Annotated in this window: 52 protein-coding genes; 22 read left to right on the top strand and 30 right to left on the bottom strand. The window is 65.2% G+C overall.

The genetic code is table 11. The annotated features are described in order from the left end of the window. Nucleotides 1–1,109 (top strand): hypothetical protein (locus P0R31_RS36640; protein ID WP_275519786.1); only part of this gene is annotated, 1,109 nt, incomplete at its 5' end. 122 nt (nt 1,110–1,231) lie between these two features. Here the strand turns inward: P0R31_RS36640 and P0R31_RS36635 are convergent. The 3 genes from P0R31_RS36635 to P0R31_RS36625 all read right to left on the bottom strand — a co-directional run bounded on the left by P0R31_RS36635 (nt 1,232) and on the right by P0R31_RS36625 (nt 2,255). Next, complete coding sequence (locus P0R31_RS36635; protein WP_035998968.1) at nt 1,232–1,504, bottom strand: hypothetical protein; 273 nt, start codon at nt 1,502–1,504, stop codon at nt 1,232–1,234. A 252-nt stretch (nt 1,505–1,756) separates the two neighbouring features. Then, the gene (locus P0R31_RS36630; RefSeq protein ID WP_275519784.1) at nt 1,757–1,975 is read right to left on the bottom strand and encodes a hypothetical protein; all 219 of its coding nucleotides are present in this window, start codon (nt 1,973–1,975) and stop codon (nt 1,757–1,759) included. A gap of 37 nt (nt 1,976–2,012) precedes the next feature. Further along, nucleotides 2,013–2,255, bottom strand: coding sequence for a hypothetical protein (locus P0R31_RS36625; RefSeq protein WP_275519782.1), 243 nt, complete (start codon nt 2,253–2,255; stop codon nt 2,013–2,015). A gap of 143 nt (nt 2,256–2,398) precedes the next feature. On the opposite strand from P0R31_RS36625, the gene P0R31_RS36620 reads away from it, so the two are divergent. Then, complete coding sequence (locus P0R31_RS36620) at nt 2,399–2,824, top strand: DUF5413 family protein (RefSeq protein ID WP_275519781.1); 426 nt, start codon at nt 2,399–2,401, stop codon at nt 2,822–2,824. Nucleotides 2,825–2,882: 58 nt separating this feature from the next. Continuing rightward, nucleotides 2,883–3,425: a DUF4112 domain-containing protein gene (locus tag P0R31_RS36615; protein ID WP_157288095.1), complete on the top strand. Its 543-nt coding sequence runs from the start codon at nt 2,883–2,885 to the stop codon at nt 3,423–3,425. Between the two features lie 131 nt (nt 3,426–3,556). Here the strand turns inward: P0R31_RS36615 and P0R31_RS36610 are convergent, their stop codons facing one another. The 4 genes from P0R31_RS36610 to msrA all read right to left on the bottom strand — a co-directional run bounded on the left by P0R31_RS36610 (nt 3,557) and on the right by msrA (nt 5,488). Then, entirely contained in the window at nt 3,557–3,850 is a 294-nt protein-coding gene (locus tag P0R31_RS36610; RefSeq protein ID WP_024337713.1) for a hypothetical protein, read from the bottom strand. 212 nt (nt 3,851–4,062) lie between these two features. Then, the gene (locus P0R31_RS36605; RefSeq protein WP_271541263.1) at nt 4,063–4,227 is read right to left on the bottom strand and encodes a DUF3309 family protein; all 165 of its coding nucleotides are present in this window, start codon (nt 4,225–4,227) and stop codon (nt 4,063–4,065) included. 106 nt (nt 4,228–4,333) lie between these two features. After that, entirely contained in the window at nt 4,334–4,753 is a 420-nt protein-coding gene (msrB, locus tag P0R31_RS36600; RefSeq protein WP_275519779.1) for a peptide-methionine (R)-S-oxide reductase MsrB, read from the bottom strand. A 30-nt stretch (nt 4,754–4,783) separates the two neighbouring features. Further along, on the bottom strand, nt 4,784–5,488 hold the full coding sequence (msrA, locus tag P0R31_RS36595; RefSeq protein WP_275519777.1) for a peptide-methionine (S)-S-oxide reductase MsrA: 705 nt from the start codon (nt 5,486–5,488) through the stop codon (nt 4,784–4,786). Nucleotides 5,489–5,735: 247 nt separating this feature from the next. On the opposite strand from msrA, the gene P0R31_RS36590 reads away from it, so the two are divergent. Beyond that, nucleotides 5,736–7,424 carry a caspase family protein gene (locus tag P0R31_RS36590; RefSeq protein ID WP_275519775.1) on the top strand — a complete coding sequence of 563 codons (1,689 nt, stop codon included), beginning with the start codon at nt 5,736–5,738 and terminating at the stop codon, nt 7,422–7,424. 108 nt (nt 7,425–7,532) lie between these two features. On the opposite strand, the gene P0R31_RS36585 is transcribed toward P0R31_RS36590, so the two are convergent. The 6 genes from P0R31_RS36585 to napE all read right to left on the bottom strand — a co-directional run bounded on the left by P0R31_RS36585 (nt 7,533) and on the right by napE (nt 13,070). Next, the gene (locus P0R31_RS36585; protein ID WP_035998929.1) at nt 7,533–8,648 is read right to left on the bottom strand and encodes an ATP-dependent DNA helicase; all 1,116 of its coding nucleotides are present in this window, start codon (nt 8,646–8,648) and stop codon (nt 7,533–7,535) included. Nucleotides 8,649–8,896: 248 nt separating this feature from the next. Beyond that, nucleotides 8,897–9,550, bottom strand: coding sequence for a NapC/NirT family cytochrome c (locus P0R31_RS36580; protein ID WP_275519772.1), 654 nt, complete (start codon nt 9,548–9,550; stop codon nt 8,897–8,899). Further along, complete coding sequence (locus tag P0R31_RS36575) at nt 9,547–10,017, bottom strand: nitrate reductase cytochrome c-type subunit (protein WP_275519770.1); 471 nt, start codon at nt 10,015–10,017, stop codon at nt 9,547–9,549. The genes P0R31_RS36580 and P0R31_RS36575 overlap by 4 nt, the downstream gene beginning before the upstream one ends. Then, a complete protein-coding gene (gene napA / locus P0R31_RS36570) occupies nt 10,014–12,527 on the bottom strand; it encodes a nitrate reductase catalytic subunit NapA (RefSeq protein ID WP_275519768.1) in 2,514 nt (837 codons plus the stop codon). The genes P0R31_RS36575 and napA overlap by 4 nt, the downstream gene beginning before the upstream one ends. Before the next feature lie 16 nt (nt 12,528–12,543). Continuing rightward, nucleotides 12,544–12,858, bottom strand: a complete 315-nt coding sequence (locus P0R31_RS36565; protein ID WP_275519766.1) for a chaperone NapD — start codon at nt 12,856–12,858, stop codon at nt 12,544–12,546. A 26-nt stretch (nt 12,859–12,884) separates the two neighbouring features. Then, nucleotides 12,885–13,070 (bottom strand): periplasmic nitrate reductase, NapE protein, encoded by a 186-nt coding sequence (gene napE / locus P0R31_RS36560; RefSeq protein WP_018318384.1) that lies wholly within the window; start codon nt 13,068–13,070, stop codon nt 12,885–12,887. Between the two features lie 266 nt (nt 13,071–13,336). Between napE and P0R31_RS36555 the strand changes: the two genes are divergently transcribed. The 5 genes from P0R31_RS36555 (at nt 13,337) to P0R31_RS36535 (ending at nt 17,590) form a co-directional block, all read left to right on the top strand. After that, on the top strand, nt 13,337–14,542 hold the full coding sequence (locus P0R31_RS36555) for an LLM class flavin-dependent oxidoreductase (RefSeq protein ID WP_275519764.1): 1,206 nt from the start codon (nt 13,337–13,339) through the stop codon (nt 14,540–14,542). Nucleotides 14,543–14,797: 255 nt separating this feature from the next. After that, nucleotides 14,798–15,757, top strand: a complete 960-nt coding sequence (locus tag P0R31_RS36550; RefSeq protein WP_275519762.1) for a DUF3618 domain-containing protein — start codon at nt 14,798–14,800, stop codon at nt 15,755–15,757. 11 nt (nt 15,758–15,768) lie between these two features. Continuing rightward, complete coding sequence (locus P0R31_RS36545; protein WP_275519760.1) at nt 15,769–16,446, top strand: hypothetical protein; 678 nt, start codon at nt 15,769–15,771, stop codon at nt 16,444–16,446. Beyond that, nucleotides 16,443–16,859: a phage holin family protein gene (locus P0R31_RS36540; protein ID WP_275519758.1), complete on the top strand. Its 417-nt coding sequence runs from the start codon at nt 16,443–16,445 to the stop codon at nt 16,857–16,859. Before P0R31_RS36545 ends, P0R31_RS36540 begins: the two co-directional genes overlap by 4 nt. Next, nucleotides 16,856–17,590 carry a hypothetical protein gene (locus P0R31_RS36535; RefSeq protein WP_275519756.1) on the top strand — a complete coding sequence of 245 codons (735 nt, stop codon included), beginning with the start codon at nt 16,856–16,858 and terminating at the stop codon, nt 17,588–17,590. Before P0R31_RS36540 ends, P0R31_RS36535 begins: the two co-directional genes overlap by 4 nt. Nucleotides 17,591–17,674: 84 nt before the next feature. Here P0R31_RS36535 and P0R31_RS36530 read toward each other — a convergent pair whose 3' ends face one another. The 3 genes from P0R31_RS36530 to P0R31_RS36520 form a co-directional block, all read right to left on the bottom strand. Then, on the bottom strand, nt 17,675–18,154 hold the full coding sequence (locus P0R31_RS36530) for a DUF2269 family protein (protein ID WP_275519754.1): 480 nt from the start codon (nt 18,152–18,154) through the stop codon (nt 17,675–17,677). Continuing rightward, entirely contained in the window at nt 18,154–19,428 is a 1,275-nt protein-coding gene (locus tag P0R31_RS36525; protein ID WP_275519752.1) for an SDR family oxidoreductase, read from the bottom strand. The genes P0R31_RS36530 and P0R31_RS36525 overlap by 1 nt, the downstream gene beginning before the upstream one ends. A gap of 147 nt (nt 19,429–19,575) precedes the next feature. Next, nucleotides 19,576–20,481, bottom strand: a complete 906-nt coding sequence (locus tag P0R31_RS36520) for a LysR family transcriptional regulator (protein WP_275519750.1) — start codon at nt 20,479–20,481, stop codon at nt 19,576–19,578. A 562-nt stretch (nt 20,482–21,043) separates the two neighbouring features. On the opposite strand from P0R31_RS36520, the gene P0R31_RS36515 reads away from it, so the two are divergent. Beyond that, nucleotides 21,044–21,820, top strand: a complete 777-nt coding sequence (locus tag P0R31_RS36515) for a helix-turn-helix transcriptional regulator (RefSeq protein WP_275519748.1) — start codon at nt 21,044–21,046, stop codon at nt 21,818–21,820. Nucleotides 21,821–22,148: 328 nt separating this feature from the next. Here the strand turns inward: P0R31_RS36515 and P0R31_RS36510 are convergent, their stop codons facing one another. Both P0R31_RS36510 and P0R31_RS36505 read right to left on the bottom strand, forming a co-directional pair. Further along, a complete protein-coding gene (locus tag P0R31_RS36510; RefSeq protein WP_275519746.1) occupies nt 22,149–23,051 on the bottom strand; it encodes a tetratricopeptide repeat protein in 903 nt (300 codons plus the stop codon). Between the two features lie 33 nt (nt 23,052–23,084). Then, nucleotides 23,085–23,408, bottom strand: coding sequence for a hypothetical protein (locus P0R31_RS36505; RefSeq protein WP_275519744.1), 324 nt, complete (start codon nt 23,406–23,408; stop codon nt 23,085–23,087). A gap of 257 nt (nt 23,409–23,665) precedes the next feature. On the opposite strand from P0R31_RS36505, the gene P0R31_RS36500 reads away from it, so the two are divergent. Next, complete coding sequence (locus P0R31_RS36500) at nt 23,666–24,082, top strand: hypothetical protein (protein ID WP_275519742.1); 417 nt, start codon at nt 23,666–23,668, stop codon at nt 24,080–24,082. A 67-nt stretch (nt 24,083–24,149) separates the two neighbouring features. Here the strand turns inward: P0R31_RS36500 and P0R31_RS36495 are convergent, their stop codons facing one another. The 3 genes from P0R31_RS36495 to P0R31_RS36485 all read right to left on the bottom strand — a co-directional run bounded on the left by P0R31_RS36495 (nt 24,150) and on the right by P0R31_RS36485 (nt 26,451). After that, nucleotides 24,150–24,353 (bottom strand): hypothetical protein, encoded by a 204-nt coding sequence (locus tag P0R31_RS36495; protein ID WP_050995847.1) that lies wholly within the window; start codon nt 24,351–24,353, stop codon nt 24,150–24,152. A 131-nt stretch (nt 24,354–24,484) separates the two neighbouring features. After that, nucleotides 24,485–25,597 carry a helix-turn-helix transcriptional regulator gene (locus tag P0R31_RS36490; RefSeq protein WP_275519740.1) on the bottom strand — a complete coding sequence of 371 codons (1,113 nt, stop codon included), beginning with the start codon at nt 25,595–25,597 and terminating at the stop codon, nt 24,485–24,487. Nucleotides 25,598–25,875: 278 nt separating this feature from the next. Beyond that, the gene (locus P0R31_RS36485) at nt 25,876–26,451 is read right to left on the bottom strand and encodes a hypothetical protein (RefSeq protein ID WP_275519738.1); all 576 of its coding nucleotides are present in this window, start codon (nt 26,449–26,451) and stop codon (nt 25,876–25,878) included. Here P0R31_RS36485 and P0R31_RS36480 point away from each other — a divergent pair. The 9 genes from P0R31_RS36480 to P0R31_RS36440 all read left to right on the top strand — a co-directional run bounded on the left by P0R31_RS36480 (nt 26,432) and on the right by P0R31_RS36440 (nt 32,741). Next, nucleotides 26,432–27,598, top strand: coding sequence for a cytochrome P450 (locus P0R31_RS36480; RefSeq protein WP_275519736.1), 1,167 nt, complete (start codon nt 26,432–26,434; stop codon nt 27,596–27,598). The two genes, P0R31_RS36485 and P0R31_RS36480, sit on opposite strands and share 20 nt — an antisense overlap. Before the next feature lie 123 nt (nt 27,599–27,721). Continuing rightward, nucleotides 27,722–27,934: a hypothetical protein gene (locus P0R31_RS36475; RefSeq protein ID WP_275519734.1), complete on the top strand. Its 213-nt coding sequence runs from the start codon at nt 27,722–27,724 to the stop codon at nt 27,932–27,934. Between the two features lie 33 nt (nt 27,935–27,967). Beyond that, nucleotides 27,968–28,918 carry a sulfonate ABC transporter substrate-binding protein gene (locus P0R31_RS36470; protein ID WP_275519732.1) on the top strand — a complete coding sequence of 317 codons (951 nt, stop codon included), beginning with the start codon at nt 27,968–27,970 and terminating at the stop codon, nt 28,916–28,918. A gap of 2 nt (nt 28,919–28,920) precedes the next feature. Continuing rightward, nucleotides 28,921–29,043 carry a hypothetical protein gene (locus P0R31_RS36465; RefSeq protein ID WP_275519730.1) on the top strand — a complete coding sequence of 41 codons (123 nt, stop codon included), beginning with the start codon at nt 28,921–28,923 and terminating at the stop codon, nt 29,041–29,043. A 9-nt stretch (nt 29,044–29,052) separates the two neighbouring features. Next, complete coding sequence (ssuD, locus tag P0R31_RS36460; RefSeq protein WP_275519728.1) at nt 29,053–30,216, top strand: FMNH2-dependent alkanesulfonate monooxygenase; 1,164 nt, start codon at nt 29,053–29,055, stop codon at nt 30,214–30,216. Continuing rightward, complete coding sequence (ssuC, locus tag P0R31_RS36455) at nt 30,213–31,019, top strand: aliphatic sulfonate ABC transporter permease SsuC (protein ID WP_275519726.1); 807 nt, start codon at nt 30,213–30,215, stop codon at nt 31,017–31,019. The genes ssuD and ssuC overlap by 4 nt, the downstream gene beginning before the upstream one ends. Before the next feature lie 20 nt (nt 31,020–31,039). Beyond that, complete coding sequence (locus tag P0R31_RS36450; protein ID WP_275519724.1) at nt 31,040–31,876, top strand: ATP-binding cassette domain-containing protein; 837 nt, start codon at nt 31,040–31,042, stop codon at nt 31,874–31,876. Between the two features lie 33 nt (nt 31,877–31,909). Beyond that, nucleotides 31,910–32,491, top strand: a complete 582-nt coding sequence (locus tag P0R31_RS36445) for a flavin reductase family protein (protein ID WP_275519722.1) — start codon at nt 31,910–31,912, stop codon at nt 32,489–32,491. Between the two features lie 94 nt (nt 32,492–32,585). Beyond that, complete coding sequence (locus P0R31_RS36440; RefSeq protein WP_275519720.1) at nt 32,586–32,741, top strand: hypothetical protein; 156 nt, start codon at nt 32,586–32,588, stop codon at nt 32,739–32,741. Nucleotides 32,742–32,843: 102 nt separating this feature from the next. Here the strand turns inward: P0R31_RS36440 and P0R31_RS36435 are convergent, their stop codons facing one another. The 9 genes from P0R31_RS36435 to P0R31_RS36395 all read right to left on the bottom strand — a co-directional run bounded on the left by P0R31_RS36435 (nt 32,844) and on the right by P0R31_RS36395 (nt 42,640). After that, nucleotides 32,844–33,992, bottom strand: coding sequence for a M20 family metallopeptidase (locus P0R31_RS36435; RefSeq protein ID WP_275519718.1), 1,149 nt, complete (start codon nt 33,990–33,992; stop codon nt 32,844–32,846). A gap of 333 nt (nt 33,993–34,325) precedes the next feature. Then, nucleotides 34,326–35,711, bottom strand: coding sequence for a sigma-54 interaction domain-containing protein (locus P0R31_RS36430; RefSeq protein WP_275519716.1), 1,386 nt, complete (start codon nt 35,709–35,711; stop codon nt 34,326–34,328). Nucleotides 35,712–35,762: 51 nt separating this feature from the next. Continuing rightward, nucleotides 35,763–36,113, bottom strand: a complete 351-nt coding sequence (fliN, locus tag P0R31_RS36425; RefSeq protein ID WP_035704875.1) for a flagellar motor switch protein FliN — start codon at nt 36,111–36,113, stop codon at nt 35,763–35,765. Nucleotides 36,114–36,116: 3 nt separating this feature from the next. Next, nucleotides 36,117–36,740, bottom strand: coding sequence for a FliH/SctL family protein (locus P0R31_RS36420; protein WP_275519714.1), 624 nt, complete (start codon nt 36,738–36,740; stop codon nt 36,117–36,119). After that, nucleotides 36,740–37,837 carry a flagellar motor switch protein FliG gene (fliG, locus tag P0R31_RS36415; RefSeq protein WP_275519712.1) on the bottom strand — a complete coding sequence of 366 codons (1,098 nt, stop codon included), beginning with the start codon at nt 37,835–37,837 and terminating at the stop codon, nt 36,740–36,742. Before fliG ends, P0R31_RS36420 begins: the two co-directional genes overlap by 1 nt. A gap of 32 nt (nt 37,838–37,869) precedes the next feature. Beyond that, nucleotides 37,870–39,480 carry a flagellar basal-body MS-ring/collar protein FliF gene (gene fliF, locus P0R31_RS36410; RefSeq protein ID WP_275519710.1) on the bottom strand — a complete coding sequence of 537 codons (1,611 nt, stop codon included), beginning with the start codon at nt 39,478–39,480 and terminating at the stop codon, nt 37,870–37,872. A gap of 178 nt (nt 39,481–39,658) precedes the next feature. After that, nucleotides 39,659–39,934: a DUF1153 domain-containing protein gene (locus tag P0R31_RS36405; RefSeq protein ID WP_002714638.1), complete on the bottom strand. Its 276-nt coding sequence runs from the start codon at nt 39,932–39,934 to the stop codon at nt 39,659–39,661. 383 nt (nt 39,935–40,317) lie between these two features. Beyond that, nucleotides 40,318–41,025, bottom strand: coding sequence for a flagellar hook assembly protein FlgD (locus tag P0R31_RS36400; protein WP_275519708.1), 708 nt, complete (start codon nt 41,023–41,025; stop codon nt 40,318–40,320). A gap of 13 nt (nt 41,026–41,038) precedes the next feature. Next, a complete protein-coding gene (locus tag P0R31_RS36395) occupies nt 41,039–42,640 on the bottom strand; it encodes a flagellar hook-length control protein FliK (RefSeq protein WP_275519706.1) in 1,602 nt (533 codons plus the stop codon). A 350-nt stretch (nt 42,641–42,990) separates the two neighbouring features. Between P0R31_RS36395 and mnmA the strand changes: the two genes are divergently transcribed. Both mnmA and P0R31_RS36385 read left to right on the top strand, forming a co-directional pair. Then, a complete protein-coding gene (mnmA, locus tag P0R31_RS36390; RefSeq protein WP_275519704.1) occupies nt 42,991–44,172 on the top strand; it encodes a tRNA 2-thiouridine(34) synthase MnmA in 1,182 nt (393 codons plus the stop codon). A gap of 237 nt (nt 44,173–44,409) precedes the next feature. Further along, entirely contained in the window at nt 44,410–45,048 is a 639-nt protein-coding gene (locus P0R31_RS36385; RefSeq protein ID WP_275519702.1) for a class I SAM-dependent methyltransferase, read from the top strand. The last annotated feature ends 152 nt before the right edge of the window (nt 45,049–45,200 follow it).

The following is a 45,200-nucleotide window of genomic DNA, read 5'->3' as shown; positions in this document are numbered from 1 at the left end:
GCCGCGATCGCCAGGGTGGGCGGCGTCCGCCCGACGTCGGCCCCCCGCCGCCGCTGCCGTCCTCACCCGGCGTGCGCGGCTTCCGCGACATCACGGCCGACGCCAACGATCTCGGCGGTGCCGCCGCGCAGGCCAGCCGCGCCGCGCGCCGCACCTACGCCAACGTGCCCTCGCCCTCGCCGGAATTCGACCGACTGGAGCCGAGCCTGGAAAACCGCGCCGGTGAGACCGAAGCGCCCTATTCCTACGACGAGTCGATCGAGGAGGCCGAGCGCTACGCGCCGCAGCCGCCGTCGCCGCGTCCGCGCATCGCCCCCGATCGCGACGTCAAGAAGCGCGCCCGCACCGGCTCCGCCTTTCCGTTCAAGAGCGCGATTGCCGTCGGCATCGTGCTCATCCTGGTCGGCGCCGGCATCCTCTGGGGCAAGCAACTGGTCCAGATCGTCAACGGCTTTCTCAAGCCGTCCGCGACGCAAGTTGCGGATACGCCGACCCCGGCGCAGCCGCAGAGCAAGCCCAAGATTCCCGATCGCGTCGGTCAGCCCTCGGCGGACCAGCCGGTCGCGCCGGTGGCGCAGAAGGTCGTGCTCTACGACGAGGATCCGTCCGATCCGAAGGGCAAGCAATATGTCGGTTCGGTGGTGTGGCGGCTCGAGCCGATCAAGGCCTCGGGCAACCAGAAGGCCGACGTCGCCGTGCGCGCCGACATCGAGATTCCCGACCGCAAGTTCAAGATGACGATGTCGTTCCGCCGCAACACCGATTCCTCGTTGCCGGCGAGCCACACGGCGGAGCTGACCTTCATCCTGCCGCAGGATTTCCCCGGCGGCAGCGTCTCCAACGTGCCGGGCATCTTGATGAAGTCGAACGAGCAGGCCCGCGGCACGCCGCTCGCCGGCCTCGCGGTCAAGGTCACCGACGGCTTCTTCCTGGTCGGCCTCTCCAATGTCGACGCCGACCGCGCCCGCAACGTCCAGCTCCTGAAGGAGCGCTCCTGGTTCGACGTGCCGCTGGTCTACGCCAACCAGCGCCGCGCCATCATCGCCATCGAGAAGGGCGCCCCCGGCGAGCGCGCCTTCAACGACGCCTTCGCGCAGTGGGGCGATTAGGCTCTTCTGTCATTCCGGGGCGCGCGTAGCGCGAGCCCGGAATCCATCGGGCACCAGGTGACGCTGAAAGATGGATTCCGGGCTCGGTGCTGCGCACCGCCCCGGAATGACTGAATGGACGATTACTGCGCCGCGGCTTCCCGCTTGCGCGATGCCGCGGCGGCGGCGTGCTGGCGGTCCATCACGGCGCGGCAGCCGGGGCTGACCTGCGCCTTGTTCCGCACCATGCAGGCGGTGATCCGCGGGATGTCGGGAATCTCGCTGGAGCACAGCCGCATGGCGTCACCCGAGCACATCTGCTGGGCTTCTTGCGTGAAGGCGAGACTGGGTGAGGTCTGGAGAGCGAAGGTGGTGGCGACTGCGAAGAGCGAAGCGATGGTCTGAAGGCGTGTCATGTGGAATGGATCCCCGAGTTCCCTTAAGGCTTGAGCCGCTTGGTTTTGGGGCGCCGCACGCGGCTTGATCTGCCGCATGTCGCAGCCTTCACGTCGGGAGCTTCGATCCCGCGTGTGGTCGCTCGACTTCTTGATGCTCGAATCGAAAGTGCTGCGCCGCCCGAGCGAAGTATGCGCCATTGTCACGCGCCCGCAATGGCCGGCACAAAGGAATTCGCAATTGTTGCACGCCAGTCACGTCGCGCGATCAGATCAGCCGATCGGAGACGCTTGTTCCGCATCGCTCGCGCCGAGAGCGGCGGCGTGCTCCTCGACAGCGGTGACGCCCTTGGGCGTCAGCTCGAACAGATCGCCGTCCTTCATCACGTAGCCGTCGGCGATCAATTGCCCCATCTTGCCCTGCCGGTCGTCGGCAAACGCAACGGACTGGCTGATATCCCGGAGGATGGAGAGTTGTTCGTCGCGTAGCATGGCTTCAATCTCCATTCGCCGGGATGGGTGCCGGTCCTCACATGCCGTGGCTCTGAAACACCTTGCTGCAGGACTTCGACAGCTTGGACCGGTTGGCTTGCAGGCAGCCCTGCACCGCGCCGTCATTGCCGAGATCCTTGCGGCAGAAGCGCTGCGCATCGCGCGAGCAGGCCTGCTGCTCCTGCGGCGTGCCCATATGGCCTTGGGCGAGCGCGGGTGCCGTCGACAGGCCGCTCAGGGCCGCCAGCGCGATTGTCGCCAGAAGAAATTTGCGGGCCATCGGCGGCTCCAGTCTGTCAGGGGTTGAACTCAGGTCCAGCATGAACTCATCGCCTTGCCACTTGTTCCCCTTAAGGAGCCCGGCGCCCGCTGTTCAAGGTTCCCGCTGCGCTGCTATAACGCCTGCAGAGTGTGAGGTGCTTGATGAAACGCTATCTGGTGTTTGCGCTGGTCGTCCCATTCATCGGCGGGTTCCTGCTGCTGCTGACGACGACCTACCAGTCCGGCTATTGGGCCCAGACCAACCTCGGCGAGGTCGGCAAGCTGTTCGCGGTGTTCTTCAAGACGTTGCAATACAGCTACCTGTTCGGGTTCTTGCCCGCGCTGATGATCGGCGCAGTCGATGACATCCTGATCCACATCCGCCGGATCGGGCCGGTCTTGCGGATGCTCCTGGTCGGCCTGTTCGCCTTCGTCCTGGCCGCGTTCGTCCACGGCTCGCGCGGGCCGGATTCCGGCGCGGTCCAGTTCATCCTGTACGGGCTCGTCGGTTTCGTGCCTGCGGTGATTTCATCCTGGCTGGTGCATCGCTACGTCGAGGAGCCGCAAGCCGCGCCGGTGCCGACCTGACGCGCGGCGTTCGGGCGCGGCCGCAACCTCCGCCGCGCTGGCGCGTTCACTGAAGGCCATGGCCATGCAAGACGACGACATCCTCGCTCCGCGCAAATCCCGTTCCGGGAGCGGCTCGCATGCGCGCTTTTCGCGCGACGAGGCGCGCGGCCCGATCATCGACCAGGACGGCCACGAGATCAGGCCGGAAAGCCTGGAGCAGGGATTTCGCGAGTTTCGTTTCGAGTTCGGTCAAGGCAGCCCGTTCGGCAATCTGACGCGCGAGCAGCGGATCGCGCGGCTCGAGGCGATCGCCAAGCTGCTCGACGTCGCCTTCATCCTGCCCGGCACCAACATCCGCTACGGCATCGACGGGCTGATCGGATTGATCCCCGTTGTCGGCGACATCATCACCACCGCGATCTCGCTGTGGCTGGTGCGCGAAGCCCGCGCGCTGGGCGCGCCCTGGCACATCACGGCGCGCATGCTCGGCAATGTCGCGGTCGACGGCGTGGTCGGCCTCGTCCCGTTCGCGGGCGACGCCTTCGACGTCATGTTCCGCGCCAACACGCGCAACGTCCGCCTGCTCCAGCGCTGGCTGGAAAAGCAGCCGCGGATGTAGTGCGATGCCGCCTTCCTTCGCCTCTCCCAGAGCGGGGCGAGGGGGACGACAGAGCCTCCCCAAAACACAAAAGGCGCGACGACCCTTCGGCCATCGCGCCTTCTGCGCACATCGAACTTTGTTGCGAAAGCTTACGCCGCGTCGGCGTCGGTCTCCGCGGCCGGGGCCGGCTTGGGCCGGCGGGGCAGCGGGAAGGCATCGCTCTCGTACAGCGAGCGGATGCCGTTCTGGTCGAAGCGCGCTTCCTCGACCTGGAGATATGCGCCGTTCAGCGAGTCCGTCGGCAACTGCTCCATCGCGAACTGCACGGCCTCGGCCGCAGTGCCGAACCGCCGATAGGTGAAGCCCGCGCGCTTCTTCTTGCGGATGGCGGCGGGGAAGAGCTCGGCGGAGGTGTTGAAGTTGAACGGACGCAGTGGACGCATGGTCAAAGACCTCGTGATCTTCTCTGGGGCTTTAAGCGCGTGGGGTTGGGGAGGGCAGGGGCCGCAATCGAGCGGGCCCGCCGCATGTCATTGTCGCCCTCTAATATAGGCCGATTTGACAAAAATGCGACCCCCGCGATGCGAGATGATGAATCCGCGCATGGCAGCCCCGCAGAGACGAAATTTATCGATATTTCAAAGGCTTATATGACTTAAACTTTGTCAAGAAGCAGCAGTACGACCAGGATCACCAGCACGACCCCGCCGATCCCGATGCCGGAATGGCCAAGGCCATAGCCGTAGCCGCCGAACCGGCCGGACAGGCCGCCGACGAGATAGATGATCACCAGGATGATCAGGATGGTCCCAAGTGCCATGGCATCCTCCCTGGCGCACCGAAATGCGATGATCGGCCGCACCGCCAGAGCAGAAAAGCACATCCCGCCGCCGGGTTCCACGGGGGAACCCGGCGACGGGCTTGGGTTATTTGGGCTCGAGCTTCAGCGCCGCGGAATTGATGCAGTAGCGCAGGCCGGTCGGCCCGGGGCCATCGGGGAAGACGTGGCCGAGATGGCCGCTGCATTTGGAGCAGAGCACCTCGGTGCGGATCATGCCGTGGCTGGTGTCCCGCTCCTCGTCGATGTGGCTCTCGACCGCGGGCTGGGTGAAGCTCGGCCAGCCGCAGCCGGAATCGAACTTGGCGTCGGACTCGAACAGCACATTGCCGCAGCCGGCGCAGACGTACGTGCCGGCCCGGTGCTCGTGCTCATATTCGCCCGAGAAGGGACGCTCGGTCGCCTTCTCGCGGAGGACGGCATATTGCATCGGCGTCAGCTCGCGCCGCCACTGCTCTTCGCTCTTGATGACCTTGTCGTCGGTCGCTTTCGTCTTGGTGTCGGGCATGGGTCTCCCGTTGCTTTGGGGATCTCGCGATCAGTTGGTGGCCTTGCCGGCATTCACCAGCGTCGGCTTCTCGATGTAGTTATCCGCGAACAGCTTTTTCAGGTTCTCGACCTTCGGGATGTCGTTAAAGACGATGTAGGGCTGGTTCGGGTGCAGCGTCAGATAGTCCTGGTGATAGGCTTCCGCCGGATAGAACGCCTCCAGCGCGCCGACCTTGGTCACGATCGGCTTGTTGAACACCTTGGCGCCGTTGAGCTGGGCGATATAGGCTTCCGCGACCTTCTTCTGCTCGTCCGAGGTGGTGAAGATGGCCGATCGATATTGCGGGCCGACGTCGGGACCCTGGCGGTTGAGCTGGGTCGGGTCGTGCACCACCGAGAAGTAGATCTGGAGGATCTTGCCGTAGGAGATCTTCTTCGGGTCGTACTTGATCTCGACCACCTCGGCATGGCCGGAGCGGCCGCTCGACACGGTCTTGTAATCAGCGGTCGCCTTGGTGCCGCCGGCATAGCCGGAGACCGCGTTGACGACGCCTGCGGTGTGCTGGAAGACGCCTTGCACGCCCCAGAAGCAGCCGCCGGCGAGCACGGCGGTCTGGACGCCGCTCGCGGGCGCCGCGTCCAATGTAGGGGCTGGGATCACGACCGCCTCCTCCGCGGCCCGCGACGGCATCACGAAAGCCAGCGTCAGGGCGGTGGTTGCGGCCAGCAGGGTGGCGAGGGCGGTTCGGCGCATGGCAATCCTCTTTCGGAAGGGCTGACAGTCTAGGGCGGTCGGGACCGGGCGAACAGCCTGCCCGGCGCGTTTTCGCATCATGCGAGATACGGGCCGAGCCGCAGATTGTTACGCCGGGGCGGACACGAGACCGTGAGGATGCGGTTGCCGCGGCGACGGGCCGGCTTGGCGGGATGCGGAACTCCGCGCTAGATGAACCGGCGCGATCGGTGATCGACCAAATGGTGGCTGGAGCTGGCCTGACAACATGCTGCGCGTCGTACTCCTGATCCTGGCCGTCCTCGCCGCCGGCACTTGCATTGCCGCGGCCGATCCCCGACCCGGCGACGATCTCGCTTTGTGCCGCGACCGCCAGGCCGAGCTGCAGGCCCGCGCCACCGCCTGCGAGAACCTGCTGAGCGCCGATCGTCTCACCGCCAAGGACAAGGCGATCGCCCTGTCCGCGCGCGGCAATGTCCAGCTCAACAAGCGCGACCATGTCCACGCGATCGAGACGCTGTCCATGGCCATCGACCTCGATCCGGACAACGTCGTCGCGCTCAACCTGCGCGGCCTCGCCTATGAGCGGAGCGGGCAGGAGGATCTGGCGATGGCCGACTACAACCTCGCGCTAAAGAAGCGCCCGGCCTATGGCGTTCCCTACAACAACCGCGGCGTCATCCACGCGCGCCGCGGCGCGCTGCAGAGCGCGATCGACGATTTCAGCCTGTCGATCAAGTACACGCCGAAATTCCTGCTCGCCTGGACCAATCGCGCCCGCGCGCGCACGCTGATGAAGGATTTCGACGGCGCCATCGCCGATTTCGCCGAGGCCGAGAAGATCGATGCGGCTGCGCCGCAGATCGCCGGCAACCGTTGCGTCACCTACGGCATGATGGGCAAGTTCGATCGCGCCCTGGCCGATTGCAACGGCCTGATCGAAAAGCAGCCCAGGAACGTGTTCGCGATCAACAACCGCGCCGACGTCAACATGATGAAGGGCGATCTCGACGCCGCGCTGAAGGACTACAACACCGTCATCCAGATCAACCCGAACAATGTCCGCGCCCATTCGGGCCGCGGCCAGATCTACGAGCGCAGGAAGGATCTCGCGCAGGCCCGCGCCGATTATCGCGCCGCGGCCTATTCGCTGACGAGGTTCGACGAGACCGAGGTTGCGCGCGCCCGCGCCATCGCGCAGGAGCGGCTCGCAGCCCTGACGCCGAAGGAGGCGGCGAGCGCGACGACCGGCCGTCGCGTCGCGCTGGTGGTCGGCAATGGCGCCTACAAGAACGTCCATGCGTTGCCCAATCCGCCCCGCGATTCGAAGCTGATCGCGGGCGTGCTGCGCGACCTCGGCTTCCAGACCGTGATGGACACCAGGGACCTCACCCGCGATGCGTTCTTCCAGACGCTGAAGGCCTTCGCCGAGGAAGCGGAAAAGGCCGATTGGGCCATGGTCTATTATGCCGGCCATGGTTTCGAGATCGGCGGGGTGAACTATCTCGTTCCGGTCGACGCCAAGCTCACCGCCGACAAGGACGCCGAGACCGAGGCCGTCGCGCTCGAGCAGGTGATCGCCGCAGTCGGCGCAGCGCGAAAAGTGCGTCTCGTGGTCCTCGATGCCTGCCGCGACAATCCGTTCGCGCCGGCGATGCAGCGCACGCTGTCGCTGAAGCTGGTCGAGAAGGGCTTTTCCAACATCGAGCCCGGTGCGGGCTTCATGGTCGTCTACGCCGCCAAGCACGGCCAGACCGCGATGGATGGCGATGGTAGCCCCAACAGCCCGTTCGCCACCGCGCTCGCCCGCGAGATCAAGCAGCCGAAGGTCGAGATCCGAAAATTGTTCGACATCGTCCGCGACGACGTCTGGGCCGCGACCAGGCACGAGCAGCAGCCGTTCACGTATGGGTCGCCGCCAGGGCGGGAGGATTTTTACTTCGTCGCTGGGAAGTAGCCGGGGCGATGCGAAGCATCGCACCCGGAATCTCGAGATTCCCGGTGCGCAATTGCGCACCTGAGGTTCGGCTCTTCGAGCCGCCCCGGAATGACTGGGCAGACAGCTTCACACCACCACGCTCAGCCGTTTCGCCGCCCGCGTGATGCCGGTATAGAGCCACCGTGCTCGCGAATCCTGAAACGCAAAACTCTCGTCGAACAGCACGACGTCGTCCCATTGCGAGCCCTGCGACTTGTGCACGGTCAGGACATAGCCGTAGTCGAACTCGTCATAGGGCTTGCGCTGCTCCCAGGCGATCTGCTCGACGCCGCCCTCGAAGCAGTCGGCGCGCACCGAGACCTTGGTCACCTTGTGCCCGAAATCCTCGTCCGGCGACAGCCGCATCGAGAGGATGCGCGACTTCGATCGCGAGGTGTTGCGCGACTTGACGCGCCACAGGCCGCCGTTGAACAGGCCCTTCTTGCGGTTGTTGCGCAGGCACACCAGCTTGTCGCCCGCGACGGGAAACTGATCCTCGATGTTCTGGCGCTGGCGCACCCGCATGTTGTAGGCGCGGCGGGTGTTGTTGCGGCCGACCAGGATCTGATCGGCGCCCATAACGCGATCGGGGTCGAGCTCCTTGCGCGAGACCACCTCGCTCTCGCCGTAACGGCCGATGTCGAGCTCGCGCCCCTCGCGCACGTCCATCGACATCCGAACGATCGGATCGTCCTGGGCCTGGCGATGCACCTCGGTCAGCATCGCGTCCGGCTCGGAATTGGTGAAGAAGCCGCCGCCCTGGATCGGCGGCAGCTGCGCGGGATCGCCGAGCACCAGCAGCGGGCAGTCGAACGACATCAGGTCGCGGCCCAGTTCGGCATCGACCATCGAGCATTCGTCGATCACGATCAGCTTCGCCTTCGAGGCGGGCGCATCGTCCCACAATTCGAAGCTCGGCTGCTCCTCGCCGGATTCGCGGGCGCGGTAGATCAGCGAATGGATGGTGGAGGCGCCGTCGCAGCCCTTGTTGCGCATGACGAGGGCGGCCTTGCCGGTGAACGCCGCGAACTTCACCTCGCCGTCGACGCCCTCGGCGATGTGCCGCGCCAGCGTGGTCTTGCCGGTGCCGGCAAAGCCGAACAGGCGGAACACCGGCGGCGTGCCGCCCCGTCCCGGCTTGGCCTTGAGCCAGTCGCCGACGGCCTTGAGCGCAGCATCCTGATGCGGGGTGAAAGTGGCCATGTCTGTCTTGAGGGAGCGGCGAATGCGGCGATTCGCCTTCCCCCAAACTAACCATTCGCACCGACGGTTCAAGCGCAGGGGCGCTGTGTCTCTGGGCCCATCCTTCGAGACGCCCGCCTTGGGCGGGCCCTCAGGATGAGGGCGGAGTGTGCGGCGGCGGTTTCGGCAGGCGAAATGCCGCTGAGCCTCATCCTGAGGAGGCTGCGTAGCAGCCGTCTCGAAGGACGAGGCGCTTGCTCAGACCTCGCCTACTGCCACCCCGGCACTCCGCGCATGTCGGGCAGCTGGTGGGCGATGCCCTTGTGGCAGTCGATGCAGGTCTTTTCCTTGGTGAACAGGAAGCGCTGGTGCGCCACCGAGGCCCGCGGCGACTGCTTGGTGATGTCCATGGAATCGGCGCTGTGGCAGTTGCGGCATTCCAGCGAGTCGTTGGCTTTGAAGCGCGCCCATTCGTGCGCGGCGAGCTCGAGCCGGTGGTCCTGGAATTTCTCGCGGGTGTCGATCGTGCCGAAGATCTTGCCCCAGACCTCCTTGGAGGCCTGCATCTTGCGCGCGATCTTGTCGGTCCAGTTGTGCGGCACGTGGCAGTCCGGGCAGGTCGCGCGCACGCCGGAGCGGTTGGAGAAATGGATGGTCGACTTCAGCTCGGCGTAGACATTGTCCTTCATCTCGTGGCAGCCGGTGCAGAACTTCTCGGTGTTGGTGATTTCCAGCGCGGTGTTGAAGCCGCCCCAGAAGATCACGCCGGCGACGAAACCGGCCAGCACCAGGGTGCCGAGGGCGAACACCGAGCTCGGCCGGGTCAGCACCTGCCAGAGCTCGAGCAGAAACGCCCAGCTGCGCGCGATGACGCCGCGCTTGGCATTCAGCTCCGCGTTGGGATCATCGGCAGTCGTCGTCATCTGCGGCCACCCGGGCTTGCGCGCGACAGCAGCGTGTCGATGTCGGTGAAGTCGTTGCTGACTGGCGGATTGGCGGTGTTCTGCGGCATGTGGCATTCGGTGCAGAAGAAGCGGCGCGGCGAGACCGAGGCCAGGAATTGGCCGTCGCGGTCCATGAAGTGCGTGATCGAGACCATCGGCGCCTGCGACTCGGCGGTGCGCGCCCGCGCATGGCAGGACAGGCACTTGTTGCCGTTGAGGTCGACCTGATAGCCGTCGATATTGTGCGGAATGACGGGCGGTTGCTCCGGATAGTTGCGCACCTCCTTCTCGGAGGTGTTGCGGTTCGGCAGCATCGGCGGCGCCGGGCCCTCGTCGTTGAGCGGGGTCGGGCCGCGCAGGCCGGAGGTCACCGTCTGCGCCGTCAGCGAGCTCGTGCCGGCTGCGATCGCGAAGGCGAGCAGGATGATTGCGGATCGTTTCATCATGACGCGTTCACCCGCTCGATGCGCACGGCGCATTTCTTGAAATCGGTCTGCAGCGAGATCGGATCGGTGGCGTCCAGCGTCACCTTGTTGATCAGCTTGGATTCGTCGAACCACGGCACGAACACCAGGCCGCGCGGCGGCCGGTCGCGGCCGCGCGTCTCGACACGGGCGCGGATGAAGCCGCGGCGGGAGACCACCTTCACCTCGTCGCCGCGCCGGAGCTTCATGTCCTGCGCATCGTCCGGATGCATGAAGCAGACGGCTTCGGGAAAGGCCTTGAACAGCTCGGGCACGCGGCGCGTCATGGTGCCGGAATGCCAGTGCTCGAGCACGCGGCCGGTCGAGAGCCAGTAGGGATATTCGTTGTCGGGCGATTCCGCCGGCGGCTCGTAAGGCAGTGCGAAGATGCGGGCCTTGCCGTCGGCATGGCCGTAGAACTGCACGTCGGTACCCTGCTTGACATAGGGGTCGCTGCCTTCGCGGAAACGCCACTTCGTTTCCTGCCCGTTGACCACCGGCCAGCGCAGGCCGCGCTCCCGGTGATAGGTGTCGAACGGCGCGAGGTCGTGGCCATGGCCGCGGCCGAACTGGGCATATTCCTCGAACAGGCCCTTGTGCACGTAGAAGCCGAACGCCTTGGATTCGTCGTTGGCATAGCCCGGCTCGATATCGGTGACCGGGAATTTGTCGACCTGGCCATTCCTGTAGAGCACGTCGAACAGGGTCTTGCCGCGATATTCCGGCTTCTTGGCGATCAGCTCCGCGGGCCAGACCTCCTCGATTCTAAAGCGCTTGGAGAACTCCATGAGTTGCCAGAGATCCGACTTCGATTCGCCCGGCGCGGAGACGAGCTGGTGCCAGAACTGGGTGCGCCGCTCGGCATTGCCGTAGGCGCCTTCCTTCTCCACCCACATCGCGGTGGGCAGGATGAGGTCCGCTGCCAGCGCGGTCACCGACGGATAGGCGTCCGAGACCACGATGAAGTTCTCGGGATTGCGGAAGCCCGGATAGGTCTCCTCGTTGATATTGGGGCCGGCCTGCAGGTTGTTGTTGACCTGCACCCAATAGGCGTTGATCAGGCCATCCTTCAGCATCCGGCTTTGCAGCACGGCGTGGGCGCCGTTCTTGTCCGGAATCGTGCCTTCGGGCAGCTGCCAGATCTGCTCGGCGTAGTCGCGATGTTTCTTGTTGGTCACGACCATGTCCGCGGGCAGGCGGTGCGAGAAGGTGCCGACCTCGCGCGCGGTGCCGCAGGCCGAGGGCTGGCCGGTCAGCGAGAACGGGCTGTTGCCGGGCGCGGAGATCTTCCCGGTCAAAAGATGGATGTTGTAGACGAGGTTGTTGCACCAGACGCCGCGGGTGTGCTGGTTGAACCCCATGGTCCAGAACGAGACCACTTTCGTCTTGGGATCGGCGTAGAGCTCGGCGAGCGCCTCGAGGCGGTTGAGCGGCACGCCCGACATTTCGGCGGCCTTCTCCAGCGTGTACTCGGAGACGAACTTGACGAATTCGTCGTAGCTCATGTCGGTGGAGTCGTTGGCCTTGGCCGCGCCCGTCGCCTTCTTCTGCAGCGGATGCTCGGGCCGCAGGCCATAGCCGATGTCGGTCTGACCGCGCTTGAACACGGTGTGCTTGGCCACGAAGTCCTTGTTGACGCGGCCGGTCTTGATGATGTGGTTGGCGATCGCGTTGAGGATGTACAGGTCGGTGTGCGGCTTGAACACCATGCCGATGTCGGCGAGGTCGAACGAGCGGTGCTCGAAGGTGGAGAGCACGGCGACGCGGACATGCGGTGCGGACAGGCGGCGGTCGGCGATGCGCGTCCACAGGATCGGATGCATCTCCGCCATGTTGGAGCCCCACAGCACGAAGGCGTCGGTGGCCTCGATGTCGTCGTAGCAGCCCGACGGCTCGTCGATGCCGAAGGTGCGCATCATGCCGGCGACCGCCGAGGCCATGCAGTGCCGGGCATTGGGGTCGATGTTGTTGGTGCGGAAGCCGGCCTTGAACAGTTTTGAGGCCGCATAGCCTTCCCAGATCGTCCACTGGCCGGAGCCGAACATGGCGACGCCGTTAGGCCCGCGCTTCTTGATCGCCTCCTTCCACTTCAGCTCCATGATGTCGAAGGCTTCGGTCCAGGTGACAGGCGTGAAGTCGCCGTTCTTGTCGTACTTGCCGCCTGTCTTGCGCAGCATCGGCTGCGTCAGGCGGTCGTGGCCGTACATGATCTTGGAGAGGAAGTAGCCCTTGACGCAGTTGAGGCCACGATTGACCTCCGCCTTGATGTCGCCATGGGTGGCGACGACGCGGTTGTCCTTGGTCGCGACCATCACCGAGCAGCCGGTGCCGCAGAAGCGGCAGGCGGCCTTGTCCCATTTCAGTTCGCTCTCCTTCCGCTCGGCTGCGAGGTTCGCGGCGAGGGCCGGTGCGGGAAGGCCGGCGGCGACCGCGGCGATCGCGGCGGCCTCGAGCTTGAGCATCTGGCGGCGGTCGAGCTTCGGCGATGTCATGATGGCTCTCCGGCCGTTAGGTCGTTTCGATGGCGTGGAACACCAGCGCTGCGGAATAGACGTGCTGCAGCGACTGAATGGTGTTGAGCATGGTGCCAAGGCTGCCGGCATCCGGCGCTTCGGCGACGACGACGAGCTTTCCGCGCGCGTCGCGGGCATGGATCTCGCAGCCGGGAAGGGCTGCGATCTCCGCTTCCAGTTCGGCAAGGCGCTCGGGCCGCGCCTGCACGATGATGCTGGCGATCTCCGCGCCCGGCGGCGGCACGATGCGCTCGGCGGTGAGCACGCGACCGGTGATCAGGGCGCGGCGGTTGAGTGTGGCGTGAGCCATGATGCCTGTCTTTCGCTGGTTGCCGATCAATGCGGGGAGGGCGGCGGGCCGGGAGGGCCGGCAAACATCTGGTAGATCCAGACGCCAAGGCCGTAACTGCCGACGGTCCCGACCGCGAGCACGGGCATCACGATCGCGGTCAGGAACAGGAAGGCGAAAATCTCCATGCGCTTACGGCGCACGCGCGACGTCGTGTCGTCAGGGGCCGACATATTCGGTCTCTCGGGATGAGATGGGGAATCGGGACGGCATCCGGGCCGTTGCCTTACTTCACTTCTGATGCATCCGGGCCGCCACGGCGTTGATCTGGATCAACCTGCCCGCTTGTGCGGATGCCGCCGCGCCGGGGCGAGACCAGCCCCGCTTCGCACGCCGGCCGGCGAAATCATTCTCCCGCGCGGCGGAATTGCCACCGCGTAGACAGCTTCGCCTCGCCCTTTAAGATGAGCTCAACAAGAACAAGCGGGAGAGCGACGCCATGAAGTTCGGCATCTTCTACGAGCTGCAGCTGCCGCGGCCCTGGGCGGCCGGCGACGAGCTCGCCCTTTATCAGAATGCGCTCTCGCAGATGGAGCTCGCCGACTGGCTCGGCTACGACCATGCCTGGGTGGTCGAGCATCACTTCCTCGAGGAATATTCGCACTCGCCCTCGCCGGAATCCTTCCTGGCTGCCGCAAGCCAGCGCACCAAGAACATCCGGCTCGGCCACGGCATCCTCCAGCTCACCACCAACCATCCGGCGCGCGTCGCCGAGCGTGTCGCGGTGCTGGATCTGCTCTCGAACGGCCGCTGCGAGTTCGGCATGGGAGAGAGCGCCTCGATCACCGAGCTGGAGCCGTTCGGCCGTGACATGGAGACGAAGAAGGAGGTGTTCGAGGAGGCGGTCGCGGCGATCTTCCCGATGTTCAGGGATGCCGGCAGCGAGCATCACGGCAAGTATTTCGACATCCCCTTGCGCAACGTCGTGCCGAAGCCGGTGCAGAAGCCGCATCCGCCGCTGTGGATGGCGTGCTCGCAGCTGCCGACGATCGAGCGCGCCGGCCGCCACGGTTTCGGTGCGCTCGGCTTCCAGTTCGTCAGCGCCGATGCGGCCCACGCCTGGGTGCACGCCTATTACAACGCCATCACCAAGCGCCTGCACAAGCTCGCCGACTACGAGATCAATCCCAACATGGCGCGGGTCTCGTTCTTCATGTGCGCGAAGACGGACGAGGAGGCGCGCGCCCGCGCCGACGGCGCCACCTTCTTCCAGTTCGCGCTGCGCTTCTACGGCGCTTCGCAGAGCCGCCAGCGCCCCGCGCCCTACACCGTCAATATGTGGGACGAGTACAACAAGTGGAAGCGCGACAATCCGCAAGCCCAGGAGGCGGCGCTGCGCGGCGGCCTGATCGGCTCGCCCGAGACGATCCGGAAGAAGCTGAAGCGCTTCCAGTCCTCGCACATCGACCAGGTCATCCTGCTCAACCAGGCCGGCAAGAACAGCCACGAGCATATCTGCGAGTCGCTGGAGCTGTTCGGCCGCGAGGTGATGCCGGAGTTCCAGAACGATCCGGCGCAGGCCGCCTGGAAGCAGGGCGTGATGAGCGGCGAGATCGAGCTGGAAGAGATCGATACCGAGGCTTTCACCGATCGCTACGGCAAGCTGGCGATCAACGTGGCCCCCGCGAAGGCGGCGGCGGGGTAGCGTGTAAGCAACGACAGGTCCTGCTTCCTGGTGCTGACGCCGGTGCGGTGAGCCGCGCATCAGTGCGGCGTTTTGACCCGGAGCAGACCTTTCGAACCCTCTGCATCCAGCAATGGCTGGGCGCTCGACGTCGCTCTCCCTTGCGCTGCTTCACGCATATCGTCGTCCCAGCAAGCGCCCAAGCGGCGCGAGGAACGATTCAACACAGCGTGAGTTCGACCTCAAATCCAAGAAACAAAGCAAGAGGGTAACGCGATGACACGATCCGTGGAGGAGTTGAGACGCGAGTCCGAGCGTAGCCGCGCCGAGCTGGCGGCAACGGTCGGACGGTTGAAGGAGCAGATATCGGACACCGCCGACGACATTCGCCACAAAGTCTCGCCGCAGCACATCAAATCCGAAGTCACCGAATACGTCAGCCACAAGACCCAGAGCTGGGTCGAAGGGCTCAAGCAACAGATCATGGACAACCCGATGCGCGCAGTGGCCGCGGGCGCCGCAGTGGGCGTTCCGTTGCTTCGGTTGGTGCGAGGTACGCCGTTGCCACTTCTCATGATCGGCGCAGGGCTCGCCCTGACTTCGAAGACGGTGCGCCACCGTGCTGCAGACGTCACCGGCCCGGTCTTGGACAAAGCCGGGCACATGCTTGAGGAGATGGCCGAGGGCGCACGGGCGATGCAGGGTGATGCCAAGGAGACGCTGTCCTCCGCGCAAAGCCGAACCGCTGGCATGGCTGATGATGCGCAGGAGAAGGCCGCCGGCATTGCCGCTGATCTGCGGGAGAGCGCGGCGCGTGCTGCCAGTTTTGCGAGTGAAAAGCTCAAGAGTGGCATGAATGCAACCAGGGATGCCGCCGCGAGCGCGCCTGACCAGGCCCGGCAGACCATTGGCGACAATGCTGCGCTCATCGGCGGCCTGGGCATCGCGATCGGCGCCATCATTGCGGCTGCTCTTCCTGAGACCAAGGTCGAAGCTAAGGTTATGGGCCGGACGAGCGACGGTGTGAAGCAGGCCGCTGCCGCCGCGGCGCAATCCGGGTTCGAGGCCGCGAAAGACGCCACCACGTCGGCGGCCGATGCTGCGGCGCAAAGGGTCGCCGATGCTGATCTCGGCACCCATGCCAGCCGCATGACGCAGAACATGGCGGACACTCTGAAGGAGGCTGCGGACGACGTGGTCAAAGCTGCCTTTAGCCCCTCTCAAACCAACACCTGAAGGAAACGATCATGAGCGATTTGGACCCGCACAACGTGAAGCAGTTCGCAAAGAACCAGGACAAGGGCACCGCGAAGGACATGAAAGAGCAGATCGGCGATGCCGGAGCGGAGATGAAGCAGCGCGCCGGCGATGCGTTCCGGGCATCGGCCGACGTCGCGAGAGACAAGTTCGGCGAGGCCGCGGATGCAGCAAAGGGCGTCGCGGACGGAACCATGGACCAGATCCAGAGCCAGGCGCGCGAACAGCAGCGATCGGGCGCCGATTTCGTCGAGCGCCTCGCGGGCAACATCCGCGAGGCCGGCCGGGCTTTCGAGAGCGACGTACCGTTCGCCGCACGCGGCATCGGTTCGGCGGCGGACTATGTCGAAGATGCCGCCCAGAAGATCCGGGACGGAAGTTTCCGAGATCTTGTCGCAGGCGCGACCGATTTCGCCAAACGTCAGCCGGCCGCCTTTCTTGGCATATCGGTGCTGGCTGGCTTCGCGGCCGTTCGCTTCCTGAAGGCATCCGGCGGACAGTCGTCATCCCAAGGGCAGCGCAACACCCCTGGCAGCACGTCGGGGAGCGGGCAAACGTCAGGTGGGTCCCCGTTTTCGGCGGGAGAGCAAAGCTGGAATCAGGAGTCCGGGACCCGTAACCCCCATACGCAACAATCCTCATCCTTCCAGGGCAGCACGTTACCATGAGCATCGAGCGCGATATCAAAACCAGCAAAAGCGAGTTCAGGGAAATCTCGACGCTGCTCGGCGATGCCATGTCGCAGTTCGCCAAGCTGTTCCAGAACGAGATCGACCTGGCAAAGGCAGAAGTTGGCGAGAAGCTCCAGAAGATCGGCGGCGCCGTCGGCTTGATCGTAGGCGGCGCCGTTCTGGTGATCCCGGCCATCGTCATGGCCTTGTTTGCCCTCTCGGCCGCATTGATCTCCGCAGGATGGTCGCAGCCGCTGTCATATCTGACATCGGCAGTCATCGCTGCGGCCGTCGCCGCCGCGCTGGTCGCCATGGGGATGAACCGGCTTAACATGCGTCAGCTGGCTCCCCGCGAAACGATCGGCCAGTTGGAAAAAGACAAGGACACCATGAAGGGAATGGTGCGATGAGCAGCACAAAGATCAGCTTTATCGACAATCTGGTAACGGCCGCCAGGGACAACCCGCTCGCCGCGGCCCTCATCGGAGGCGGCGCGCTTTGGCTGTTGGCCGGCGACCAGAGGCTGAAGACTGTGGCGCGTTCCGCCGCCGAGGCCGTCGAACCTGTTGCCGATATCGGGACGAGTGGTTTCAGGTCGGCAGCATCCGTGATCAAGCGGACCGTCGCGCCGCCGACCGCCCCCGAAATGGACAACGACGGCTCGCAAGGGGTCGGGGAGACCCTGCGTGGCGCGACCGCCGCCGCTTCCGATACTGTCTCCCAGGCCGCCGAGGGCGTCCGGGATCGTTTCGACGAGGGCGTCGCCTTCGCGCAGGAGCAATTCAGCAAGCTGGGCAATTCGCTTCCGAACAAGGACACCATGACGAGTGCGAAGTCGTCACTGGCGGACATGCTGGAGCGGCAACCGCTCGTGCTGGGGGTCGTGGGCATCGCAATTGGTGCGGCCGTGGCGGGCGCGTTCCGCGCCTCCGAGATCGAGAACCAGTACATCGGAGACGTCAGCGACGACGTGAAGGCTGACCTGAACCGGCGCGCCGGTGCGGTCTCGCAGGCCCTGCGTGAAGCCTCGGACACGGTTGTCTCGGAAATCAGCGATACCGGCGCCGAAATTGTGGACCGAGTCAAGCAGGCCGGGATGGACGCCGCGGCAGCTGCCCGGGCCGAGGTAAAGGCTCCGTAATGAGCGAGGGAGAGCGGGGTGCGCTGGCCACGCGCCCCGCTCTGGTTGGGTGATCAGGCAGGTGGGGTTGCCCTGAAGGCGAACCTAATCCCAGTACGGAATGGCCGGACGGGCGATCATCAGCCAGAAGATCATCAGCACGGCCGCAAACGCCGGAAAGCCGAAGGCGAACCACCACCAGAAGAGACGGTGATAGCGGGCGGGCAGCTTGCCGTTGGTCGCGACCGCCGCCACGGCGAGATCGCGCATCTGCATCTGCATCCACACCACCGGCAGCCAGAAGGCGCCGGTCACGAGATACAGTGCAATCGACGCCGCCACCCAGCCGTCGCCGAGGGAATACCCGCTCGACCAGGCGAGCCAAGTCCCGGTGATCGGCTGCAGGATCACGGCACTCGCCGTGAACAGGAAGTCGGCCAGCACCACCGTCCGCGCGACGCCGGCGATCTCGCGCGGGTCGCCGCGCAGATGCGCCACCAGCATGAAGAAGGCGATGCCGGCCCCGGTGCCGAGCAGCACGACAGCGCCGATGATGTGCGCCATCTTCACGAGGAAGTAGAGCATCAACGATCCTCGCGGATGGCCATGGCGACCAGGTTGAGCATGATCACCGGCCAGATCTTCAGCATCGGTCCCAGCGGATCGGCCCACAGCCGTGGCACCAGCGCCGTGCCGATCACGGCATAGGTGAGCGAGATGATCAATGCTGCCCAGAGTCCGTAGCGGCTCAGAGGCCGCCAGAGAATGGCGATGCCGATGACGATGTCGGCGAGCGCGCCCGCGGTGACGGTGAGCGCCGCGACGTTCCCTTGCAGCCCGCCTTCAAGCAGCAACGACATGCCGATATTCCAGCCCGCGCTCAGCGAGATGATGCCTGTGGCGATCCAGAACGCGCCGAAGACGCCGAAGATCAGCGGCTTGAGTGCATACAGCCGTGCAAACCATCGTTCCTGCACCGACGCAGGCTCGCTTGCGAGCGCGGCTTCGAGATCGCGCGATGGAGTGCCGGTCAATCGACGCCAGGGCTCGGGATCGCCGGTCGCACCGCGGCGCATTTCCGCCTGTGCCGTCGTATTGATGGGCGTTCGCCATCCCAGCATCTGGGCAACGTCGCCCGCACGATAGGCAATTGAAGCCGCCCAGCGCGGCAGCTGCAGGCGATAGGCCGGGCGCCAGCGCAGCCAGGCGCGAAACAGCGCGACCGCATCGCTGAAGGCGATCCGCCGCGGGCCGGCCAGATCGACCGCGACCCGCGAAGGCGCGCTGGGTTTCAGGAAGAACAGCACGGTCTCAACGACGTCGTCGAGATGCACCGGTTGAATCGCCGCCGTGTCGGGCATCACCGGCAGAACCGGCAGCGCCGCCAGCCCGCGCAGCAGCGCGCTGCCACCATAGGCGGGCCGGCCGACCACGACAGAAGGCCGCAGCACCACCCAATCGAGCTCCCGCGCCATCAAGGCGGCTTCGCCCTCGCGCTTGGTGCGGGAAAAATCGCTGAGCGCATCGACATTGCTGCCGATTGCCGAGAACAGGATAACCCTGCGGACCCCGGCGGTCTCGCAGGCCGCATAGAGTGCTGCGCTGCCGGCGACATGAACGCCTTGCATGTCCCGTCCCTGCAGCGCACCCGCTGCATTGATCACGGCATCGACGCCGGCGAGAAGGCTCTTCCATTTCGACACATCGGTGGTCCGGGCGACGTCGAGCGCGACGTGGCGAGGATCGTGCGTCGCCGCGGGATGGCGCGACACCAAGATGCAGTCATGTCCTTCGGCGGACAGCCTGGCGTGGATCGCCGATCCGATAAGTCCTGTAGCCCCGACGAGAAGGATGCGCATCGACTGATCCTTCGATGGGCGGCCCGGGCAACGCCCCTGATCAAACCTTGAAAATCGCACCAATAAAGCGGGGCTGATGCAATCGTTCCTCCCGGCGGAACTGATGGGTTTGGCTGCAGGCCGAGTGTCCGGACACCCGCAGCTCCCTTACTCGCGGATGATCGAAAGGGTACGGAGCGACGCAGCGGCGTGATCCGCGAATGCCCTCACAGCGGGTGCGGTGCGCCGGGAACCGGGAATCACAACTTGAACCGGTGCGGCCGGCGGCTCATAGGCCGGAAGAAGACGCACGAGCTTGCCGGACGAAATCTCGGCTTCGACCTGATAGGACAACAATCGAGCGATGCCTTGGCCCGATGTCACGGCGGCAATGACCGTGTCGAGGTCTGTCGTCATCAGGCGCGGCATCACGCGAACCGTGTGCAAGCGGCCTCGATTCTGAAAACGCAGTTCGGTCGGCCCCGCAAATCCGGAAAAGAACACGACATCGTGCTTCGGTATGTCTCGCGGATGTCGAAGCTCGGGTTGCCTGCGCAAGTAGGAAGGACTGGCCACCAGGACGCGACGGACCGACCCCACTGATCTGACGACGAGGCGCGAGTCGCGCGGCTGACCTATCCTGACCGCAACATCGATGCCTTCACTGATCAGGTCGAGCGATCTTTCACCCATGATGAGCTCGATACGGATCGCCGGATGAGCGTCAAGGAAGCTCGATACGATCGGAACGACATGACGGCGTCCGAAGATGGTGGGAGCGGCTATTCGCAGGATTCCGTGCAGCGGAGCCCCTTCCGTCTCGACAAGCCTGCTCATGACGGTTGTGTAGCCGTTGACCAGCTCGCGGGCGCGTTCAGCAAAGTGGCGTCCGGCATCCGTCGGTGCAAGACGGCGGGTTGTTCGCTCCACCAATCGTCTTCCGACCCTTTCCTCGAGGGCCGCAAGCGCGCGAGTGACCGCGGGAGGCGAACGCTTCAATCGCTTTGCTGCGCCTACCAGACTTCCAACCTCAACTATCGCGACGAATGTCGCAAGTTCATCGAGCCTGTCCATCGGATCATTCCCAAAGATGGAATTGTGACTTTCAGCATTAATTCTAGTGCAATTCAGGAGGTCGTAATAGCCTTTGAATGCGGTCGGCAGCGCAGGCGCTCATGATCGCGGCAGCGCGAGAGGCCATAAAGGCTGACAACGCAGACGCGGCGTTCGCGTTCTTCAACGAGCATTAGTGCCCGCCTTTGTTTCGCAACTCGTTTCGAAAGGTGCCCTCATGCCCGCAGCATTGGAATTTCTGTTGTGGTGTGCCGCGCTCGCAACGTGGCTGATGCTTCTTTGCGCGCTGGTAGCTGAGCGCTTGAAGCGGCTCTCAAAGCTTTTCAGTCATCTGCGCGAGATTGCTTTCAGGCACAGGGTGAAGTGACTCGATAGGGCCATCGGATCAGCCTCATCTGAGAAAATCACGACGATGCCGTCTCGAAGGGCGAGGCGCAGCGTGAGACCCGCCAATGCCGTCTGCAACAGCCGAGCGGCCCTGGGCGGCGGTGCTCGTGAGTGCTTACGGTAAGATTCCGTTGCTGCTATCCTCTCGCAAAAGAACGTCTTGCGGAGGAATACGGTGCGACCCAACGGGATAACCCTTGATCCGTCGGCCGGCGATGTCACGCCCGCGGTGCTCGCCATCGGCCGCTCCGATTTTCCCGATGTGCTCATCGACACGTTGCGCCGGCAGGCCGATGTCGGCCATTGCATGGTGTTCGCGCTGAGCCGGGCCGGCGCGGCAAGCTGCCTGCTCGATGCCGGCAACATCCCGATCGGCGCCGATCTCGGCGCCGCCTATGCCGGCCAGTTCCACGAAACGGACCCCAACCGCGATGCGCTGTTCGAAGGTGAGGGCGGCGCACCGATCATGCTGCCTCGCTTCGCGCCGCGCATGTACGGCGCGCGCTACCGCAAGATCTTCTTCCAGGATTCCGGCATCGTCGACAAATGTGCCACCGCGATCTGGACCGGCCATACCTGCTTCTACGTCAACTTCTATCGGATCGCCGCGCAGGGCCGCTTCAGCGCCGCCCAGCGCGAGCGGCTCGGGGCGATCGCACCGGCGATCGCAGCCAGCGTCGCGCGCCATTTCCAGGAGAAGCCGACGTCCGATCTTGCGTCCCTGTTCGCGACGCGCAAGCCGCTCTCCGCACTCACCCCGCGCGAGCAGGAGGTCTGCCGCCGCATCCTCGCAGGCTTCAGCTCCGAGGCGATCGCCCAAGGACTCGGCATCAGCCTGCATTCGGCCCTGACCTACCGCAAGCGCGCTTATGAACGGCTCGGCATCTCCTCGCAGAGCGAATTGTTCGGAATTGTGCTGCGCCTGCTGACGGGTCCGCGCGGCCTGAACTAGGGGCTCCAAGTCCGCGATGTCTGTGTCCATCCAACTTTAGCGTTTGGTTGGATGTGTAGTTGAAGCATTTGGCCTATCATCCGATGCGGTTGCGGCACGTAGGGCCGATCCGAGGATGAGAACATGCCAGACTGGCTTCTTGCACTTATCTGCCTGGTCGCCTTGCTGGGAGTCATTGGCTATGCCTTTTACCAGGGCATGAGGGTCCCGCCGGATCGAAACAATAGGAACTTTGGACCCAGCCAGAATGACGGTTGGTCCGGCGGCTCTGACGGTCATTCCGGAAGTTAGCACACGTCGGCGCGGCCAAACGTCCGGCGAAGCCGAGCTAACCTGACGATCGCTTCTCGATAGCCGCCGCGATCTTCTCCAGGGCGGCGTTTGTGTGCCGCAAGTCAACCAGCTGCTGTTCGCACATCTCGATGATCGTTCGTCCAGATCGCCATCCGAACGCCCGTGCGCCCCCTCGGCAACAAAGCCAGACCAGCGCTGCCAGAAAGACGATGGTGGCGAGCCAGGATAGTGCCTGCCCCTGGTCGACGTCCGCGAAGGCGCGGCGGAAGTTACCCTTGAGCAGGTACGCAATGGCGCGGCCGCTGCGGGCGGAGTATTCGCGAGCATATTCGGGATCAAGTGCGATCACCCGGTTGTAGTCGGCAATGGCACGATCATAATCGCCTTTGGCAAAGTAGGCGCTGCCTCGGGCCATGATGGCGAAACTATCGTTCGCATTCAGCTGGATGCTGGCAGTGAAGTCTGCGATGGCGCGATCGTTGTCCCCTTTCCCGTGATAGGCATGGCCGCGCTCGCCGTATCCGACCCGCTTTCCATAGTCCGACAGACCGGCTTCGAAGGCCTGATTGACGTCGGCTATCGCCCGGTCGTAGTCGCGCCGTTGATTGTAGATGTGCGACCGGTTCAGCAGTGAACCGCCAGATTTCGGGTTGGCTCGGATCGCCGCGGTGAAGTCCGCCAAGGCGCGGTCGTCGCGATCGGAGAAGCTTGTCCATGACCAGGAATAGCCGCGCGCATGATACAAATTGGCCAGGTTCTGGTCGTTGTAGTCTCCGCTTTGGATCGCGCGTGTGCAGGCGGCGATGGTCTCGGCAGAGGCCGCCTTCGATCCTTCCAGACAAGCCTGTCGATCGTCGGCAGCCGCTGGCCGGCTGACGACGGCGGCTGCGAGGGCGAAGACAACCAGCCAGACCCGCGTGGAAAATCCTGAGCGCATACTGCTGCTCACTGCACTGTACCGGCGTTCGAGCTAACCCGAAGATGGCTTTTCCAGTGCCGTCGCGATCCTCTCTAGTAATGCATTGGTTCGCCTGTTTTCGGCGACCTGCTGCTCGTAGAGGTCGACCCAGCTCGTTCCGGATGATGAACGCCGGCTAAAACGCGCGTACCACAGCCAGAAGCCCATCAGCGCCAGGAATGGCAGCCAGGACACGATCAGGCTGAACGCCCAGGATGAACCATCGCTTCCGCCTCGTGCGTTGACGAACGTAAACAAAACGACGAGAGCTCCGACGAGACTGACCCACAAGGCAATCAACAGAAGTCGAGATCGAAGCTTGGTCGTTTCAGTCACGGCAGTTCCCTTTGGTCGGCTGACAAGGCCGATACTATCATGAGTTGATTTCTCCTCCATGCTCTCGCGCATGCGGTCGTTGCAACGTGGTTAGCCGTTTCTTTGCTGGACGTCTTGGCCATCATGACGCCCACCGTCACGAGGGCACACCGTGAAATTCGTTGCAATTGTCCGGATTGAGCCGGAAGCCGTCGTTGACTTTCGCTCAGGACGTTCGCGCGGGGTCCCTCAGCGGAAATTAACGTTGTGCGGCCAACATGCTCGACATGCATTCCGAATGGTTTCGTCAACTGCCCTATCTGGTTCACACCAACAGAGAGCTCGGCCTGATGCTCCGGGGCACCAAGCCCCTCGCATATTTCGCGGATTTCATTGGCCGTGAACCAGACATCTGTACTCGGTATTGGCGCATGTTCGACCGGCATGTCGCTGCAGGCCGCCTGACGAAGCGCGAGCTGATCGAGCCATGTCCTGGGGCGCCGCAGCTCGAATATCGGATGCTGTTCTATACATTGCCCGGTCACGAGTGGCGGATTGACGCCATGCTTGCGCTGCTGAACGAGCCCGGAGCCTGGTCCGATGATCGCGAACGGCGCTTCGGCGAATTGCTCGGTTACGAGACCTGGCAGATCGACCATTGGCTGACGCATGGTCGCTCGCCGACCGACGCTTAGCTTGCTGTCCCCATCAATGCCCGCAGTTGCCGCACACTGGCGGCCCTGGATCACGACGAGCGGCTTGCTATGCGGAAAGTCGGGAACGATAGGGGGCGGTGAGCAGCAGCATGAACAGCGCTCTCTCGGCCTGGTACTTTGCTGCGGGTCGACTGGCTTCCCGGCCCTGCATCACCACCGCGCCTTGGATGGTGCAGACGCTCCAGCTCCATGTCCTGCGCCTGCGCTGCGCCAGGGTCACTTCGAAAATCGGAAATTCCGGTCCCGCCATTGCCGCCGCTTCTCGCCAGACATCCAATTTGGGCGGAGTTGAACCCGGCGGGCCGGCCTGTGTCTTCACCCATTTGGGTGAAGCGAAGCTTGCCCCTGCCGGGGCAGGCACCGGCTAGAACAAGTCTGGCGTCAATCTCTCAGCGGCAATTTGGGGATCGCACCGAAAAGGGCAGCTGCGCTCTTCTGGTTCCGCGTTCCGGTCTTGGCGAGGACGGCCTTGACCTGTGTGCGGATGGTTTCCCGGCTGAGCCCGTGATGGGCGGCGATGTCGCCGATCGTCTGTCCTTGCGCAATTCCGCGCGCAACGCGCGCCTCGCTCGGGGTGAGATCGAACAGGCCACGAATGAGGGCGAGGCTCGGTGCCGGCGAGGCGGCGACCGGCGTCGCGATGAGGAGGCCAACCGCCCCATCGAAGAGATCGCGGGCTTCGCCCGGCATTGACACGAGATGAAGCACCACCCGATCGGGATCGCTGCTGCGACGCGCGGCGAAGGAGCACACGGCCTTGTCCGGCGCATCGAGTTGGGCGAGGCCGGCGCGCAGCAGGGTGTCGGCCGCGCGGTCCCTGATGGCGATCCGGTCCTTCGGCAGCCATTGCAGAACATCCGTCATGGCCTCGATCAAGGCGTTTGCTGCCAGAACCCGCCCGGAGCGTGTGATCGCGAGGGCCGGCAAGCCGACCAGCGACAACGCCTCGGTTGCCGCCCGCATCCGGGTGAGGCGCCAGCGCGTCGACAGCAAAGCTGCCCGCGCGAGATGGGGGCGAAAGCGGTCGAGAAAATCGAGGTCCTGCCGCGAAAAGGCGGGGCGGCCGGCCAATCGTTCCATATGGAAGACGATGATCTCGCCGGACGGGCTGCGGACCGCCGTCGCGCAGGCATGCTCGAAGCCCCACTTCTTGTTCCATTCCACCCGATATGGATCGCGCTCCCATTCCTCCGGCGAAAACGCCTCGTGCTCGCCGACGAAGCCGGGATGATCAAGCGCCAGGAGTCGCGGGGTCGTCTCCGTCCGGCTGGAGAGGTCGCCACTCAGGAACGCCGAGAAGGCCTCGCGAATCGACGGCGATGCCACGGCGCCGTTCCAGACACCGGACCATTGATCGGAGTCCGAGGTGATCATGACCATGCCATGCGCGCCAGCAGCATGAGCGATTTGCTCCAGGACATCAGGCCAGAGCTCTGGAACGGTCGCTGCCTCGTGGATGCGGTCCACAATCTGCTCGAAATCGATGCCCGTCATTGCTGCGCTGGACCCATCAGATTCGACCGATCTTTCAGACGCGCGGCGTGCATTTCTGCAGCAGCCTTCGTGCTCCGCCCGCCCAAGGCCCTTGATACCAATCCGCGTCGGCGGAACCAATTGCTACTATTTCCCAAGCTGGCCCGGATGGACGCCTAGCAGAAATCATGTCCATATATCAACTATTTGAGAGGTCTGAGGTTGTCCCGGCGGCTTTCAAGGTCGGTCTGATTCCGTAAGCCGGGGGCAGCGCTGAATGGACCACGGTTCTCGGCGCATCAGCCTATCGGCGTTCGCGGGTAGAGGAGGCGAGCATGATCCTCATATGGCTTGGAGTGCTCCTTGTTTTCGGCGGCGTATTCCAAATGGCGTTTCAGCCCATTTGGCGAGGTCGATTCAGTGGTGGGAAGTGGCTTCGCTCCGGACGTGACACGCTGGAGCCTGAAAGGCCCGGTAGCGGCTTCGGCGTCAAATCGAACTGGCCGGGACTTGTGATGGTCGCGCTTGGCGGCGCTCTCTTGCTGGCCGGAGCTGCCATCTGAGTTGAAGGCAGACAAAGGCCTGAGAAGATAGAGGATGGCCGGACCCGTCGAGCTGCGCCAGTTCAGAAGGCAGTGCAGGCCCTGGATATCGTGCTGAGCTGGAATTTTCTTCCAGAGGTGAATGATGCACAACCCCGTCGCACCTTTGCCGAGTTGACGTCGCAGCAGTTCGACGCCGGCAGGGTTGACGCCAGCGGCAGCTTTTGGCCCGCCTGTCCCAATCCATGGGGACAGACGGCGGCAACTGAAAGGCGCTAGCCTCGGCATCGAGGAGACCACAAGGGAGCGAAGCTTGAGCACCGCGCCGCGCATCGAGATCGACCCGGCTGCATTCTGGGCCGACCCCTATCCGATGCTCGCCAGGATGCGGAAGGAGGCGCCGATCGCCTTCGTGCCGCAGCTCGGCTCGACGCTGCTGACGAGCCGCGACGACATCTCGATCTCCGAGAAGCAGATTGACGTGTTCTCCTCGCACCAGCCCGCCGGCCTGATGAACCGGCTGATGGGCCACAACATGATGCGCAAGGATGGCGAGGCGCATCTCGTCGAGCGCCGCGCGATGTTTCCGACGGTCTCGCCGAAGACGGTGAAGGCGCACTGGACCGCCCAGTTCCAGGCCCATGCGGATCGCATCATCGCTTCGCTTGAACCCGGCCGGATCGATCTCATGCGCGACTTCGCGCTGCCGTTCTCCGGCGAATGCCTGAAGTCGATCACCGGCCTTACCAATATCGGCTTTCAGGACATGGACGCATGGTCGCAAGGCATGATCGAAGGCATCGCCAATTATGCCGGCGACCCTGAGGTCGAGGCGCGCTGTCATGCGGCAACCGCGGGCATCGACGCCGCGATCGACGACATCCTGCCGGTGATGCGCAAGCATCCCGACCAGAGCATTTTGGGCGTGCTGCTCGCCTCGGACATGCCGATGGAGAGCGTGCGCGCCAACGTCAAGCTCGCGATATCAGGCGGCCAGAACGAGCCGCGCAAGGCGATCGCCGGCACGGTCTGGGCGCTGCTGACCCATCCCGAGCAGCTCGATCTGGTCCTGCGCGGCGAGGTGTCGTGGCTGCAAGCCTTCGAGGAATATGCCCGCTGGATCTCGCCGATCGGCATGTCGCCGCGCCGCATCGCGAAACCCTGGACCATTCGCGATGTGGCGTTCGAGCTCGACGAGCGCGTGTTCCTGATGTTCGGCTCCGCCAACCGCGACGAGAAGCATTTCGAGCGCGCCGATCAGTTCGACGTGCGGCGCGACACCTCCAAGAGCGTCGCCTTCGGCGCCGGCCCGCATTTCTGCGCCGGCGCCTTCGCCTCGCGCGCCATGATTGCCGACGTCGCACTGCCGACCTTGTTCGCGCGCGCCTCGCGCATCGAGCCGGCCGAGGACGAAGAGGTGCGGATCGGCGGCTGGGCCTTTCGCGGACTGCAGAATCTGCCGGTGAGGTGGGAGCAATAGGCCGGTAAGGAGCCTCTCCCCCAAGGCTGCAATCATGCCATTTGGCCGCTGTTTTGCCCGACAGGTCAACCAAATTTCGGATAATTCGCAAGTCGTTGATCTTGCACGTCTCGTCTACTGTGCATGGGGTTGATTTCACGTTTTATGTTGCGCGCCAAAGACGGCTCGACCAAATCCGTGGAGCTCTCACATTCGCGTGCAGAAAATTCCATCCTCATTCGCTTCGTCGCTCGAAAGATTAATCACGCGCGCGGCATGCAGCGCAGTGCTCGCATCGCTATTTTCCCGGACGTCTCGACACTTCCGATGACGCGCACCATCATTCGGCAAACGTGAATGATGGCGGCCGCACGCGGCCGGGAGTGTGGAATGCAGCGACGAGACTTTCTGAAACTGTCGGTTGGAACGGCGGCCGCCGCTGCGTTCGCATCGCCTGCGATCGCGCAAGGCGCGGTGAAGGAAATTCGCATCGGCTACCAGAAGTCCGGCGTGCTGGTCATCGCGCGCCAGCAGGCTGCCCTGGAACGACATTTCGCAGCCTCAGGCATCGAGGTGAAATGGATCGAGTTCTCCTCGGGCCCGCCGATGATGGAGGCGATGAACGTCGGCAGCGTAGATTTCGGCGCGGTCGGCGATTCCCCGCCGGTGTTTGCGCAAGCCGCGGGCGCGGCGATCGTCTACGCCGCCGGCCAGCCCATCACCAACGGCCAGGGCATCCTGGTCCCGAAGGATTCGCCGATCCGCGACATCGCCGATCTCAAGGGCAAGCGCATCGGCTTCACCAAGGGCTCCAGCGCCCACAACGTCGTGGTGCAGACGCTGGAGAAGGCCGGCCTCACCTATGCCGACATCACACCGGTCTACCTGACGCCGCCGGATGCCGGCCCCGCCTTCGCCAATGGCAGCATCGAGGCCTGGGCGATCTGGGATCCCTATTTCGCGATCGGCGAGACCAAGCAGAACGGCCGCATCCTGATCAATGCGCGCGAGGTCACCAAGACCAATTCCTTCTACATCGCCAACCGCGAGTTCGCGAAGAACCATGGGACGATCCTGCAGCAGATCGTCGACGTGACGACCGCGGCAGGCCAATGGGCCGAGCAGCACCGCGACGAGGTCGCCAAATCGCTCGCCGCGATCACCGGCGTCCCGCTTGATATCCAGACCGTCGCCGCCAATCGCGCGAACTTCGTGGTCGGCCCCGTCACCGACGAGATCGTCGCGACCCAGCAGGGCGTCGCCGACCGCTTCTACAAGCTCGGCCTGATCCCGAAGCCGATCGTCATTCGCGACATCGTCTGGCGCAACCCGGCAGCCTGACCGTGCCGACAACTCTTCCCGTTCAAAAAGGTCTGAACTTGAAGCGCATCGTTCAACGCGTGATCGCAGCCATCGTGCTGTCGATCGGCATCGTCGCGGCCGCCGTCGGCACGACTTACGGCTAGGGGCAATCCATGAGCCAATCCAACGCCAACATCCTCTGGTTCCTGCCGACGCATGGCGACGGCCGCTATCTCGGCACCGGTATCGGCGGCCGCGAGGTCAACTTCAACTATCTGCGCCAGGTCGCACAGGCCGCCGATCAGCTCGGCTATTTCGGCGTGCTGTTGCCGACCGGGCGGTCCTGCGAGGATTCCTGGATCGTTGCGTCCTCGGTCGCGCCGTTCACTGAGCGGTTGCGCTATCTCGTCGCCGTTCGTCCCGGCCTGCAATCGCCGAGCGTGGCCGCGCGCATGACCGCGACGCTTGATCGCGTCTCGAACGGCCGGCTCCTCGTCAACGTCGTCACCGGCGGCGATCCCGTCGAGAACAAGGGCGACGGCATCTTCCTCGGCCACGACGAGCGCTACGAGGTCACCCGCGAGTTCCTGAACGTCTATGGCGACCTGCTCGCCGGCAAGACGGTGAACGTCGAGGGCAAGCACATCCGCATCGAGGGCGGCAAGCTGCTGTTTCCCCCCGTGCAGTCGCCGCGCCCGCCGCTCTATTTCGGCGGCTCCTCCGATGCCGGCATCGACGTCGCCGTCGACACCGTCGACAAATATCTCACCTGGGGCGAGCCGCCGGCGCTCGTCGCCGAGAAGATCGCGAAGGTGAGGGAGGTTGCCGCGGCCCGTGGCCGCAAACTCTCCTTCGGCATCCGCCTTCACGTCATCGTCCGCGAGACCAACGAAGAAGCCTGGCGCGCCGCGAACGACCTGATCAGGCATGTCAGCGACGACACCATCGCGCTGGCGCAGAAGAACTTTGCCCGTATGGACTCGGTCGGTCAGCACCGCATGGCGCAGCTCCACGGCGGCAAGCGCGACAATCTCGAGATCGCGCCGAACCTGTGGGCCGGCGTCGGCCTCGTCCGCGGCGGCGCCGGCACGGCGCTGGTCGGCGACGCCCAGACGGTGGCGGCCCGCATCAAGGAGTATCAGGATCTCGGCATCGATACCTTCATCATGTCGGGCTATCCGCATCTGGAGGAAGCCTATCGCTTCGCCGAGCTGGTGTTCCCGCTGCTCGCGCTGGAGCAGCCGAGCAACGTGACCAAGCTGCATTTCAACGGCGGTCCGTTCGGCGAGACGGTCGGCAGCGATTTCCGTCCGCAGCACCGGGTGTCGCAGTCATGAGCCTGATCGACAGCATTTCGCTTCCGCGCAGCATCCGCCTGCCGCGGGCCGACGGCCTGATCCAGTGGATCGTGCCGCTCGCCATCATCGCGGTCTGGCAGGTCGCGAGCGTCACCGGCTTCGTGCCGACGCGGGTGCTGCCGGCCCCGAGCGACGTCGTGCTCGCGGGCTGGAAGCTGCTGGTCTCCGGCGAGCTCGTCCGCAACATCTGGGTGTCGTTCTGGCGCGCCTCGATCGGCTTTTTGATCGGCGCCAGCATCGGCTTCGCTTTCGGCCTCGCCAACGGCCTGTCGCAGCTCTCGGCCAGGCTCACCGACACCACCCTGCAGATGGTGCGCAACGTGCCGCATCTGGCGCTGATCCCGCTGGTCATCCTCTGGTTCGGCATCGACGAGAGCGCAAAGCTGTTCCTGGTGGCGCTCGGAGTGTTCTTCCCGATCTACCTCAACACGCTGCACGGCATCCGCACCGTCGATCCGCAGCTGATCGAGATGGGCCGTATCTACGGCATGACGGACGGCGAACTGTTCCGCCGCGTCATCTTCCCGGGCGCGCTGCCCTCCATCTTCGTCGGCATCCGCTTTGCGCTCGGTATCATGTGGCTGACGCTGATCGTCGCCGAGACCATCGCGGCCTCTTCCGGCCTCGGCTACATGGCGATGCAGGCGCGCGAGTTCATGCTGATCGACGTCGTCGTGCTTTCGATCCTGATCTACGCCCTGCTCGGCAAGCTCGCCGACAGCGCCTCCCGCGTGCTGGAGCGTCTGACGCTGTCCTGGCACCCCGCCTTCCAGAAACGTTGAGCAGAGATACTGGGAATCACATGCAGACAGCGCTTCGTGCCTCTCTTCCCGAGACCGAGCTCGCCGGCCGCGCCAATTTCGCCCCTCACGCCCGCGTGGTGCGCGAGGAGCGGCCGGTTCAGGCCAGCGGCCTGCCGCTCAGCATCCGCGGCTTGCGCAAATCCTTCGGCGACAACGAGGTGCTGCGCGGCATCGACCTGCACATTCCCGCCGGGCAGTTCGTTGCGATCGTCGGCAAGAGCGGCTGCGGCAAGAGCACCCTGCTGCGCCTGATCGCCGGCCTCGACAAGATCGATGCCGGCAGCCTCAGCTTCGGCCAGGAGATCCAGCCCGAGGACATCCGCGTGATGTTCCAGGAGCCGCGGCTGCTGCCCTGGGCCCGCGTGCTCGCCAATGTCGAGGTCGGCCTCGGCCGCGATCGTGCCTCAAGCGATGCGCATGCCCGCGCCGAGAAGGCGCTGATCGAGGTCGGCCTCGCCGACAAGCGCGACCAATGGCCCTCGGTACTCTCAGGGGGCCAGAAGCAGCGCGTCGCGCTCGGCCGCGCGCTGGTCTCGCGCCCGCGCGTGCTCGCCTTCGACGAGCCGCTCGGCGCGCTGGATGCGCTGACCCGCATCTCGATGCAGCGGCTCCTCGAGCGGGTCTGGCGCGATCAGGGCTTTACCGCGATCCTGGTGACCCACGATGTCTCGGAAGCCGTGGCGCTGGCCGACCGCGTGCTCGTCATCGAGGAGGGCCGTATCGCCCATGACGTCACGGTTAACGCCGCCCGGCCGCGCCAGCGCGGTTCGGCCGAGCTTGCCGGGCTCGAAGGCTCCATCCTTAGCCACCTGTTGTCGGCGGACGATCGTACCTAAATAGAGGGAACCCCGCTTGCGGGGAGCAACGCCATGAATGTAGTGCCCCGCGAGCTCATGACCGAAATTCCCGTCTCGTCCGCCGATTTCCGCGGCGCCATGCGCCAGCTCACCGGCGGCGTCAGCGTCATCACCGCCGGGCGGGGTAAGGACATCACCGGCATGACGGTGACCTCGGTCACCTCGCTGTCGGTCGAGCCGCCGACGCTGCTGGTCAGCATCAACCGCGACGCCTCGTCGTTTCCGCTGATCCGCCGCATTGGTGCTTTCGGCGTGAACATCCTCAATGCCGACCAGCTCGAGGTCGCCGAACGCTTTGCCGGCAAGGGCGGGCTGAAGGGCGCGGATCGGTTTGCAGGCAGCCAATGGGTGACGGCAATCTCGGGTGTTCCGCTGCTGGTCGGCGCGCTCTCGGCCTTCGATTGCGAAGTCGAGGAGATCGTCGAGCGGCACTCGCACGGCATCGTCATCGGCCGCGTCAGGGACATCAGGAACTCGACCCGCACCGCCGCGCTGGCCTATTGGCACGGCCGATACGTGGCGGTCGACCAGGACGAAGACGCGGTCCGGCTCGCCGATGTCAGCCTTCCCGCGCGCGGCCGGCGCGGTGTTTGATCGCCGTCGGCGAGCCTCGCGCAGGGCTGGCCTTTTCCGCCTCGTCGCTCTAGAAGCGCCCTGAGCTGTCCCGCCGGACGCATGGAGCGGAACGATGAAGCGCGTGGCAACCTTTATCTTCTACGCCGTCGGTGCGCTCGCGATCGCCTATCTCGCGCTCTACGCCTATGCGATGTTCTCTGGCTCTCCGATCGTGCCGGGCGATCCCATCCACATCTTCCGCAAGCCGGATGCACCGAGCTATTCGTGACAACACTCTCTCGTCATGGCCGGGCTTGACCCGGCCATCCACGTGCATCAGCGATCTGGGCGAGACGTGGATGCCCGGGCATGACGGCGGCGTGTGCCGCGGCTATGCCCGCAGAATCGCCAGCGCCAGCGCCTGCGCGCGCGGCACGATGCTGTCGATCTCGAGATATTCTTCCGGCGTGTGCGCGAGCCCACCGACCGGGCCGAGGCCGCAAATGGTCGGCGTGCCCACGGCGGCGGTGAAGCCGGAATCGGCGCAGCCGCCGGAGAACTCGCCCTGCAGCGTGGTGAGGCCCACCTGCCTTGCGGCCGCCTGATAGCCTTCGAACAGCGCCTTCGACTCCGCGCTCTGCACCACCGGCACGAACTCGCCCTTGATCGACAGCGTTGCGCTGGTGCCCGGCACGTAAGAGGTCGCGACGATCTTTTCGATCGCACCCATGATCCGCGCGCGATCGGCCGGATCGACATAGCGCAGGTCGATCTGCCCTTCCGCGTAAGGTGCCGTCGTGTTGACGGACTGCCCGCCCGAGGCGAGGCCCACATTGAGCGTGATGCCCTTGTCGAGATCGGTGAGCGCGTGGATTTGGACGATCTTGTGCGCGAGCTCGCCAATGGCGCTGACGCCGGCGGCGAAGTTGGCGCCGGAATGCGCGGCCTTGCCGGTGATGGCCATGTGCATGAAGATGCCGCCCTTGCGCCCGGTGACGACGTTGCCCGTGGGCCGGCCCGGCTCGGAATTGAACACCGCGCGTGCCGCGCGTCCCTCGCGCTCGATCACCGGGCGCGAGGAGGGCGAGCCGATCTCCTCATCGGAGGTGATCAGCACCTTGATCGGATGCGGTGCGCCGCCGAACTTGTGGAAGGCGGTGGCCACGAACACGTTCATGACGAGGCCGGACTTCATGTCGGCGACACCGGGTCCATAGGCGCGGCCATCCCGGATCGTGAACGGCCGCCGCCCGGCCTCGCCCTTGCCGAACACCGTGTCGCGGTGTCCCATCAACAGCACCGGCTTCTCGTTGCTGCCGGGCTTTGCCACCTCGGCATGGATCGCATCGCCGAAGGTGGCGTTGGCCTCGCGCCGGAACGGAATGCCGTGCTCGGCAAAGTACCGCTCGAACCGCGCACCGACCGCATCGACGCCTTCCTTGTCGTAGGAGCCGGAATCGATGTTCACGACGTCGCGGAGCAGGTCGATCATCGCCTGCTTCTGCGACGCCAGCCAATCCGTGATTTGAGCTTCAGACATGTGGTCCCTCGCGTGGTTTTCGGGCGAGGTTATAGGGCCTGATGGAGGCGCGACCTAGTCGCCGGCTGCGGTACGGCCATGTCCACCGCTGTCGTCCCCCCTAGTGCGCAATTGCGCACGGGGGGCGGGGACCCATACCGCAGAATCTATCGGTGTGGGCGGCCTGAGTACCGAGCGACAAGACTTCGCGAAACTCCTCCCTGGGGTTATGGATCCCCGCCTTCGCGGGGATGACACTGAGGGTGGGGCAGCGGTGTTTGTCCCACCGCGAGAACGAAACTGCCCGGGCACCAGCCCGGGCGTTCGCATCTTTCGATCTTCGAAGGAGCCGCCTCACGCCCCCATCATCGGCATCCGCGGATATTCCCCGGGCGTGCCCGCGGGCGGGATCGGGATGCCGCCGTCGGCATATTCGTTGAGCTTGTTGCGCAGCGTGCGGATGGAGATGCCGAGGATGTTGGCGGCATGGGTGCGGTTGCCGAGGCAGTGCTTCAGCGTCTCCAGGATCAGGTCGCGCTCGACGTCGGCGACGGTGCGTCCCACCAGCGCGCGCGTCACCTGCTCGGCGGCCATGGTGGCATGCGCCACGGCCGGGGCGGTCCTGGCGAGGTCGAGGCGGTCGCCGTCCGGGGTGATGATGGCGTCGGGCCCGATCTCGTCGCCCTGGGCCATCAGCACCGCGCGGTGCATGGTGTTTTCGAGCTCGCGGACGTTGCCCTGCCAGCGGTTGGCGGAGAGCACGCGGCGCGCCTCGGCCGAGAGCGGACGCAGCGGCACGCCGTTGGCGTCGGCATATTTCTTCACGAAGTGCTGGGCGAGCTCGAGGATGTCGGCGGGACGCTCGCGCAGCGGCGGGATCTTCAAATTCACGACGTTGAGGCGGAACAGCAAGTCCTCGCGGAACGTGCCCTCTCGCACGGCCTCGGCGAGATTGCGGTTCGAGGTCGCGATGATGCGGATGTCGACCGGAACCGGCTTGGTGCCGCCGACGCGGTCGATCACACGCTCCTGGATGGCGCGCAGCAGTTTCGATTGCAGGCGGACGTCCATCTCCGAGATTTCGTCGAGCAGCAGCGTGCCGCCGGTCGCCTCCTCGAACTTGCCGATGCGGCGGGCGACCGCGCCGGTGAAGGCGCCCTTCTCGTGGCCGAACAGCTCGGATTCCAGCAGGTGCTCCGGGATGGCGGCGCAGTTGATCGAGATGAACGGGCGCTTGGCACGGGCCGAACGGGAGTGAACGTAGCGCGCCAGCACTTCCTTGCCCGTGCCGGATTCGCCGGTGATCATCACCGAGGCGTCCGAGCCGGCGATCTGCTGGGCGAGCTTGATCACCTTTGCCATCGCATCGTCGCGATAGACCAGCTCGCGGGAATCGTTGGCGACGGCAGCCAGCACCGCGGCGATCAGCTCCGGATCTGGCGGCAGCGGGATGTATTCCTTGGCCCCGGCATGGATTGCGGCGACCGCGGCGCGGGCGTCGTTGGTGATGCCGCAGGCGACGATCGGGGCGTGGATGTGCTCGGCTTCCAGCCGCAGCACGAGGTCGCGGATGTCGAGCGCGACGTCGACCAGCAGGAGGTCGGCGCCCTTGCCCCCGCGCAGCACGCGCATCGCCTGCTCATGATCCTCGGCATGGGTCACGGTGGCGCCGTTCTCCATCGCGATCTTGGTGGCGGTGGTGAGCTGGCCCTTCAATGTGCCAACGATGAGAAGCCGCATGTCAGTCTCCTGTCCGTCTGCTCGCGCCGTCGCGCGTCATGTCCTTGCGTGTCAGCCGCGTTCGGCCTTGATGATTTCCGTCATGGTCACGCCGAGCTTGTCCTCGACCAGGACGACCTCGCCGCGGGCGACCAGCTTGTTGTTGACGTAGATGTCGATGGCCTCGCCGACGCGCCGGTCGAGCTCGAGCACGGTGCCCGGTCCGAGCTTCAGGAGCTCGCCGACGTCCATCTTGGAGCGGCCGAGCACGGCCGAGACCTGCACCGGCACGTCGAACACCGCCTCGAGGTCGGCGGCGGCACGCGCCGCATATTCGTCCTCGTTGTAGCCGACGTCGGTGCCGGCAGGCGGCATCGGGCCGTTGAGATCGGGCAGCGGGACCTGTCCGTCGGTGTCGCTCATGGTTCAGCTCCCCCTGCGGGACGCGATATAGCGTCCGACCATTTCGTCGATCTTGGCCGCGATGGCGCCGCGCTCCAGCACGACGCCGCCATCGGCCCATTCGATCCGGCAGTCGCCGGTGGCGATTTCCGGCTCGGCCAGGATCACCAGCCGGCCCTCGAAGCCGCTCTGCTTGGCGAGCCGCTCGATCTTCTCGCGCGCGCTGTCGTAGAGCGAATCGTTGATGCGGACGACAAGATGCGGCGTCGCGACCAGATGCGAGAAGCAGTCCTTGACCAGCGCGATGACCTCGCCGAGCGGCTCGGCGGCGACGAGGTCGGCGCACAGCTTGCGCGCCACCGCGACCGCGACCTCGACCGCCTCGGTCTCCATCCTGGTCTCGATGTTGCCGATGCCGGCGGCGACGCCCCGGATGGCGATGTTGATCTCTTCCATCGCGAGCGCGACGCGGCGGTCGCTCTCGGCCTTGGCCTCGCGCTGGCCGGCGGCAAAGCCGTCCTGATAGGCGCGGGCCTCGGCTTCCGCGACCTTCTGCGCGATCTCGGCCGCGGTCGCGGCCTTCTCGCGCGTCGCGCGTTCGGGCGCCGCGAAGTCGGTATCGAACAGGAATTTTGCCGGAGCCGCCATCAGTACACCAGCTCGTCGTCGGCGCGGTTCTTGGTCAGCATGATCTCGCCCTTGGCGGCGAGGTCCTTGGCGAGATTGACCAGCAGCGCCTGGGCTTCGTCGACGTCGCGCAGGCGCACGGGGCCCATCGCCGCCATGTCGTCCTGGAGCATCTTGGCCGCGCGCGAGGACATGTTGCCGAAGAAGAAGTTGCGGACGTCCTCGTTGGCGCTCTTGAGCGCGACGCCGAGCTTGTCCTTGTCGACGTTGCGCATCAAGGTCTGGGCGGAGCCGGAATCGAGCTTCACCAGGTCGTCGAAGGTGAACATCAGCGCCTTGATGCGCTCGGCGGATTCGCGGTTGTCCTCTTCCAGCGAGGTGATGAAGCGGGTTTCGGTCTGGCGGTCGAAATTGTTGAAGATTTCCGCCATCACCTCGTGGGCGTCGCGGCGGCGGGTCTGCGACAGGTTCGACATGAATTCGGTGCGCAACGTCTTCTCGACGCTCTCGATCACCTCCTTCTGCACCGCCTCCATCTTCAGCATGCGGTTGACGACGTCGAGCGCGAGATCCTCGGGGAAGATGCCGAGAACGCGCGCGGCGTGCTCGGGCTTCAGCTTCGACAGCACCACGGCGATGGTCTGCGGATATTCGTTCTTGAGATAGTTGGCGAGCACCTCTTCCTGCACGTTGGAGAGCTTCTCCCACATGTTGCGCCCGGCGGGACCGCGGATCTCGTCCATGATGCCGTTGACGCGTTCCGGCGGCAGGTATTGCTGGAGCAGCCGCTCGGTGGCGTCGAAATTGCCCATCAGCGCGCCCGAGGCCGACATGCGCGAGACGAATTCGAGCAGCATGTCCTCGACCGTGTCGACCTCGACGGTGCCGAGCGTCGACATCTCGAGCGAGAGCTGGCGCACCTCGTCGTCGTCGAGCAGCCCCCAGATCTTGCCGCCATATTGCTCGCCGAGCGCCAGCATCAGGATCGCGGCACGCTTCGGCCCGGGCAGCTGCGCGAGGCTCTTGCCGTCGGCGGCGCGGCTGCCGGCGCGCTGACCGAGCGTGGAGATCACGCTGGTGATGTCGTTCGAGTTGGCGTTTTGTAGATTAGCGGCCATGTCAGATCACTTCTTGATGCACTTGGCTTTGGTTATTTCGCCGGTTCAGTCAGCCACTGGCGGATGATTGCGACGGTTTCGTTGGGGTTGCGTTCGGCGAGCTCGCCGACGCGGTGAACGGACTGGGCGTGGACCTGGCCCTGAATGGTGGCGACGTCGATAGCGCTGGTGCCGCCGCTCGGCAGCAGCGGCTGGCCGGACGGCGCGGCCTCTTCCGAGGCGGCGGGGCCGCTCAGCACGCCGGAGATGGCGGCGGCGACCTCGTCGGAGGCGAGAATGCGCTTGACCAGCGGGCGGATCACCAGGAACAGCACGACGAGGCCGAGCAGCATCATCACGCCGAGCTCGACGAAGTACATGACGTCGTCCTTGGTGAACTGCAGCATGCCGAGAAGACCGCCGGGTTCGCCGATCGGGGCGGTGGCGGGCGCGTCGGCGAAGCGCAGATTGACGACCTCGACCTGGTCGCCGCGCTTCTGGTCGAAGCCGATTGCCGAGCGCACCAGCGTGGCGATGCGGTCGAGCTGCTCCTTGGTGCGGTCCTGGTAGGCCAGCTCGCCCTTGTCGTTCTTGCTGTAGATGCCGTCGACCAGCACCGCGACCGAGATGCGGTTGACCCGGCCGGCCTCGGTCACCTCGGTCTTGGTGGTGCGGGAGATCTCGTAATTGTTGGTCTCTTCGGTCTTCTTGCTCTGGTCCTTGGCCGCGACGCCGTTGTTCTGCTGGTTGCCGGGCAGCTCGTTGTTGACGGTGACCTGGCCGTTGTTGTCGGCGGTCATGCTCTGCTCTTCGCGGGTCTGGCTCGAGCGCAGCACGCGGCCTTCGGGGTCGAACTTGTCCGAGGTCTGGGTGACCTTGTTGAAGTCGAAATCGGCGGAGAGCTGCACGCGGGCGCGGCCCGAGCCGACCACGGAGGAGACGATGTCCTCGACCTGCTTGCGCATTCGCTTTTCGAAGGCGATGCGGCGCTCCTCGCCGATGGCCTGCTCCGGATCGGTCTGGGCGCCGTCGGCGAGCAGCTGACCGGCCTCGTCGACGATCGAGACCCGCTGCGGCTTCAGGCCGTTGACGGCGGAGGCGACGAGGTGGCGGATGGCGCGGATCTGCTGGGCTTCCAGCGCGCCGCGGACGCGAACCACGATCGAGGCCGACGGCTCCGGCGCCTCGCGGGCGAACAGCGGCCGCTCGGGCAGCACCAGATGGACGCGGGCGGCCTGGATGCGGTCGATGGCCCGGATGGTGCGGGCGAGCTCGCCCTCGAGCGCGCGCAGATGATTGATGTTCTGGACGAAGGAGGTGGTGCCGAGCGCGTCCGACTTGTCGAACACCTCGTAGCCGACGCCGCCGCCCTTGGGCAGGCCGCCCTCGGCGAGCTTCATCCGCAGTCGGGTGACCTTGTCCTTGGGCACCATGATGATGGAGCCCTCATTGCGGATCTCGAACTGGATGCCCTGGCGTTCCAGGTCCTTGATGATGCTGGAGGAGTCTTCGACGGACAGGTCCGTGAACAGCGTCGTCATCTGCGGCGTGGTGACGCGCATGATGACGAAGGCAAAGAAGCCGATGAGCGCGGCGGTGACCGCGATCATCGCCCCGAACCGGGCGGCGCCGATACTTTTTAAGAAGTCCGCAAGACCTTGCAAGCAACCGCCCCGACCAATCCGACCCGCAACCGAGCGGTCGACTGGGCAATTATTGCCTAGGTGATGGTTTCGATATGGTTAACGAAGGTTAAGAGGTCGGACAAAAGTGCATCATGAAAAAAATCGGCCTCGCGGAGCGAGGCCGATTTTCGTCAAAAACCGCAGAATTCCGGATCGCCTACTGGCGATATTGCTGGATGCGGGTGGTGCGAAGACCCGCCAGACCGTGCTGGTCGATGGAAAACTGCCAGGAGAGGAATTCGTCGACCGTCAGGGTATAACGGCTGCAGGCCTCCTCGAGGGAGAGAAGTCCACCACGAACAGCGGCGACGACTTCGGCCTTGCGGCGGATGACCCAGCGTTTGGTGCCGGGTGCAGGCAGATCCGCGATCGTCAACGGACTGCCGTCCGGCCCGATGACGTATTTTACCCTCGGGCGATGGGGTTCTGTCATGGCGTACTCACAAACTCTCAACCACTGAACTCACGCCGTAACCCTAACCCCCGCGGCTTAAAAATCCGCTAAGCCTAAGGGTTCAATACAATTCTCGTTGAATCTTGCGGGAACGCGGCCGACTCGGCGGGCGGGAGACGCAATCTCGGCCGGCTCAGCGGGGCAGAAAGTAAATACTTTACTAACAAACGGGGTCGGAGCGCGGTGCCGCGGAGCCTCCGACCGTCGTCCCGGGGCGCGCAGAGCGCGAGCCCGGGACCCATAACCCCAGGGAGGGGTTTGACGAAGACCCAGGGGTTACCAGCTCGCGCTACAACCGCTCCCTGGGGTTATGGATCCCCGCTTTCGCGGGGATGACACTGAATTTGTCGCTGCAGCGTTCCTCAATTGCTGCTCGTCGCAATGATGCTCTTGACCTGGCTCAGCGTGTAGCTGGCGCCGTCGATGGTGAGCAGCGGCGGCGACTGGGTCAGATCGACCGACGACACCACGCCCTGCACCTGCGCGGCGATGCCGACATTGTTGTTCGCGACGTCCTTGCCCGTGGCCGAGATCGTGTACTTGCCGTCGGGCCATTGCGTGCCGTCATTGCCCATGCCGTTCCAGGTGAAGGGGATGTCATTGCCCGCGGCCGCGGAATATTTGCCGTTGAATACGGTCTGGCCGCTCGAATTGGCGATCGAGATCTCGACGGTGGAGTCGGTCGGCACGTTGAGATGCCAGACAGCAGTCGAGTTGGTCATGGTCGCGGTCGAGCCGTCGACCAGCGCGGTCTTGCCGACGAAGCCCAGCGCCTGGGTCGCCTGCGTGGTCTGCTGCAGGGTGACGAGCTGAGCCAGCGATTCGTTGGTCTTGAGCTGCTGCTCGACGCCGGCGAACTGCACCAGCTGCTGGGTGAACTGGTTGGTGTCGAGCGGATCGAGCGGGTTCTGGTTCTGCAGCTGGGTCGTCAGCAGGGTCAGGAAGGTCTGGAAATTGCCGGCGAGCGTCGACCCCGTGGTCGAGCTCATCGAAGAACTCGACGAGGATTTCGGCAGGTCGGTCGTCCCGGAGACGACCGGGGGCGAAGTGGCGGCATTCGTGGTGGTCATTGCCAGATACTCCTCACACTCTGATGTCGACGCCGCTGCTCGATCCGAGCATGCGGCCATAGCCGCGCCCGATGGGCGCCGTGGAAACGCTGTCGTCCTCGCTGATGATCAGGCGGCGGGCATTGCCGCCATTGTCGTTGTTCTGGCCTGAGTGCTGGCCCGATGAATTCTGGTCGCGCAGGCTGAAGGACAGACCGTTGCTGCCGGTCTTGAAGCCGGCATCGTCGAGCGCGCGCTGCAATTGCGGCGCGTCCTGACGCAGCATCTGCAGCGTCTCCGGCTTCTCGACGGTGAGATGCGAGGTGACGTTGCCGGCGCGGTCGACGTTGATGCGCACGTCGATGCGGCCGAGCTCGGCCGGATCGAGGCTGATGTCGAACCGCGACTTGCCGGAGCGAATGGCGGCTGCGATCTCGATCGGGATGCCGCTGATCGGCACGGCCGCATTGTGGGTCGCCGCGGTCGCGGTGAGCGTCGCGGTCGATGCGGTGGCGGCCGAGGTCGTATTGGTCAGCGGCGCCTGCACGGCGGAGGTGGCCTGCGCGCTGGCTTCGGTCGGAGCGATCGTGGCTTGCGGGCCGGCATGCGCCGGCGCGGCCGACGTGCTCTGGGCCGGATCGGCGGCGCGGTCGGCGGGGCTCGCCTTGGCGTCGGTCGCGACGTTGTCGGCGTGCGGCTTCAAGCCTTGCGCATGGGCGGCGTTGGCTGCCGGTGCCTGCGCAGCGACGTTCGCCTTGCCGGTGTCCTGGCCGATATTGGAGACGTCGCCCTTAGCCTGCGCCGTGGCGGCATCCTTGAACGCGGTCTTGGGCGTGCCCTGGCTGACCGCGGCGATCAGTCCGCCACCAGCTTTTGCTTCGGTCGAGGCGGTCTCGGTCGTGCCGGCCGCGGCCTCGCCGAGCGTCGTCGTGGTGTCGGCATCGACCTCGGCGCCTGCGGCCTTGGCGCTCGCCGTGGCAGTATCGGTCTTGGTGCCGGCGATCTGGGCCGCGATGGAGGCGCTGGCGGCAAGACCTGCCGCGGCGATCGCGAGCGGCGCGGCGGCGGCATCGCCAGCCTGGTTCGCAGCTGCATTCGGGTCGACCGGAACGACCGGCGCGGCAACGATGATGCCGGGGTCGGGCAGGGCGGTCTGCGTCGTAGCGGACGGCGCGGCGGCAGCCGCCTCGACGGCGGCCGTGAGGACCTCGGTGCCATCAGTCGCGTCGCTCTCGGTCTCGTCGGATTTGTCGGCCGATTTGGCGTCGGCCGTCTCGGACTTGTCCTTGACCTTGCCGGCGTCCTGGGCCGGATCGCTGGACGCCTCGCCCCTGTCATTCTCCGCCGGCGCGGAAGGGTCGGTGTCGTCGCTCGCCTTGCTCTGCGAAGTCTGGTCGGCGGACGAGGTGTCGCGCGACGGCCGCTCGGCCGCCGGGGAGGACGAAGTCTGCTCGCTCCGGCGCGGTGCGCTGTCTTGCGCCGGCGCGTTGTTGCCGCTGGCCTGCGTGTTGCTGTCGACCAGCGAGCCGAAAGCCTCGCTCGCCGGCGTGTCCTTCGGGGCTTGCGACCGGGCAGGCTTCTGCTGCGCGCTCTGGATTTGCACGCTTGCCACGACATCTGACATCCGACCGACCACAGGCAACCCCTTGCAAGCAATTTCGGATCAGAGGGAGCAAGGAGCGGGCCAGCGTCCCGAATTGAAGATTTCAGTAATATAATCAAATATTTGGCGACGTGGATGCATTGCCGGGCCGCCGGCCCGGACCCCGCCATTTCTGCCGCCCCGGCAAGAATTGCCCTAAGCCGGGGGCCCGCGCGATTGCTTCACCGGAATGCCGCCTATATTAAAGAGGCTACTCTCAGCCGCCTTCGACTTGGGCAGTCGTGCTCTTCGGGAACCAAGGTTCCGGGAGATCGCCGCCGTCCCCGGAGAAAGCACAGCAATCGCGGATCGCGCGTCGCCGCCGTCACAACGCTTTAGGGCCCATGCTCAACAGTCTGGATCTCGAAGGCCGTCCCGAGGACACCAGGGTCGTCGTCGCCATGTCGGGCGGCGTCGATTCCTCGACGACGGCTGCGCTCTTGAAGGCTGAGGGCTACGACGTCGTCGGCATCACGCTGCAGCTCTACGACCATGGCGCGGCCACCCACCGCAAGGGCGCCTGCTGCGCCGGCCAGGACATCCACGACGCCCGCGACGTCGCGGCCAAGCTCGGCATTCCCCATTACGTGCTCGACTACGAGGACCGCTTCCGCGAGTCCGTGATCGACAATTTCGCCGACTCCTACGCGCTCGGCGAGACGCCGGTGCCCTGCATCGAGTGCAACCGCAGCGTCAAGTTCCGCGACCTCTTGAAGACCGCCCGCGAGCTCGGCGCCCAGGCGCTCGCCACCGGACATTACGTCGCCTCGCGCCGTCGGGGCGACGGCTCGCGCGCGCTGGTCTGTGCGGCCGACGCCGACCGCGACCAGAGCTACTTCCTGTTCGCGACGACGCAAGAGCAGCTCGATTTCCTCCGCTTTCCGCTCGGCGACATGACCAAGCCCGAGACGCGCGAGCTCGCGCGCCGCTTCGACCTCGCGGTTGCCGACAAGCACGACAGCCAGGACATCTGCTTCGTGCCGACCGGCCGCTACACCGACATCATCACGCGTCTGCGCCCCAATGCGATGGACCCCGGCGACATCGTCGATCTCGAGGGCCGCGTGCTCGGCCGGCACAACGGCATCGCCAATTTCACCGTCGGCCAGCGCCGTGGCCTCGGCATCGCAGCCCATGCGCCGCTGTTCGTGGTGCGGCTGGAGGCCGCGACCCGCCGCGTCGTGGTCGGCCCGCGCGATGCGCTGAAGATGCACCGCATCAGCTTGCGCGACGTCAATTGGATCGGCGACGGCGACATCGACCGCGCCATCGGAAGCGGCCTCGAAATGTTCGTGCGCGTGCGCTCGACACGCAGTCCGCAGCCGGCCTGGCTGCGCGGCGGAGGCGGCCGTTACGAGGTCGAGCTCGTCGCCGGCGAAGAGGGCGTCTCGCCCGGACAGGCCTGCGTGTTCTATGACGCACCAAGCGGCCAGGCCCGCGTCCTCGGCGGCGGTTTCATCCAGAGCGCCGCGGCCAAGCTCGGCACGGGCACATCGCGCCCGCTCGCGGAAGCCGTGCGCGGCTAATGATGAAATTCGATCGCACTCTCGCGATACCGGCAGTGCGCTCCCTCTCCCGCTTGCGGGAGAGGGTTGGGGAGAGGGCTCTCTCCACTCGCGATATATCGCGAGCGGAAAGAACCCTCACCCGGCGCTGCGCGCCGACCTCTCCCGCAAGCGGGAGAGGCGCTAGACCGCGCGCCGAGCCGGCGCCGATTTCACCAACACGCATCACACACTAGAAGCGCGCAAGGGCAGGGGGGCATGGCAGCAGACATCTCGCGGGCCGGGGTCGAGAAGGCCTATGGCCGCTGGGCGCCGGTCTATGATCTCGTGTTCGGCAAGGTCTTCGACGTTGGCCGGCAGTCGACCATCGCGGAGGCCGACCGCATCGGCGGCCGCGTCCTCGACGTCGGCGTCGGCACCGGTCTTTCGCTCTCCGAATACGCGCGCACCACCAAGGTCTGCGGTGTCGACATCTCCGAGCCGATGCTGCGCAAGGCGCAGGCGCGCGTGCGTTCGCTCCGCCTCTCCAATGTCGAAGTGCTCTCGGTGATGGATGCGAAGAACCTCGCCTTCCCCGATGATTTCTTCGACGCGGTGGTGGCGCAATATGTCATCACCGCCGTGCCCGATCCGGAAGGCACGCTCGACGAGTTCATGCGCGTGCTCAAGTCCGGCGGCGAGCTGATCCTGGTCAATCACATCGGTGCGGAGAGCGGCCCTCGAAAGCTGTTCGAGCTTGCCTTCGCGCCCATCGCCCGCCGCCTCGGCTGGCGCCCGGAATTCCCGTGGGCCCGCCTTGAGGGCTGGGCCAAAAGGCACGGCGGCGTCGCGCTCACCGAGCGCCGCCCCATGCCGCCGATGGGCCATTTCTCCCTGATCCGCTACCGCAAATCGTGATTGCGAACTGCGGGAACAGGGGGCCTCGCGCGCGCGTTTGCTTCCTATGCGCACGACAAACCTCATTGTTGCGGGCCTCCTGATCGCCGCCTCTGCACCAGCGATCGCGCAGGCCCCGCCCGCCCCGGCGACGCCGCCGCAAGCGACCGCGC

The sequence above is a fragment of the Bradyrhizobium yuanmingense genome (assembly GCF_029167105.1).
GTDB lineage: Bacteria > Pseudomonadota > Alphaproteobacteria > Rhizobiales > Xanthobacteraceae > Bradyrhizobium > Bradyrhizobium yuanmingense_A.
This window is presented reverse-complemented; position numbering and strand designations above follow the sequence as displayed.

What these genes read in the sequence shown, in the direction of transcription:
- P0R31_RS36635 (WP_035998968.1), bottom strand. Translation starts at nt 1,504, where the DNA reads ATGACACGCCTTCAGACCATCGCTTCGCTCTTCGCAGTCGCCACCACC.
- P0R31_RS36630 (WP_275519784.1), bottom strand. Translation starts at nt 1,975, where the DNA reads ATGCTACGCGACGAACAACTCTCCATCCTCCGGGATATCAGCCAGTCC.
- P0R31_RS36625 (WP_275519782.1), bottom strand. Translation starts at nt 2,255, where the DNA reads ATGGCCCGCAAATTTCTTCTGGCGACAATCGCGCTGGCGGCCCTGAGC.
- P0R31_RS36620 (WP_275519781.1), top strand. Translation starts at nt 2,399, where the DNA reads ATGAAACGCTATCTGGTGTTTGCGCTGGTCGTCCCATTCATCGGCGGG.
- P0R31_RS36615 (WP_157288095.1), top strand. Translation starts at nt 2,883, where the DNA reads ATGGCCATGCAAGACGACGACATCCTCGCTCCGCGCAAATCCCGTTCC.
- P0R31_RS36610 (WP_024337713.1), bottom strand. Translation starts at nt 3,850, where the DNA reads ATGCGTCCACTGCGTCCGTTCAACTTCAACACCTCCGCCGAGCTCTTC.
- P0R31_RS36605 (WP_271541263.1), bottom strand. Translation starts at nt 4,227, where the DNA reads ATGGCACTTGGGACCATCCTGATCATCCTGGTGATCATCTATCTCGTC.
- msrB (WP_275519779.1), bottom strand. Translation starts at nt 4,753, where the DNA reads ATGCCCGACACCAAGACGAAAGCGACCGACGACAAGGTCATCAAGAGC.
- msrA (WP_275519777.1), bottom strand. Translation starts at nt 5,488, where the DNA reads ATGCGCCGAACCGCCCTCGCCACCCTGCTGGCCGCAACCACCGCCCTG.
- P0R31_RS36590 (WP_275519775.1), top strand. Translation starts at nt 5,736, where the DNA reads ATGCTGCGCGTCGTACTCCTGATCCTGGCCGTCCTCGCCGCCGGCACT.
- P0R31_RS36585 (WP_035998929.1), bottom strand. Translation starts at nt 8,648, where the DNA reads ATGGCCACTTTCACCCCGCATCAGGATGCTGCGCTCAAGGCCGTCGGC.
- P0R31_RS36580 (WP_275519772.1), bottom strand. Translation starts at nt 9,550, where the DNA reads ATGACGACGACTGCCGATGATCCCAACGCGGAGCTGAATGCCAAGCGC.
- P0R31_RS36575 (WP_275519770.1), bottom strand. Translation starts at nt 10,017, where the DNA reads ATGATGAAACGATCCGCAATCATCCTGCTCGCCTTCGCGATCGCAGCC.
- napA (WP_275519768.1), bottom strand. Translation starts at nt 12,527, where the DNA reads ATGACATCGCCGAAGCTCGACCGCCGCCAGATGCTCAAGCTCGAGGCC.
- P0R31_RS36565 (WP_275519766.1), bottom strand. Translation starts at nt 12,858, where the DNA reads ATGGCTCACGCCACACTCAACCGCCGCGCCCTGATCACCGGTCGCGTG.
- napE (WP_018318384.1), bottom strand. Translation starts at nt 13,070, where the DNA reads ATGTCGGCCCCTGACGACACGACGTCGCGCGTGCGCCGTAAGCGCATG.
- P0R31_RS36555 (WP_275519764.1), top strand. Translation starts at nt 13,337, where the DNA reads ATGAAGTTCGGCATCTTCTACGAGCTGCAGCTGCCGCGGCCCTGGGCG.
- P0R31_RS36550 (WP_275519762.1), top strand. Translation starts at nt 14,798, where the DNA reads ATGACACGATCCGTGGAGGAGTTGAGACGCGAGTCCGAGCGTAGCCGC.
- P0R31_RS36545 (WP_275519760.1), top strand. Translation starts at nt 15,769, where the DNA reads ATGAGCGATTTGGACCCGCACAACGTGAAGCAGTTCGCAAAGAACCAG.
- P0R31_RS36540 (WP_275519758.1), top strand. Translation starts at nt 16,443, where the DNA reads ATGAGCATCGAGCGCGATATCAAAACCAGCAAAAGCGAGTTCAGGGAA.
- P0R31_RS36535 (WP_275519756.1), top strand. Translation starts at nt 16,856, where the DNA reads ATGAGCAGCACAAAGATCAGCTTTATCGACAATCTGGTAACGGCCGCC.
- P0R31_RS36530 (WP_275519754.1), bottom strand. Translation starts at nt 18,154, where the DNA reads ATGCTCTACTTCCTCGTGAAGATGGCGCACATCATCGGCGCTGTCGTG.
- P0R31_RS36525 (WP_275519752.1), bottom strand. Translation starts at nt 19,428, where the DNA reads ATGCGCATCCTTCTCGTCGGGGCTACAGGACTTATCGGATCGGCGATC.
- P0R31_RS36520 (WP_275519750.1), bottom strand. Translation starts at nt 20,481, where the DNA reads ATGGACAGGCTCGATGAACTTGCGACATTCGTCGCGATAGTTGAGGTT.
- P0R31_RS36510 (WP_275519746.1), bottom strand. Translation starts at nt 23,051, where the DNA reads ATGCGCTCAGGATTTTCCACGCGGGTCTGGCTGGTTGTCTTCGCCCTC.
- P0R31_RS36500 (WP_275519742.1), top strand. Translation starts at nt 23,666, where the DNA reads ATGCTCGACATGCATTCCGAATGGTTTCGTCAACTGCCCTATCTGGTT.
- P0R31_RS36495 (WP_050995847.1), bottom strand. Translation starts at nt 24,353, where the DNA reads ATGGCGGGACCGGAATTTCCGATTTTCGAAGTGACCCTGGCGCAGCGC.
- P0R31_RS36490 (WP_275519740.1), bottom strand. Translation starts at nt 25,597, where the DNA reads ATGACGGGCATCGATTTCGAGCAGATTGTGGACCGCATCCACGAGGCA.
- P0R31_RS36485 (WP_275519738.1), bottom strand. Translation starts at nt 26,451, where the DNA reads ATGCGCGGCGCGGTGCTCAAGCTTCGCTCCCTTGTGGTCTCCTCGATG.
- P0R31_RS36475 (WP_275519734.1), top strand. Translation starts at nt 27,722, where the DNA reads ATGGGGTTGATTTCACGTTTTATGTTGCGCGCCAAAGACGGCTCGACC.
- P0R31_RS36470 (WP_275519732.1), top strand. Translation starts at nt 27,968, where the DNA reads ATGCAGCGACGAGACTTTCTGAAACTGTCGGTTGGAACGGCGGCCGCC.
- ssuD (WP_275519728.1), top strand. Translation starts at nt 29,053, where the DNA reads ATGAGCCAATCCAACGCCAACATCCTCTGGTTCCTGCCGACGCATGGC.
- ssuC (WP_275519726.1), top strand. Translation starts at nt 30,213, where the DNA reads ATGAGCCTGATCGACAGCATTTCGCTTCCGCGCAGCATCCGCCTGCCG.
- P0R31_RS36450 (WP_275519724.1), top strand. Translation starts at nt 31,040, where the DNA reads ATGCAGACAGCGCTTCGTGCCTCTCTTCCCGAGACCGAGCTCGCCGGC.
- P0R31_RS36445 (WP_275519722.1), top strand. Translation starts at nt 31,910, where the DNA reads ATGAATGTAGTGCCCCGCGAGCTCATGACCGAAATTCCCGTCTCGTCC.
- P0R31_RS36440 (WP_275519720.1), top strand. Translation starts at nt 32,586, where the DNA reads ATGAAGCGCGTGGCAACCTTTATCTTCTACGCCGTCGGTGCGCTCGCG.
- P0R31_RS36435 (WP_275519718.1), bottom strand. Translation starts at nt 33,992, where the DNA reads ATGTCTGAAGCTCAAATCACGGATTGGCTGGCGTCGCAGAAGCAGGCG.
- P0R31_RS36430 (WP_275519716.1), bottom strand. Translation starts at nt 35,711, where the DNA reads ATGCGGCTTCTCATCGTTGGCACATTGAAGGGCCAGCTCACCACCGCC.
- fliN (WP_035704875.1), bottom strand. Translation starts at nt 36,113, where the DNA reads ATGAGCGACACCGACGGACAGGTCCCGCTGCCCGATCTCAACGGCCCG.
- P0R31_RS36420 (WP_275519714.1), bottom strand. Translation starts at nt 36,740, where the DNA reads ATGGCGGCTCCGGCAAAATTCCTGTTCGATACCGACTTCGCGGCGCCC.
- fliG (WP_275519712.1), bottom strand. Translation starts at nt 37,837, where the DNA reads ATGGCCGCTAATCTACAAAACGCCAACTCGAACGACATCACCAGCGTG.
- P0R31_RS36405 (WP_002714638.1), bottom strand. Translation starts at nt 39,934, where the DNA reads ATGACAGAACCCCATCGCCCGAGGGTAAAATACGTCATCGGGCCGGAC.
- P0R31_RS36400 (WP_275519708.1), bottom strand. Translation starts at nt 41,025, where the DNA reads ATGACCACCACGAATGCCGCCACTTCGCCCCCGGTCGTCTCCGGGACG.
- mnmA (WP_275519704.1), top strand. Translation starts at nt 42,991, where the DNA reads ATGCTCAACAGTCTGGATCTCGAAGGCCGTCCCGAGGACACCAGGGTC.
- P0R31_RS36385 (WP_275519702.1), top strand. Translation starts at nt 44,410, where the DNA reads ATGGCAGCAGACATCTCGCGGGCCGGGGTCGAGAAGGCCTATGGCCGC.